Annotated in this window: 46 protein-coding genes, 6 pseudogenes and 1 riboswitch; of the genes and pseudogenes, 14 read left to right on the forward strand and 38 right to left on the reverse strand. The window is 60.5% G+C overall.

Annotation, left to right across the window (positions count from 1 at the left end):
- The 4 genes from OHD58_RS27125 to OHD58_RS30820 form a co-directional block, all read right to left on the reverse strand.
- Window positions 1-135: MoaD/ThiS family protein (locus OHD58_RS27125; protein WP_263806810.1), on the reverse strand; the 135-nt coding region annotated here is incomplete at its 3' end.
- The gene (gene thiO / locus OHD58_RS27130; protein WP_263806753.1) at window positions 104-1,105 is read right to left on the reverse strand and encodes a glycine oxidase ThiO; all 1,002 of its coding nucleotides are present in this window, start codon (window positions 1,103-1,105) and stop codon (window positions 104-106) included. The genes OHD58_RS27125 and thiO, both read right to left, overlap by 32 nt.
- Window positions 1,102-2,937, reverse strand: a complete 1,836-nt coding sequence (gene thiC, locus OHD58_RS27135; protein ID WP_263806754.1) for a phosphomethylpyrimidine synthase ThiC — start codon at window positions 2,935-2,937, stop codon at window positions 1,102-1,104. Before thiC ends, thiO begins: the two co-directional genes overlap by 4 nt.
- A 104-nt stretch (window positions 2,938-3,041) precedes the next feature.
- Window positions 3,042-3,158: riboswitch (TPP riboswitch) on the reverse strand.
- 188 nt (window positions 3,159-3,346) lie between these two features.
- Complete coding sequence (locus tag OHD58_RS30820; RefSeq protein ID WP_354494714.1) at window positions 3,347-3,529, reverse strand: Fic family protein; 183 nt, start codon at window positions 3,527-3,529, stop codon at window positions 3,347-3,349.
- Window positions 3,530-4,013: 484 nt separating this feature from the next.
- Between OHD58_RS30820 and OHD58_RS30825 the strand changes: the two are divergent.
- The 5 genes and pseudogenes from OHD58_RS30825 to glp form a co-directional block, all read left to right on the forward strand.
- Window positions 4,014-4,274 (forward strand): annotated as a pseudogene (locus tag OHD58_RS30825) (sugar ABC transporter ATP-binding protein); the annotation flags it as partial.
- A 30-nt stretch (window positions 4,275-4,304) separates the two neighbouring features.
- Window positions 4,305-4,554: pseudogene (locus OHD58_RS27140) on the forward strand (ABC transporter permease); the annotation flags it as partial.
- 20 nt (window positions 4,555-4,574) lie between these two features.
- A complete protein-coding gene (locus OHD58_RS27145) occupies window positions 4,575-5,507 on the forward strand; it encodes an SMP-30/gluconolactonase/LRE family protein (RefSeq protein ID WP_263806755.1) in 933 nt (310 codons plus the stop codon).
- A gap of 401 nt (window positions 5,508-5,908) precedes the next feature.
- Complete coding sequence (locus OHD58_RS27150) at window positions 5,909-6,358, forward strand: c-type cytochrome (protein WP_263791801.1); 450 nt, start codon at window positions 5,909-5,911, stop codon at window positions 6,356-6,358.
- Between the two features lie 47 nt (window positions 6,359-6,405).
- On the forward strand, window positions 6,406-7,683 hold the full coding sequence (gene glp / locus OHD58_RS27155) for a gephyrin-like molybdotransferase Glp (protein WP_263806756.1): 1,278 nt from the start codon (window positions 6,406-6,408) through the stop codon (window positions 7,681-7,683).
- Window positions 7,684-7,707: 24 nt separating this feature from the next.
- On the opposite strand, the gene OHD58_RS27160 is transcribed toward glp, so the two are convergent.
- Window positions 7,708-7,935, reverse strand: a complete 228-nt coding sequence (locus OHD58_RS27160) for a hypothetical protein (protein ID WP_263806757.1) — start codon at window positions 7,933-7,935, stop codon at window positions 7,708-7,710.
- A gap of 1,199 nt (window positions 7,936-9,134) precedes the next feature.
- Here OHD58_RS27160 and OHD58_RS27165 point away from each other — a divergent pair.
- The 6 genes and pseudogenes from OHD58_RS27165 to OHD58_RS27190 all read left to right on the forward strand — a co-directional run bounded on the left by OHD58_RS27165 (window position 9,135) and on the right by OHD58_RS27190 (window position 22,341).
- Window positions 9,135-16,778 (forward strand): shikimate kinase, encoded by a 7,644-nt coding sequence (locus OHD58_RS27165; RefSeq protein ID WP_263806758.1) that lies wholly within the window; start codon window positions 9,135-9,137, stop codon window positions 16,776-16,778.
- Window positions 16,779-16,829: 51 nt separating this feature from the next.
- Window positions 16,830-17,157, forward strand: a pseudogene (locus OHD58_RS27170) (IS110 family transposase); the annotation flags it as partial.
- 227 nt (window positions 17,158-17,384) lie between these two features.
- Window positions 17,385-17,780, forward strand: coding sequence for a helix-turn-helix domain-containing protein (locus OHD58_RS27175; RefSeq protein ID WP_263806759.1), 396 nt, complete (start codon window positions 17,385-17,387; stop codon window positions 17,778-17,780).
- Between the two features lie 106 nt (window positions 17,781-17,886).
- Window positions 17,887-18,918, forward strand: a complete 1,032-nt coding sequence (locus tag OHD58_RS27180; RefSeq protein ID WP_263806760.1) for an AAA family ATPase — start codon at window positions 17,887-17,889, stop codon at window positions 18,916-18,918.
- Window positions 18,869-21,475: a S8 family peptidase gene (locus tag OHD58_RS27185; RefSeq protein WP_263806761.1), complete on the forward strand. Its 2,607-nt coding sequence runs from the start codon at window positions 18,869-18,871 to the stop codon at window positions 21,473-21,475. Before OHD58_RS27180 ends, OHD58_RS27185 begins: the two co-directional genes overlap by 50 nt.
- Complete coding sequence (locus OHD58_RS27190) at window positions 21,472-22,341, forward strand: hypothetical protein (protein WP_263806762.1); 870 nt, start codon at window positions 21,472-21,474, stop codon at window positions 22,339-22,341. The genes OHD58_RS27185 and OHD58_RS27190 overlap by 4 nt, the downstream gene beginning before the upstream one ends.
- 740 nt (window positions 22,342-23,081) lie before the next feature.
- On the opposite strand, the gene OHD58_RS27195 is transcribed toward OHD58_RS27190, so the two are convergent.
- From OHD58_RS27195 to OHD58_RS30835, 28 genes and pseudogenes are all read right to left on the reverse strand, one after another.
- The gene (locus tag OHD58_RS27195; RefSeq protein ID WP_263806763.1) at window positions 23,082-24,767 is read right to left on the reverse strand and encodes an enoyl-CoA hydratase-related protein; all 1,686 of its coding nucleotides are present in this window, start codon (window positions 24,765-24,767) and stop codon (window positions 23,082-23,084) included.
- 9 nt (window positions 24,768-24,776) lie between these two features.
- Window positions 24,777-25,859 carry a hydrogenase expression/formation protein HypE gene (gene hypE / locus OHD58_RS27200; RefSeq protein ID WP_318528299.1) on the reverse strand — a complete coding sequence of 361 codons (1,083 nt, stop codon included), beginning with the start codon at window positions 25,857-25,859 and terminating at the stop codon, window positions 24,777-24,779.
- On the reverse strand, window positions 25,840-26,979 hold the full coding sequence (gene hypD / locus OHD58_RS27205; protein WP_263806765.1) for a hydrogenase formation protein HypD: 1,140 nt from the start codon (window positions 26,977-26,979) through the stop codon (window positions 25,840-25,842). The genes hypE and hypD overlap by 20 nt, the downstream gene beginning before the upstream one ends.
- Complete coding sequence (locus OHD58_RS27210) at window positions 26,976-27,194, reverse strand: HypC/HybG/HupF family hydrogenase formation chaperone (RefSeq protein ID WP_006205709.1); 219 nt, start codon at window positions 27,192-27,194, stop codon at window positions 26,976-26,978. The genes hypD and OHD58_RS27210 overlap by 4 nt, the downstream gene beginning before the upstream one ends.
- Window positions 27,185-29,455: a carbamoyltransferase HypF gene (gene hypF / locus OHD58_RS27215; protein WP_263806811.1), complete on the reverse strand. Its 2,271-nt coding sequence runs from the start codon at window positions 29,453-29,455 to the stop codon at window positions 27,185-27,187. Before hypF ends, OHD58_RS27210 begins: the two co-directional genes overlap by 10 nt.
- Before the next feature lie 2 nt (window positions 29,456-29,457).
- Window positions 29,458-30,360 (reverse strand): hydrogenase nickel incorporation protein HypB, encoded by a 903-nt coding sequence (gene hypB, locus OHD58_RS27220; protein WP_263806766.1) that lies wholly within the window; start codon window positions 30,358-30,360, stop codon window positions 29,458-29,460.
- The gene (gene hypA, locus OHD58_RS27225; protein ID WP_263806767.1) at window positions 30,361-30,702 is read right to left on the reverse strand and encodes a hydrogenase maturation nickel metallochaperone HypA; all 342 of its coding nucleotides are present in this window, start codon (window positions 30,700-30,702) and stop codon (window positions 30,361-30,363) included.
- Complete coding sequence (locus OHD58_RS27230) at window positions 30,695-31,795, reverse strand: hydrogenase assembly protein HupF (protein ID WP_263806768.1); 1,101 nt, start codon at window positions 31,793-31,795, stop codon at window positions 30,695-30,697. Before OHD58_RS27230 ends, hypA begins: the two co-directional genes overlap by 8 nt.
- Window positions 31,792-32,295, reverse strand: a complete 504-nt coding sequence (gene hybE / locus OHD58_RS27235; RefSeq protein WP_263806769.1) for a [NiFe]-hydrogenase assembly chaperone HybE — start codon at window positions 32,293-32,295, stop codon at window positions 31,792-31,794. The genes OHD58_RS27230 and hybE overlap by 4 nt, the downstream gene beginning before the upstream one ends.
- Window positions 32,285-32,500, reverse strand: a complete 216-nt coding sequence (locus OHD58_RS27240; protein WP_263806770.1) for a rubredoxin — start codon at window positions 32,498-32,500, stop codon at window positions 32,285-32,287. The genes hybE and OHD58_RS27240 overlap by 11 nt, the downstream gene beginning before the upstream one ends.
- A complete protein-coding gene (locus tag OHD58_RS27245; protein WP_263806771.1) occupies window positions 32,497-33,345 on the reverse strand; it encodes a hydrogenase expression/formation protein in 849 nt (282 codons plus the stop codon). The genes OHD58_RS27240 and OHD58_RS27245 overlap by 4 nt, the downstream gene beginning before the upstream one ends.
- The gene (locus OHD58_RS27250) at window positions 33,342-33,791 is read right to left on the reverse strand and encodes a hydrogenase accessory protein (protein WP_263806772.1); all 450 of its coding nucleotides are present in this window, start codon (window positions 33,789-33,791) and stop codon (window positions 33,342-33,344) included. The genes OHD58_RS27245 and OHD58_RS27250 overlap by 4 nt, the downstream gene beginning before the upstream one ends.
- Before the next feature lie 159 nt (window positions 33,792-33,950).
- Window positions 33,951-34,247, reverse strand: coding sequence for a HypC/HybG/HupF family hydrogenase formation chaperone (hypC, locus tag OHD58_RS27255; RefSeq protein WP_263806773.1), 297 nt, complete (start codon window positions 34,245-34,247; stop codon window positions 33,951-33,953).
- 117 nt (window positions 34,248-34,364) lie between these two features.
- Entirely contained in the window at window positions 34,365-34,652 is a 288-nt protein-coding gene (locus OHD58_RS27260) for a HupE/UreJ family protein (RefSeq protein WP_354494721.1), read from the reverse strand.
- A 35-nt stretch (window positions 34,653-34,687) separates the two neighbouring features.
- Window positions 34,688-34,873 carry a HupE/UreJ family protein gene (locus tag OHD58_RS27265; RefSeq protein WP_263806775.1) on the reverse strand — a complete coding sequence of 62 codons (186 nt, stop codon included), beginning with the start codon at window positions 34,871-34,873 and terminating at the stop codon, window positions 34,688-34,690.
- 44 nt (window positions 34,874-34,917) lie between these two features.
- Window positions 34,918-35,496, reverse strand: a complete 579-nt coding sequence (locus tag OHD58_RS27270) for a HyaD/HybD family hydrogenase maturation endopeptidase (protein WP_263806776.1) — start codon at window positions 35,494-35,496, stop codon at window positions 34,918-34,920.
- The gene (gene cybH / locus OHD58_RS27275) at window positions 35,497-36,219 is read right to left on the reverse strand and encodes a Ni/Fe-hydrogenase, b-type cytochrome subunit (protein ID WP_263806777.1); all 723 of its coding nucleotides are present in this window, start codon (window positions 36,217-36,219) and stop codon (window positions 35,497-35,499) included.
- Between the two features lie 13 nt (window positions 36,220-36,232).
- Complete coding sequence (locus OHD58_RS27280; RefSeq protein ID WP_006205723.1) at window positions 36,233-38,023, reverse strand: nickel-dependent hydrogenase large subunit; 1,791 nt, start codon at window positions 38,021-38,023, stop codon at window positions 36,233-36,235.
- A gap of 21 nt (window positions 38,024-38,044) precedes the next feature.
- Window positions 38,045-39,127, reverse strand: coding sequence for a hydrogenase small subunit (locus tag OHD58_RS27285; protein ID WP_065518353.1), 1,083 nt, complete (start codon window positions 39,125-39,127; stop codon window positions 38,045-38,047).
- A 216-nt stretch (window positions 39,128-39,343) separates the two neighbouring features.
- Window positions 39,344-39,688, reverse strand: coding sequence for a hypothetical protein (locus OHD58_RS30830; RefSeq protein WP_412177304.1), 345 nt, complete (start codon window positions 39,686-39,688; stop codon window positions 39,344-39,346).
- A gap of 10 nt (window positions 39,689-39,698) precedes the next feature.
- Window positions 39,699-40,481 (reverse strand): aspartate/glutamate racemase family protein, encoded by a 783-nt coding sequence (locus OHD58_RS27290; RefSeq protein ID WP_263806778.1) that lies wholly within the window; start codon window positions 40,479-40,481, stop codon window positions 39,699-39,701.
- Between the two features lie 800 nt (window positions 40,482-41,281).
- Entirely contained in the window at window positions 41,282-41,491 is a 210-nt protein-coding gene (locus OHD58_RS27295) for a hypothetical protein (RefSeq protein WP_263806779.1), read from the reverse strand.
- Complete coding sequence (locus tag OHD58_RS27300; RefSeq protein ID WP_263806780.1) at window positions 41,485-42,471, reverse strand: hypothetical protein; 987 nt, start codon at window positions 42,469-42,471, stop codon at window positions 41,485-41,487. The genes OHD58_RS27295 and OHD58_RS27300 overlap by 7 nt, the downstream gene beginning before the upstream one ends.
- A 1,055-nt stretch (window positions 42,472-43,526) precedes the next feature.
- Entirely contained in the window at window positions 43,527-43,715 is a 189-nt protein-coding gene (locus OHD58_RS27305; RefSeq protein WP_263806781.1) for a hypothetical protein, read from the reverse strand.
- Window positions 43,716-44,029: 314 nt separating this feature from the next.
- Window positions 44,030-45,382 carry a phospholipase D-like domain-containing protein gene (locus OHD58_RS27310; RefSeq protein ID WP_263791495.1) on the reverse strand — a complete coding sequence of 451 codons (1,353 nt, stop codon included), beginning with the start codon at window positions 45,380-45,382 and terminating at the stop codon, window positions 44,030-44,032.
- 17 nt (window positions 45,383-45,399) lie between these two features.
- On the reverse strand, window positions 45,400-45,645 hold the full coding sequence (locus tag OHD58_RS27315; protein ID WP_263806782.1) for a hypothetical protein: 246 nt from the start codon (window positions 45,643-45,645) through the stop codon (window positions 45,400-45,402).
- A gap of 10 nt (window positions 45,646-45,655) precedes the next feature.
- Window positions 45,656-46,630 (reverse strand): S1 family peptidase, encoded by a 975-nt coding sequence (locus OHD58_RS27320; protein WP_263791492.1) that lies wholly within the window; start codon window positions 46,628-46,630, stop codon window positions 45,656-45,658.
- A 204-nt stretch (window positions 46,631-46,834) separates the two neighbouring features.
- Window positions 46,835-46,921 (reverse strand): annotated as a pseudogene (locus OHD58_RS30835) (CopG family transcriptional regulator); the annotation flags it as partial.
- A 257-nt stretch (window positions 46,922-47,178) separates the two neighbouring features.
- Between OHD58_RS30835 and OHD58_RS27325 the strand changes: the two are divergent.
- Window positions 47,179-47,391: a hypothetical protein gene (locus OHD58_RS27325; protein ID WP_263806783.1), complete on the forward strand. Its 213-nt coding sequence runs from the start codon at window positions 47,179-47,181 to the stop codon at window positions 47,389-47,391.
- 216 nt (window positions 47,392-47,607) lie between these two features.
- Here OHD58_RS27325 and OHD58_RS27330 read toward each other — a convergent pair whose 3' ends face one another.
- The 3 genes from OHD58_RS27330 to OHD58_RS27340 form a co-directional block, all read right to left on the reverse strand.
- Window positions 47,608-47,835, reverse strand: coding sequence for a hypothetical protein (locus tag OHD58_RS27330; protein WP_081482278.1), 228 nt, complete (start codon window positions 47,833-47,835; stop codon window positions 47,608-47,610).
- Between the two features lie 348 nt (window positions 47,836-48,183).
- Window positions 48,184-48,657: a hypothetical protein gene (locus OHD58_RS27335; RefSeq protein WP_006205731.1), complete on the reverse strand. Its 474-nt coding sequence runs from the start codon at window positions 48,655-48,657 to the stop codon at window positions 48,184-48,186.
- A 351-nt stretch (window positions 48,658-49,008) separates the two neighbouring features.
- A complete protein-coding gene (locus OHD58_RS27340) occupies window positions 49,009-53,151 on the reverse strand; it encodes a Ulp1 family isopeptidase (protein ID WP_263806784.1) in 4,143 nt (1,380 codons plus the stop codon).
- Window positions 53,152-53,295: 144 nt separating this feature from the next.
- Between OHD58_RS27340 and OHD58_RS27345 the strand changes: the two are divergent.
- A pseudogene (locus tag OHD58_RS27345) lies at window positions 53,296-53,487 on the forward strand (transposase domain-containing protein); the annotation flags it as partial.
- Window positions 53,488-53,997: 510 nt separating this feature from the next.
- Here the strand turns inward: OHD58_RS27345 and OHD58_RS27350 are convergent.
- Window positions 53,998-55,158, reverse strand: coding sequence for a porin (locus tag OHD58_RS27350; RefSeq protein WP_263806812.1), 1,161 nt, complete (start codon window positions 55,156-55,158; stop codon window positions 53,998-54,000).
- Window positions 55,159-55,714: 556 nt separating this feature from the next.
- Window positions 55,715-56,608 carry a transposase gene (locus tag OHD58_RS27355; protein ID WP_263806785.1) on the reverse strand — a complete coding sequence of 298 codons (894 nt, stop codon included), beginning with the start codon at window positions 56,606-56,608 and terminating at the stop codon, window positions 55,715-55,717.
- Window positions 56,609-56,991: 383 nt separating this feature from the next.
- Between OHD58_RS27355 and OHD58_RS27360 the strand changes: the two are divergent.
- Window positions 56,992-57,265: pseudogene (locus OHD58_RS27360) on the forward strand (TauD/TfdA dioxygenase family protein); the annotation flags it as partial.
- Window positions 57,266-57,671: the final 406 nt, after the last annotated feature.

Genomic DNA, 57,671 nt, shown 5'->3' on the forward strand with positions numbered 1-57,671 from the left:
CCGGTTGGCTTTGTGCACGAGGTCGCTGTTGACCGCCGTTGCCAGCCAATCGCCCTCATAGTCAAGCGCGGCAAGCAGTTCGGCCAGCGTGGCGGCGGCAACCTCATGCGCTTCGCCGTTGACGGTCAGTTTCATGAGCGAGCTCCTTGGTTCTGTCTTGACTGAAAACCAGGTCGGCAGCCTGGCGCGCCATGGCGGGGGCGAGAAGAAAACCGTGGCGATAGAGTCCATTGATCGCGACGGTAGTTCCACGGGCCTCGACGCGCGGCAGGTTGTCGGGAAAGGCTGGACGAACGCCGACACCAGTTTCAACGATCTTGGCCTCGCCAAAGGCCGGATGGAGGGCATAGGCGGCACCCAGTAGCTCCATCATCGAACGCGCCGTGACTGGTCCGGCGGACTGGCTCTCGATCATCGTCGCGCCGATCATGAAACTGTGGTCGGTGCGCGGCACTGCATAGAGTGGAAAGCGCGGATGCAGCAGCCTGACCGGTCGCGACATCGAGATATCAGCGGTGCGCAGGATCAGCATTTCGCCGCGAACACCGCGCAGCCTGTCGTCGACGGCGCCCATACCCGTGCAGTCGATCTGGCGATTGAAACCGGAACCATGCCTGGCGTCGGCGCCGAAGCGGAACTTGACACCCATGGCCGCGAGTCTGTCATGAAGTGCTGCCATCGCCTGGCGCGGGTCGAGATGAGCCTCATCGGGGAACAACAATCCGCGCCGGAAGCGGCCGGCGAGGTCGGGCTCCAGGATCGCAATTTCATCTTCATCGACACGCCGATGCCCTGACGTGCGGCTGGCGAACCGGTCAAGCTCACCGGCATCACGCGGCATGGCCACGACCAGTGTTCCGGCCCGTGTCACCTGACCCGGCAGTACCGCATCCCACCAGTCGGCGGCGTTGCGTCCGAGGTCCAGCACCGGCTGCTCGGCGCTTTCACGCTCGCACCATGGCGCCAGCATGCCGCCGGCGAACCACGATGCATTGCCGCCAAGGGTCTGCCTGGTCTCGGTAACGGTCACCGACACGCCGCGAGTGGCGAACTCGAAGGCGGCGGTGAGGCCGGCGACGCCGGCCCCTTTGACAAGCACCCTCATGACGGTTCCGGCGCCTCTGGCATGAGCGGTACGCCGGTCTCGTCAGCCGCCATGTAGAGATCGCCACCCTCGCGGTATTTCGCCGCCATTGCCGCCATGCCCTCTTTCTGTGCCTCGGCGCGGATGTCGTGGGAGATGCGCATGGAGCAGAATTTCGGTCCGCACATCGAGCAGAAATGCGCCACCTTGTGCGCCTCCTTGGGCAAGGTCTGGTCGTGGAAGGACCGCGCCGTTTCGGGGTCGAGCGACAGGTTGAACTGATCCTCCCAGCGGAACTCGAAGCGCGCGCGGGAAAGGGCATCATCCCTGATTTTCGCCGCCGGATGCCCCTTCGCCAGATCGGCGGCATGGGCTGCGATCTTGTAGGTGATCACGCCAATCTTGACGTCGTTGCGATCGGGAAGGCCGAGATGTTCCTTGGGCGTGACGTAGCAGAGCATGGCGGTGCCGAACCAACCGATCATGGCAGCGCCGATGCCTGAGGTGATGTGGTCATAGCCCGGCGCGATGTCGGTCGTCAGCGGCCCCAGCGTATAGAAGGGGGCTTCACCGCAGACAGCGAGCTGCTTGTCCATGTTCTCCTTGATCTTGTGCATCGGCACGTGGCCGGGACCCTCGATCATCACCTGGCAATCCTTTGCCCAGGCGATCTGCGTCAGTTCGCCGAGCGTTTCCAGTTCGGCAAATTGCGCCGCGTCATTAGCGTCTGCGATCGAGCCGGGACGAAGACCATCGCCGAGCGAGAAGGAGACGTCATAGGCACGGCAGATGTCGCAGATTTCCGCAAAATGCTCGTAGAGAAAGCTTTCCCGGTGATGGTGCAGGCACCATTTGGCCATGATCGACCCACCGCGCGAGACGATACCCGTGACCCGGTCGACGGTCAGCGGGATGTAGTGCAGCCGCACGCCGGCATGGATGGTGAAATAGTCGACACCCTGTTCGGCCTGTTCGATCAGCGTGTCGCGGTACACCTCCCAGGTCAGGTCCTCGGCGATGCCGCCGACCTTCTCGAGCGCCTGATAGAGCGGCACCGTGCCGATCGGCACCGGCGAGTTGCGCACGATCCAATCGCGGATGTTGTGGATGTTGCGGCCGGTGGACAGGTCCATCACCGTATCGGCGCCCCAGCGGATCGCCCAGACCATTTTTTCGACCTCTTCGGCCATCGAGGAGGTGACGGCCGAGTTACCGATGTTGGCGTTGATCTTGACCAGGAAATTGCGACCGATAATCATCGGTTCGCTCTCCGGGTGGTTGATGTTGGCGGGAATGATTGCGCGGCCGCGCGCCACCTCGTCACGCACGAATTCGGGCGTGACGAAATCCGGTATCGATGCGCCGAAGCTTTCACCGTCGCGTTGCAGCTTGCCGCGTAAAATCTCGCGTCCAAGGTTCTCGCGGATGGCGACGAACTCCATCTCGGGCGTGATGATGCCGGCGCGCGCGTAGGCAAGCTGTGTCACCGCCTTGCCGGCCTTGGCCCTGAGCGGCCGGTTGCAAACGGGAAATTCCGGAGTCAGGCGCTCGCCCACCGCGAATCCATTGTCTTCGGGCCGGACATGGCGGCCATCATAGGCTTCGACATCGCCTCGCGCCGTAATCCATTCCTGGCGAAGTCGGGCAAGGCCTTTTTCGATGCTGGTTTCGACAGTCTGGTCCGTATAGGGGCCGGACGGATCGTAGACGGTGACGGGCGGTTCGCCCGCCGTCGGATGGACGGTGATTTCGCGCAGCGGCACCCTGATCTGCGGATGGAGGACGCCGGGCTTGTGGATCTTCCGTGAGGCGGGCAGTGGTCCCGTCGACACGGTGGGGGTGAGGGCATTCATCTTGAGGCTCCGTTGCTCATTGCATTGGAGACCCAGTTCTGTGCCGGAAGGATGAAAAGACGCTTTGGTTGGCCTTCCGAAACAGGTCTTCGGGCGTCAACTCCCGCAAAGCGCTTGCACCGTCCCTACGCCAGTATGAACTGGATCAGGTTCAACGGGTCACTGCGCCGCGAAAGCCAGCAGTATCTCAGCCCCTTGCCGGGACTCCCCTGGTGAATGCGCTGAATTGAACTGGCTGGCGCCATGTTGTCAAGCGCGTTCGGCCCGGGGGCAGTGTCTCAGTCGTCTAATTGGTCCGGCAGCGTCGATCACGGACATAAGCTGATTTGCAAGCATGGCGGATCATCCACTCCATCCACCAACGTCTTCCGCTCCATCAACGGCAGCGAGCGCATCTATGTAGCGGGTATTATCTTCCCCGATCTGCTCTGGGATCGTCGGGCGCCGGTAGAACATACCCAAGCTTCATGCTTAGGAGAGCGTAAGATACAGATCTTGAAGTACGCCCATTGCCATCTGTAAATGGATGGGTCCACTTGAGGCGCCAACGCGCATCCCGGCCGAGGAACTCCGGCTTGGCTACCTGCGCCACATCTGGCCAGAAGCCCGGTATAAGCCGGGCCTTGGGAGGTCAAAGGGGAACACCGAAATCGGGAGGATCGAGCCCTTCGGCATCGCCAATTTTGCATCGCATTGCGACGCCTGCATGAAGCGACTTGAGTACCATCGTCCATGCGTTCCGCGATGGCGAACTCCTGTAGGGTCTAATGAGTCCACACGGCCTAAGTCGCGGGCGAGCGCCGTGGTAATCCTCTCTGGAATCTAGATGACCCACATGATGCGCAAGCGACAGGGCGGTATGCCTACAATCGCAGTCTGTTGATCGCCGAGCAGTTCAATATCCTCGCTGCCCGACGGCCAGTCCGAAAGAGCCGGTCAAAGTGGCACGAATTTTGGCTTGCTCGGGTACAAGGCAGTGAAGGCTTCCTTGTACGACCCGCATGGCTGAAATGAAGGAAAGTAGACAATATGATAGACCCAACAGGGTTCGTTATGGGCATAGTTCCTCCCCTCAACGTAGGCTGGCGCGTAGAGCGAGAGTTCAATCACTGTCGGCCAACTTTCCTGCCGATGAAGGTCGAGCGCGTTCTCGACGCCAGCCGCCCGCTCGAGCAGCGCGGCGTGGCATGATTTATGTCTCGCATCGTCTCGACGATATCTTCCGCATCGCCGACCGCGTCGCCGTGCTGCGCGACGGCAGGCTGGTCAACCAGAAGAAGGTCGCTGACACCAGGGCGGATGACCTGGTGGAAATGATCGTTGGCCGGCCAATCGATCGAAACCCGCGGCGAAATGGCGGCTTTGCCGTCGGGGCCTTTCTTGGCTCGACCACCATCAAGCCCGGGCGCGTCAATGTCTGGGCACGATGAACGGCATCATCATCGTTGCCGTTGGCACATTTCCTGCAGCCAGCAGTTTGGCGGGCTCGTTCCTTGTCGCCCCCTGTTCAACGGCGTGGGGCTGCTCGTCGCCATCGGCATCGCTGGCTACGCCCAGCGCAAGCGCGCCGTCGCCCGCAAGGCTGGGCCCCTGCGCAACCTTCGAAGTGACCAATAGAACACATCCTGGATTATGATATGAGCGATTACGAGATTCTGGACGATCGGTTCCAAAAGTTGACGATCGGGCATGCCAAGCTCGAACGGCTGTGGACTGGTAGCCGTTGGGCGGAAGGACCGGTCTATATCCCGGCCGCAAGGCATTTGCTGTGGTCGGACATCCCTAATGACCGGCTGCTGCGCTACGACGAAGGCGATGGCTCCGTTAGCGTCTTCGAGACGCACTGCAACAGCCAGAACGGCCATACGCTCGATGCGGAAGGCCGCGTCGTGGCTTGCGAGCATAGCGCTCGACGCATTTCCCGGCTCGAGCATGATGGGCATTGGCGCTCCCTCATCGAAACCGTCAACGGCAAGCGGCTCAATTCGCCGAACGATGTGGTGGTAAAATCCGACGGAACGATCTGGTTCACCGACCCTGTCTACGGCATCGATAGCCACTACCAAGGCATGATTGCCAGACCAGAGATCGGCGGCTCCCATGTCTACCGGTTCGACGAGGCATCGGGAGCGGTGAGCGCCGTCATCACCGATCTGATTCAGCCCAACGGCCTGGCTTTCTCACCAGACGAGAGCATCCTGTATGTGTCGGATACCGGCGCAAGCCATGTTCAGGGGCTGCCGCGCGCGATCAAGATCTACGATGTCGCCGAGGACGGCCGCTCTCTGCGCCCGCGCGGTACCCTGGCCGAATGCGAAGCAGGATTCTTCGACGGGTTCCGCGTCGATCGCGATGGCAACATCTGGGCCTCCAGCGCCGATGCGGTTCGCGTCTACTCTCCGGACGGGACGCTGATCGGGCGTATCCTGGTTCCCGAAATCGTCTCCAACCTGTGCTTCGGCGGTCCGAAGCGCAACCGCCTCTACATCACTGCCCAGACGTCGCTCTATTCCATCTATGTCAACGCGCATCCCGCCGGTCTGGGCCCGGTGGCCGGCATCAGTCAGTGACTTGGCGCCGGTGCAAAGCCCCGTGGAAGTCGAGTTCCGGAAGGCCATGCAATCTTTCTGAGCCCAAGGGAGGTACCAAGATGCAACGCAGAGCATTCCAGAAATCTTCCGTCGCCCTGACGATCGCAATCACGGTACCGGCTCTGCTCTGCCGCCGGGCCAAAGGGACTCTGTTTTGCACGTCAAGCACTTCACAACGCAGGCCCGGTCTAGCAATGAGCGGGACCTTGGGCTGTTCGACTTCCTGAACCTTCGGCAGCGCAGCATGGTCGCATTTCGGACCTAGTGGGCAGTTGGAGGCGGGGTCCGTTCGCATCCCGTAGTGAAATCGCCGGCTTTTACGGTTGGCACAAGCGTTGCAGAGCTGTTTGCAACGGCATTTCGCCAAATGGGAGAAACGCATGAATCGCTGGAGCAAGCTGGGCGACATCGGCCGCCCTCAATGTCTAAGGAGAGGACGGGGGAGTTCCTACGTGAAATATCTGTTCGTTGGTGCCACAATAGTTTTGGCGTTACTGCCTCCGGTTGTGCGGGCCCAGGATATCGAGGGCGGCAAGGCGGTTTTCAAAAAGTGCGCTGCCTGTCACAACGCTGATACCGAAGCGAACAAAGTCGGGCCATCCTTGAAAGGCGTCGTGGGCCGGACAGCAGGGACCGCCCTTGGCTATTCTTATTCGAAAGCCATGAAGGATATGGGCGCTGCGGGCCTCGTATGGGATGAGCCGAACCTGATGGAATATCTGGCCAACCCCAAGGCGAAAGTGCCGGCCAATAAAATGGGGTTCCCTGGCCTCAAGAATCCCGACGACGTCAAAAACGTCATCGCCTATCTCAAGAGTGTGTCAGGTTAGAAACATTAGGCCATGCGTTTTGAGCACAGCGCAAGGGAGGAGCGATCGTGTTTCACGCGCTTAAACCTGTTTTGAAAGCCGACTGTTCTGCCGGGCAGAGTGGCGAAGCTATCCCGTTCGAGACGGCGGTAGCCAAAGCCATCGCGCTCGCCAAACCTGTTCGATACAGGGAAACGGTTTCGCTTGCCGGAGCATTGGGGCGGGTTTGCGCGGCCGATATACACTCGCCCATTCCGCTGCCTCCGTTCGACAATTCGGCCATGGACGGGTTTGCCGTTCGAACGGCGGATTTCGAGAGGGAAGGGCCTTGGAGCTTCCCTGTGGCTGAACGGGTGGTCGCCGGCGACGTACGCGCTCTTGAGAACCTCGACCCACGAATTGCACTTCGAATATTCACGGGAGCGCCCGTTCCGCCGAGCTTCGACGCTGTGGTCATGCAAGAGCACTGCGAGCAAATTGGCGATGTCGTGACGATATGCGAGCGGCCCCGTCGTGGCCGTCACATCCGTCTTGCTGGCGAGGACGTCGGCGTCGACATGGAACTGGTAAGGCGGGGCAGGGGCCTATCAGCTAGGGATCTAACCTTGTTGGCAGCGGTGGGGATCGTCGACGTCCAGGTGCTTCGAAAGATCCGGATAGGACTGCTCTCGACCGGAACCGAATTGAAAAACCCGGGTGAACCCCTCGAACACGGTCAGATTTACAACTCCAATCAGATCATGCTCAGTTCGTTGTTGGCGGGCTGTCCTTGGGCAGAGATCGTCGACTTCGGCATGGTCCCTGACAGGCTAGGTCTCCTCACGGACGTTGTCGCTCGCGCCGTCACGTCCTGTGACGCCTTGGTTACCAGAGGCGGGGTCTCGGCGGGCGAGGAAGACCATATGGTGGCGGCCGTTCAGGCTCATGGTGCCGACCTTGACGTCCTCAAGGTGGCGATGCGGCCGGGCAAGCCACTGAAAGTCGGAAGGATCGGGAACACGGTTTTTGCCGGGTTGCCGGGCAATCCGAACGCGGCGCTGATGGCGTTCCGGCAGATTGTCCTGCCCGCCCTGCGAAAGTTGGCCGGCCTTACAGAAACCCAGCCACAGTGGTTCTCGGCGGTGGCTGGCTTCAACCACAAAAAGGGGCAAGGCCGAACCGAGTTTGTGGCTGTCCGCATTTCCGGCCGCACCGAAACGGGTGAACCTGTGCTTGAGATGCTTGAACGTGGATCCCCGGCCAGTTTCATGGCCATTGCGCTGGCAGACGGGATTGCACTCCTGCCGCCTGAGGCCGCCGAAATCACAAACAGAATGCCGCTACGCTACGAGCCGTTTGGGGCCTAGCATTTGGCGAGCCTGCAGGGAAGGTCAGCCTGCCCGCCGCAAATCCTGATGCCGCGCCCGAGCTGCGATGAGCAGGCAGGTCTCGTCGCTAAGTCCATCCTGGAAAAGTCGAACCAGGTCAGAGGCAACGTTCTCGGCTTCTGGAGACCCTGGCTGGATATGGCTCTCTTGGCAAAGCTGGTCGAAAACCGACTTCAGACTTTCCAAGTCGCTCGGATAGAGGGCTGGGTCAAGGTTGAGACGATCAATCATCTGGGCCTCCCGCGGGCTGAGATCTTGAACGAAACAAAACGTGGCGACGAGGAACCCGCCGACAGGCGAAGATGACTCCGCCGAAAGGGATTGTCATCAAAAAAATCATCCACCCTGGATCGGTTGGCACGCTGCGTCGCCATGGCAAGAGCCACCCGAGACTGCGGCACAGACTGATTATTGCTCAAGCGGCTATTCGCCTTCGTTTATCTAATCCTGAAAGCGGGCAATCGTGCCGCGTAAACGATCAGTTGCCACGCCTGGCAAGTCTCGGAATGGTGAATGCGGTGCATATTGCCGATCTTCGTCGACGCGTCTGCCTCTGCCGAATGCGAGGCGCGCCAGATTACGGACCGGGACATCCGATACGCTTGCTCTGGCTTGGCTGCGGTTAACATTTTTGCTGGGGCATTCGGGAACAAAATCACGTGAGGGGCAGCACGACATCTTCTGCCCAGCCCCCAGCGCCATCACCGCCGGGGCGTCAAAGCCCGCGAGCCTACATCAGTAAAGGACCAGCGCATTGCAATGTCCTTGTCTCGGCGGGTGCAAGTCAGGTGTATGTCAGCAACGGAGGCTATGTGCAGGATCAAAGCGCGTCCTCGCCAAGGATGACCGCGCTATGGGCGAAAGATCGATGGTGTCGTCCGTCGTTGAGGGTGACCCTATTGGATGCATTGGAATGAGCGGAGCGAGGTTGCCGAGGGGCACGTGCGGTTTGTGTTGTCATGCCGCGAACGCGAAGCTTCCAATTAAGTGGTCATCGGAGATGGATAGTGACAGGCATTGGCCGAGGCGGGAAGTCGCATATTAGGGATTCGAGAGCCGACAACGCGCGGGGATCGAGCAACTCACGCCCGGAATCAGGTTTTGCCCCTGGAACAGGCAGCCCATCGTTCGCTTCCATCGTGGCGCGGATGCGCTCTGAGCCTCAACATGAAGGGACGTCCTCCGTTCGCAGCCCGCCGCTTGCCGATGATGCCGTTCGAGACAGGCCTGCCAGCTCCTCAGTTGCCCCCCCTGTGATCCCTGGGGCTTTGCCGCGTGCGGTTGGGCGTCGTCGTCCATCTTCCTGGCTGCTGGAGGATGACGCGCCAGCCCCAGAAGAAAGCCCCTGGCATTCCGACGGCGAGCCCTGGCGCGGCGATCAGGCCGCCGGAGGCTCGCAAGCAGATGGGCGACCACCCCGTCGGCAAACCGTGTCCAACCTGAATGCAGGAGCAGGAAGGTGGCGTACCGATGATGTCTCGGCTCAAGGCAGCCAAAACGCAATCGCGCAAGAACAACTGAATGCCGCCTTGCATGAGATTAATGACGCCCGCGGCATCGTTCGATTTTCAACTGCGGTGGTGCAGCATGATAAGGCGCTGCAAAGAGCGGACGGCCCGAACCACGCGATATTTCTGAAAAAGGCGGCCGTCCGGTTCACGCGTGAATTGCTCCCAAACTTGGAGCAAGATATCGACGCCTGGAAATCATGGGGGTATGCCACAACATGCAACGCAGTGAGCCGGGAGGCTGGAGGGCAGGAGGGTAAAGAAGCCTGCAGAGCCATGGCAGCTCGGGTGGCGCAGCTTGATCATGCGCTAATCAGCCAAGTCGACCCCAAGGCGCTTTCGCTCTTGTCATCATCGTTTGGCCGGCATTCCCCGATAGCGGAATGCCGCAATGGCATGATCAGAATCGCCAAAGTCTGCCGCGACGACAGAAGCATACTTCAAGAACTCAACAGTCAGAGCCTGGCGCTGCTGGTGAACGGTTTCAGCAAGTGGCCGGAGGATTGTCATGGCGCCATAGTTGCAATCGCCCGTGAGGTCCATCACCGCGCCGACCAGCTCTCTCGATCTAAACCGCAGGAATTGTCGACGTTGGTGAACGGCCTCAGTAAATGGCCGCAAGAGGAGAACACGCGCCGAGCCGCGCTCGCAATCGCCCGTGAGGTCCTTCGCCGCACCAATCAGCTCTCTGGTTTTAATCCGCAGGAATTGGCGAACCTGGTGAACGGCTTCGCCAAATGGCCGGACGACTGTCGCCCCGCCATAGTTGCTATCGCCATCGAGATCATTCACCGCCCCGGCCGCCCCGATGCGCGGCTCGCTGCGTCTACTTCGCAAGGATTGGCGCACCTGGTAAACGGTTTCAGCAAGTGGCCGGAGGATTGTCGTGGCGCCATAGTTGCAATCGCCCGTGAGGTCGGCCGCCGCGCCGGTCGTGCCGATGTCCGGCTGTCTGATTTTACTCGGCAGGATCTGGCGACCCTGGTGAACGGTTTCAGCAAGTGGCCGCAGGACTGTCGCGGCGCCACAGTTGCAATCGCCCGTGAGGTCCATCACCGCGCCGACCAGCTGCCCCGTTTTAATGCGCAGGAATTGTCGACGTTGGTGAACGGCCTCAGTAAATGGCCGCAAGCGGAAGAGTGTCGCCAAGCCGCAGTCGTTATCGGCGGCGAGCTGCTTCGTCGCGACCGGCTCTCTGATTTCAGCATTCAGAATCTTGCGATCCTGCTGAACGGCTTGGCCAAATGGCCGCAGGACTGTCGCGGCGCCATAGTTGCGATCGCCGGTGAGGTCGGCCGCCACGCCGGTCATGCCGATGTCCCGCTGTCTGGTTTTGTTTCGCAGGATCTGGCAACCCTGGTGAATGGCATTAGCAAGTGGCCGGAAGAGGCTGAGTGTCGCAAGGCCATAGCCGCGATCGCCGGTGAGGTTAGTCGGCGCGCCGACCAGCTGTCTGGTTTTAGCCCGCAGGTTTTGGCGACGCTGGTAAACGGCTTCGGCAAGTGGCCGGAAGCGGGGGATTGTCGCCGCGCCACCGCCGAAATCGCCGCTGAGGTCCATCGCCGCGCCACTGCCGAAATCGCCGGTGAGGTCCATCACCGCGCCGACCAGCTGCCCGGTTTTAATGCGCAGGAATTGTCGACGTTGGTGAACGGCTTCAGTAAATGGCCGCAAGAGGAGAACACGCGTCACGCCGCGCTCGCGATCGCCGGTGAGGTGCTTCGCCGCGCTAACAAGCTATCTGGCATTACTCCCCAGAACCTGTCGAACCTTGTGAACGGTTTCAGCAAATGGCCGGAACAGGCGGATTGTCGCGAGGCAACAGGCGCGATCGCCAGGGAGGTCCGCCGCCGCGCCGGCCGGCTCTCTGGCTTTAATCCGCAGGACATGGCGAACCTGGTGAACGGTTTCAGCAAGTGGCCGCATGTGGAGAGCTCGCGCGATGCCACTGTCGTGATCGCCGATGAGGTCTGTCGCTGCGACGACCAGCTCTCTGGTTTCATTCCACAGGACTTGGCGACCTTGGTCAACGGCTTGAGCAAGTGGCCGGAAGAGGCGGAGTGTCGCGAGGCTATAGCCACGATCTCCGGTGAGGTCCTCCGCCGCGCCAACCAGCTCCCTGGTTTTAATCTGCAGAACCTGGCGAACCTGGTCAACGGCTTCAGCAAATGGCTCGACGGGACCCACTGTCGCGAAGCCACGGTCGCGATCGCCGGTGAGATGCTTCGCCGCGCCGACCAACTCTCTGAATTTACTCCCCAGGACATGGCGAACCTGTCAAACGGGTTCAGCAAGTGGCCGGAAGAGGCGGCGTGCCATCAGGCGATAATTGACATCGCGCACAGACTCGGCTCGGCAAGCCTCCGATTCGGAGTTTTTACCACAGCTGCGCTTGGCACTATCGCCAATGATTTGGCGCGGGGCGTCATGAAGGGAGAGGACGCCGGAGAGATTAATGAGACCGCTCTGCTGAAGGACCGGCTGCACAAGCTCGCCCACCACCTTCACTATGCCACTGATCGCCTGGAGCAGGCCAACGCTCTGACGATCACCAACATTTTCAAAGCGCTGGCGAAGGCCCGGCTGGTTGACGATCTCGGGTTGCTCGCACGCACGGGGTTGGATCGCCTTCAGGAACTGCATCGAGCGCCGGGATTTGCCGCCGAGAATAACCTGGAAACCGTGGGTAATCTCTGCGCCGCTCTGCTGCCGCTGGCGCGCAGCCCGCACAAGCAGCTGCGCTGGCACCGCAGGCAGGCACTCAACCTGCTCAACGATATCCAACCCGTTGTGGAGCAAAAGATCGAGGCGCACCTCAACGCAAGCGATGCCGAACGGGCCCGTGGACCGTGCTCGAGCCGTTGTCCCGCCCTGTCGATCTATCAAGTGTTGAAGACCCGTGCGGTCCTCGAGAGACTCTATAGACGCCCCTATGTCGAGGGCGACAGGTTCGTTTTGCGGAACAGGCAGCAGAAGTTGCAGCGGGAGACCAGAGGCATCCTGGGCCGCACCCGCGATCTTATCGAGCGCGATCTTTCCAACATGAGCTGGAACGTGATCGCGGAAATCGAGGCCGATAACCCGCTGGATGCGGTAGATTCATTCCTGGAGCAGAATGCGGCAACCGTCCACGCCCAGCATCCTGCATCGGTCTTCGACGTGCATCAGGTGTTGCGAACCATGGATCACGAGCCCAGACCGCCGCAGGGTGACGCGGGACTGATGCAGTTGCCGGTGGTGGACATGCAGGGGCGACCAGTGGCCACGGAGGCCGAGACACGATATTCGATTTTTCATCGCCTGACCTCGGGGGCGGTGAAGGTGGTCGCGGTGCAACTGCCAGGCAAGCCCAGCACATTCATGCTGACGCGCACGCTCACCGTCGAGGGTGTGCCGTACCGGATGGACCTGTTTGGCGGCAGCAAGTTGAAGCCGCCGAGATTGACGCTGGCGCAGATCGCGTCGCGTCAGCCAGGCGGGCGACTCGAGCCGTCCGGGGGGAAGCTGCTGGCCATTCCTTATAGTGACACGGCAGCGGGCACGGACTTCGAGAGGCTGTCGCGCGCCTGGGCTCCGTTCAAGGAGGCCTATTATTACACGCAGCGCCGGGGGTTTGCCGCGCCACCGGCCATCCAGGGTCTGGGGCCTCACGACTACGCCGTGGAAGGCGCCTTCAAACTGTTGCTGCTGCCGGACCGCCCGGCCAATGAACAGCATCCCTTCAAGCTGACCGGAAAGGCAGGTCCGATCGCCCTGCAGCCGCATGACGGCTGCGGCTTCATCAAGGCCTCGCTGGCCGCGCTCATGCCAGCTGTTCGCCGGGCCGGTCCCCGGAACGGCTCCGATCGGATGGCTGCCTTTGGTGAGGGAAGGAGATCGTCCTTTCCTGCCTCGGCACTGCAACATTATCCGCGCAGCGAACTGGTGGCGGATGAGGCGCGCGAGAAGGCCAGGACCTGGCTCGAGAGCCAGCAAGGGCGCGCGTTGACGTCCGAAGAGCTGTTTCGCACCGTGACGACCGGACATATCGACGGTCCCGGCGCGGTCGCCGTGCCGTCCAGTGATGGCCGCGTCCACGTGCCGACGCTCAAGAGCGAGACGTTGACGGGCAGGGACGGCGTGCTGATCGGCCGCTCGCCCTATGACAAGCCGAACCTGCGCCCGTTTGCCGCCGGGCAGGTCAGGTCGGCGGTTGACGGGGACCCGACGGCAGGGTTCCTGGATCAGTGCGTGGCCATCCAATACAGCTTTAATGTCGCCCAGAAGTCGGGGGAGAAATTGGCCGCCGCCGATCCGACCTTCTTTGCCAAAGGCATTCTGATCGTGGTCCCCGACGAGATGTGGCCGGCCGACTATGCCGAGCGTGGGCTGGTGATGTCGGCCGAGGACGTCAAGAGCCATTCGAGCTGGACCACGAGCAAGGACCGGGTCACGGTGGACACCTCGCTCGACTGCGTCGGCATCCTGCAGGCGACGGAGGTGTTTGCTCCGGGGTCGCTGGTTGCCGTGCCGACCGGTGAACAGAAAAAACTTGACGGCGACTTCGACGGCGACACCGTCATCATACTCGGCGACCGGCCGCGGCTTTATGAGCATGTGCGCGAGTTCGATCAAAAGGAGCAGGCGCGCGGCCTGCGCTCGCTCAAGCCGCCGAAGTCGCACACTCCGGCCATCGACGGCGAGCGTTACCAGTTCAGCCGCGCCAGCCAGATCCTGGCTGCCACGCAGAACGTCCTGGAAACCTATACCAGCCTGCAGCGAAACTTTCTGGCGCAGCCCCATGAGGCACGACAATGGTTTGCCGAGCGTGCCATCTTTGGCACCTACGAGGGCGTCAACCCCGAGCTCAGGCACGGCCTTCGTGAGCTGTTAGACCAGGAACAGGCGAGCCGGCAGGATATCCAGGACAAACTCGACACTGCGAGACACGAGATCGAGGTTGCCAGACATCCGGTCGCCCGCGAAATGGCCGCTCTGCTCATTTCCGCCCTGGAGGCATGGGCGGTCAAGCCGGATGAGCAACGCCGGCCCGAAACAGTCGAAAGCGTGAACGACGCAAACCCAGGGCTCAGCGCTGCGCTGTGCGCCCTGTTCCCGGATCTGGCTGAGGCCTACCCGGCAACTCCCCAGCCACGCGAGCTCGTCCAGCTTTTGCTCAACCACTGTCCTGCGCGCATCGATCCCCGCCCGGATGGCTACAATCCCGACGACCTCGTCGAAAGCGCAAACAATCTCCTGAGCCTCGGCGTCAAGGTCGGCACCGACGCCTATAAATCCGACACTGGCGCCCGCCTGTTCATGAAGAAGAGCGAGGAGCTGCAGCGGCTGCTGCATCAGACGCCGGGCTTGAAGGCCGTGCCCTACGTCAAGGGTCTGGCTGCGACCCTCAACCGGGGCAGGCTCGATGTCGATGCGACCCTGGAGGACCTGAAGGACAATCCCACGCTGACGGCTTCAATCATGGAGACCTCGATCAAGCTCGCTGCGGAGCAGGGCATTTTGCCCAAACCGTCTGGCCTGCACCTTGGCACCGCGGACGGCGCGACGATGACGCTGAGCCGCGAGGAGGCATCCCGGCGCGCCAACATTGAGGCTGCCCGCGCCAGGGAGGAAGAAGAGGCAATCACCGCGGCAGCGCTCGACGTGGCCACCAGCCTGGCAACAGCTGGCATCCAGGTGAACATGCCTCATATGAAGCTCCGCTTGAAGTCGGCAGCCTCCATGACAGCCCATCTCACCGGCATAAGCGCCCCGAGCAGCAGCGATGTACAGCTGCTCAGCAGCGCCGTGCGCCATGTCTTCGAAGTCCCTGACAAGGATTTTACGCGCGCCTTCAAGGCAGCCATGCTGGCCTTCGATGAGCGGGGCTACTCCGAACTCCAGACCACCAACTGGTTCAGAACGCGGAATCCCAGTTTTGTCGGCATCCAGAGCGTGCTCACCACGCCGGATGGTTACCGCTTCCAGCTGGAGTTCCACACGCCAGGCAGTTACCAGGCCAAGATTGACAATCACGATACCTACAAGGAGCTTTTCGCGCTTCAGCAGCAAGCAGGCGGGGATGGACTGGAAAAGGCCAGTGAACTCGTCCAGCGCGTGCGAGGAGCCTGCAAGCAAGTTGCGACCCCCGATGGCGCCATGGACATCCCCCACTGGGGAACCGAAGAGGGGACAACGGGCGGAACCAGTCTCGCCAGCTTTGGGGTGCGCGCGGCCGAACAGCCAGGACCACCCCAGACCGCCAGGTCACCGGTCGCAAAGGAGATCTTTGCCGCCCTCAATGGACGGCCGGTCGTGCTGGTTGGCATGCCGAGTGCCGGAAAATCCAGCATCGGCCCGGCTCTCGCCAGGCGGCTGCGGCTGCCCTTCGTCGATACCGACAAGATAATCCAGAAGCAGGCCGGCACCTCGATAACGCAGATTTTCGCTACCAATGGCGAGGCGTATTTCAGGGACATGGAGGCAGGTGTGATCGCAGATTTGCTCCAGAAAGGGCCTGCCGTGATCGCGACCGGTGGCGGCGCGTTCATGCGTGAGCAGAGCCGTCACCTGATCGGCGAGAAAGCGGTCTCGATCTGGCTCGACACCAGGCTCGACGTGATCGAAAAACGCACCAGGAACGATACCAGCCGCCCGCTGCTGCAAGGCCCCAACCCGGAGCAGAAGATCGCCAGACTGTTGAGCGAGCGCAGGCCGTTTTATGCACAAGCCGATATCACCGTCGTCCCACCCCACCAACAAGATAGAAAGAACGTCGATCCATGCGTGAGCGCCCTGCACGCCCACCTGTGCCCCGAGGCGGGCGTGGACCGCGGCCCTGCCAGACAGGAAGCCGATCGGATACATGTGCCAGGAGCGCAAACTGTCAACGGTGAGCCCACCTCCACGGCGCGGGAGCCGGACGGGCGCATTCTTCCCACCCCTCACGCTCGAGTTGCCCAGACGGATGAACCGGCCTCTGGCTCGGGCAGCGCACCGCAGGATCGGCCGGCGCTCGGCCCCACCGATTGGCTGACCGACGCCCATATCACTGCGGATTACGGGCTCCTGGGCCAGGAGTTGCAGGGACGTTCTCCGGATCTGGCTGCCCGGACGCGCCTCGTGGATCCCCTCATATCATATCAACTGCGCTTGATCCCCGAGCGCGATGCACTCGGCGAATTCCAGCGCATAGTCCATAATCAGAATGAGGAGGATACGGCCGACTTCCTGTTCCTGCCAGTGAACGATGGCCGTGCTGGCGTTCCTGATAGTGGCAGCCACTGGTCGCTGCTGCTCGTTGATCGCCGCGACCGGGAAAACCCGGTCGGCTATCACTACGACTCGCTGGGAGAGTACCACCGCCCCATTGCAACGGAGTTCGCAGCAAGGCTGGGCGCCCGCCTGCGGCCAGTGCGCATGGCCAAACAGCACAACGGTTATGATTGCGGCGTCTTCATGCTGGAGGCCACGCGGGAGCTGGCTCGACGGTTGGCGCAAGAACCGCGGCTGCGGCGCGAGTCCCTGCACCTCGACAATCTGGTCGCCGATCGCCAGGCACTCCAGGAGCGGCTCGCGCGAATTTGATGACGCGCTCGGGCTGATGGAGCTGGCTGGGGCGCTCTCGCCGGCGGGGGATTGGATGTTTCGACGGATCGGCGTGCTGTTGCTAGCCGAGAGCGGGCGTACCGGCGAGGTTCGATATGTCGGAGAGATATCCTCCGATAGTGCGCCAGTACGCTGCCTCGTCCGTAAGCTCGGACGCCCGGGTGTACAATCGAAATTTTGCTATGAGGCTGGACCCACCGGATACGGTCTGAAGCGGGAGATCGAGGCGCTTGGCTATGAGTGCGCCGTGATTGCTCCTTCTCTGATCCCGCGCAAGCCTGGCGATCGGGTCAAGACGAACCTCCGCGATGCCGAGAAACTTGCCCGGCTGTTCCGTGCCGGTGAGCTGACGGAGATCTAGACACCGGACGCTGCTCATGAGGCTAGGTGCCTTGTGCTGTGGAAGGGATGCTTTCGGACATGTTGATGCCTTTCATTGGCCGATCTAGTCAGTCTCACCGCGCTTGGCCGAAGTCCCTGTACCCACAACGACACACCCCAAGGAATGAGACGACGCAGCCAAGCGCATTTTGAAACCGTCGGACGCGTGTTTGTGTTGATCTCTGATATTAGGAAACCCATCAGATGATTGCCAATTTGCAATTATCTGATATTCTTCTCCTTATGTCCGTGATTGAATTCAATCCAATTGAGATCGCCACGCAGATCGACTCGGAGCGTCGGAAACGCAAGCTATCTTGCGCAGATTTGGCGCGTCAGTCGGGTGTGCATGTAAGCCAAGTCAGTCGAGTATGCCGTGGCCGTTTCCGCACGGTTAGTCAGAATACGATGCGAATTTGCAACGCGCTTGGCCTTGCAGTCAATCCCGACAGTTCCGCTAGCTGCCAGCATGGGAGGTTGCTCGCTGAGGCCATAATTGCTGTCTGGGACAAAACGCCATCTGACGCGCAGAGATTGCTGCGATTTATTGAAAGTGTAGCGGCATTGCGGGAGAGCACCCATGGGCATTCGGATCAGTGATTTCTTAAAAATTCTGTATCGACGAGCTTGGCCCTATCCGATGCAGGCCTAATATGGATAATTGGGCTAGGGCAATCTACGCTGCCAAGGCTGGCGGAGTGAGAAAATGCGAAGCGATCTGATCTTAAATCTTGCCCACGCAGGCATTGCCGGAGACGGCCCAGGACTGAAGCGGACGGTTCGTGCGTTGGCTGAAGAAGCGGCCGCTAAACAGCAGCATACACTCGCAAAACGCTTTTCAAGTCTCATTGAGGGACGTGAAATGGGGTATGTCGGACAAAGCGCGCGCTTCTCAGTGCCGGACAATGTTCGCGGGCTGTTTCACCAGATCGAGCCGAAGCGCCGTTTTCGGGACCTGCTGTTGCCAACGGGCGTCGTGAGCGAACTGAATGATCTCGTGGAAGAGCACCGCCAACTCGAACTGCTGCGCTCCTACTCCATAGAACCTCGGCACACCATGCTGCTCCAGGGGGCTCCAGGCACAGGTAAGACAAGTTTGGCCGAGGCGGTCGCAAGCGAACTCGGCTTGACCCTGTTCGTTGTGCGGTACGATTCCATAGTTGGCAGCTATCTCGGTGAGACCGCAGCAAAGCTGAACGATCTCCTGGAATATGCGGCCACAACTCCCTGCGTTCTTTTCTTTGACGAGTTCGACGCGATCGGCAAGGAGAGGGGGGATATCCATGAGACTGGGGAGATCAAGCGCGTCGTAAGTTCGCTGCTGCTGCAATTGGATTCGTTGCCACCCCACGTTTTTGTTATCTGTGCGACGAATCACCCGGAGCTTCTCGATCGGGCCGTCTGGAGGAGGTTCGAGATTCATTTCGAGCTGCCTCTGCCCAGCAAGGCGCAGGTCCAAAGATGGCTTAAGTCGTTTATTCGCGACATTGGGGCGGGTGAGGACGTTCCTGTTGAGAAACTTGTTGCTGCATTTGCCGGAGTAAACTACTCAGATCTTGAGCTGTTCAGCCTTGACATAAAGCGTCGGCTTATTTTGACGAAAGATCCAAGTTATTCGAAAGTATTTGACCAGACAGTGCGGAAGTGGAGTGCGCGCCTGCGTGCTGCGAGGAGAGTCAATAAAGTAAATGGCAGCCAATCGACCGATTCTCCTGATCTCTTCCACCAGCACGATTAAGCGGATACCCGGCACGGCAGACGGCCGCCAAAGGCCTTCCTATTCTCCAGAGCAGCAGCGAGGACGCCTTGGTGGCCGTTTCGAACGCATCCGCACGGTTTTGAGCGGCATCGCCGAGCAGGGCGGCTTTACATCGGACGCCACCGCTATTGCGCCTGATCGCGCGCTCGTCTTCGAACTGAAATCACCCCTTAAGGATTTCGAGCGCGAAGCTCGCCGTATAGGACTCACCTGGCTCACCGAAGAAATTGAGGATTCCGACGATCCGTTTGCGGAGGAAGAGGGGGAGGAAGACGGTCCGGAAGACGCAGCAACTCCCATCGAGGACACCCGCCTATATGTTTCGATGCCCAGCGTGGAATCCCTAGCGGAACTGTTGAAGTACTGGGACCTGTACCGCAGCGATGCAAGCGCTCCCTATGGATTCGGGGAATGGTGGAAAATATTCGACCGCTTGGAGAACATAAGGCCGTGGGGTGTGGAAGATCGCCTGGATGACCGGACGCTTGCGTATCTGCGAAAGCGTCTCGCAAGTCAGCCCAATGCAAATGTACTTCTGGAGCTTGATATCTGGTTCTCGTCGGATCCGCTGGTGCGGCAAGCACGGCAGCTTGCGATATCGCAACTTGTGCAAGCCCACTCCGGTACTGTCCAGGATGCATTTGACCTCGCGGAAACAGCATATCACGCACTTCTGGTTGAAATGCCTGCGGTGCGCGTTCGTGAGATGACAGAACGCAGCGGTTTGCTCGCGCAAGCCCATCAGATCATGAGCATTAGGCCGCAATCGTTCGGAATCCAGCCAATTGTCGAGGAACGGGCCCCCCTTCCGATAGAGGATCTGCGGTATCTGGATCCAACGGACGCGCGCGCTCCAGTCGCTGCTCTGCTTGACGGTTTCCCTATCGAGAACCACGAACTGCTGGCGGACCGCATAGACGTGTTTCCGGTCGACATCGATCCGAGCATGGCCTCGATACGTCATCGCCATCACGGAACTCAGATGGCATCGCTCATTCTCCACGGAGATTTGGACGGTGGGGAACCAAGTCTCGGCAGGAGGCTGCTCGTCGTTCCGGTTCTTGCAACCGACCCAAATGGAGGCAACGAGCGAACCCCGCCCCTTCGTCTGCCAATCGGCGTCATTTACCGAGCAGTCCAGGCGATCAAGGAAGGGCTGCCGGGCCAACCTGCGCCCGGGCAGGAAGTGGTCGTGATAAATCACTCCCTTGGAGACGCAAACGCACCTTTCATCTCTCGTCCGAGCCATTGGGCAAAGCTGCTCGATCATCTCGCAGGCAAGCACAACCTGCTGTTCGTGGTGAGCGCGGGCAACGTCTATGAAGGCTTTGAGGTTCCTGATTTCACCGACATTCCCGCCTTTAGAGCTGCCAGGCCACAGCAACGACGCGACGCGTTGCTTACGGCCTTGGAAAGGTGGAAGAACCACAGGACGATGCTCAGCCCTGCGGAATCGATCAATGCTCTCACCGTGGGTGCGCTTCACCATGACTGCTCGTCAGAACCATTTCCGCCAGGCGCCACCGATCCGTACGGTTCCTTCCGAATGGCGAATGTTGGGTCTGGGCTAGGCCTCGGGGTCGCCAGGTCTGTCAAACCAGATCTGGTATTTCCGGGCGGACGCCAAGCTGTCCGCCCGTCAGCCGGACCGCCGTTTAGAGTGTCAGGACAAGAGGTGGCGCAAGTCGGTCAACGGGCTGCGGCTCCCGACAAATTCGGAGCGCGGCGCGACCTGACGCAACGCTCTACTGGAACCAGCAATGCCGCCGCATTGGCGACACGCGCAGCGATTCAGATAGTCGATGCTATCGAAGATATCATTCCACCGGCTTCGCCGGGGTTGTTGAGGTGCAAGCCGGCTATCGTCAAGTGCCTTGTTGCCCATGGGTGCGGATGGGGCGAAATCGGCCGACATCTTGAAGGAATTTGTCCTCCCACGGAAGGGAATGCCTGGAGCCGTCGCCGATCCAATATTGCTCGGTTCATAGGATTCGGTGAAACGCAAGTCGACCGGATAATCGAGGGTTCTTCAAAGCGCGTCACAATGCTGGGCTTTGCCGAGATCAAACACGGCAGGAGAGACGTTTTTCGAATCCCGCTGCCAAGCGAGCTTGCGAGTAGAACGGACCTCCGACGCATCACTGCCACGCTGGCATGGGTTGCACCGATACGGCCAAAGGCACGCAACTATCGCGCCATTAAGCTTGAACTTACTGGACCGGATGGAGGCTTGAATCTTTGGTCCGGAGTGGCGCGCAAGGACGTGCTGCAGCCGCCTTCAAGCACCGCTTCGAAGGGGACCCTTATCCATTCCATCTACGAGGGGGCTAGGGCAATTCCATTTGCCGTTGGCGAGGACCTCGAGATCGGTATTCAGTGTCAAGCGTCGGTATCCTCATTCAATCAGATAGAAGTCCCGTACGCTCTCGCAGTCACGATCGAAGTCGCCGACACGATCCGGTCAGATATCTATCAAGAAGCTCGTGCTGCCATTGCAAGCAGGGTACGTGCTCCACGTGTGAGGTTGAGGCAATGACAGTGTTTTCTCCGGATTTGAGCTTGGGTAGCGAGACGCCCAACAACATCGCGGTGTATCTGTATGAAATTGAAGATCACGCTGCGGCGATGGCGATTTCCGGGAGCGGACCCGGGGGGCAGGGATATATCTTCGATAGATATGTCTATCTTGGAACGGATGCGGTGTACGGGTTTCTCGAGCCTGGTTCGACAGATATTGTCCCCGTAAGCAGCGTCGAGGCGGACGAAAGTCTCAAGGATGCCAAACTGAAGGTTACCCTGGATCGCTTCTTTGTCGAAAACTATCCGGGCGGAGGTGAGCACCGTATTCTCTGCGAGTTCGCCGGAAAGAACCAGGCTCAGGGTGTGGTCGAGGAACTTCGGTTCGCGACCACCTGTGTTGCGAGAGACCAGCAAGGGTCTTCAGTGTCGTCTCTGCCTGTCTTCTTAGGTGTAACAGCCGGGCAGAACGGGATTAGTTTTGAGGGGCGAACGGTTAACGTCCGTAGCTCGTATGATGACACTGTTCTCGAAGTGCTCGGAAGCGAAACGTTCAAGCAGGGGCTTTCCTTGCTCGATGCTGTTCAGCCTGCGATTAGGCCCTTCGCAAAACTGGCTGAAGGAGTCGTCAAAATGGCGGCCAGCCGAAACAAGAATCGGCAGGTTCACACCTTCTCGCTTGGTCTGGATTTTGGATCTAATTCGACGTCGGCAAGGCTGCGCTGCGGTTCTTACATTGTTGTGCAGTCGGGCTCCGTCTACAACTGGGACTGGTCCCTTTACAAATGGGATGCCAATACCAATCGGATTGTGGCCCGCATGGATAGTGGCGTGGCACCGCCAGCGTGGAACTACATGGTATTTGGCGTATCGCGGTACAGTTGAGTCGGGGGCAAGCGGCGAATTACGGGATGGCAAGGTCTTGCTGCGGTTTTCGAGACGCGTCAACCATTTTTGAAGACCGAGTCCGCTGTCATGAAGTCCAGGAAGTAGGAGTCGTGGTCGCCTCGCATCTACCGCGACTGTGGCCATCTGACGAGGGTGTCGCAGACAAGGTCCATCGCTGCCCGCCTGCAAGGTCAATCCTTTAGCATTCGGAATGTTTTCCCTTAAGCTGATCGTAGCCTGGGTAATCCATGGCGAGGGAGCTATGATGATAGCATTGGCCTGTATGCCTGATGGAAATCTCTATCTCATGAAGGCTGGCGTCGCATCTGATTGGACGCGTCGGCGATCCAGGGAAGATCCGAATCGTTTCGCGATGTCGTGCCAATGGTCTGCCACCTGCCGAGCGCCTCAGTCCCGACTTGAGTCGCTGGAAGCTGCTGTTGTATGATGGGGGATTGATTGGAGGAAAGTACTTCCCGGCAATGGAGTGATTGCGCAACGGCGCAGGACGGGCCGTAGGTCGTAAAGTTGCGCACGACCCCCAACTCAAGACGCTGATAGACGGTTGCGTGCAATACGGCATCAGCAGGGACATCGCGGTCAGACGCCCCCCGACGCCAACCATGCACTCGTCGTGCATCATTCCCTCGCACGATGGATAGAGGACCAGCACGCGGTGATCGATCTGCACGCGCGCGTCAGTGGGATCTCGGTTTCTATGGTGGCGAGCCGATTTGTCATCGCCTGTTCCTCCCGCGGTCAGCGCTGGCCCTCTTGTCGCGATGGACGGCAAGGGTAACCGGCGTGCGCGACTTGGGCGTCTTGTGGATGAAGTTGTGACGCGCGATGTGATAGCTGGGATCGAAACCGTAGAAGTTGTTTCGCATCCGCTGCAATTCCTCGACACGATAGGCAGCCAGCGGCTTTATCGCCTCGTCCCGGGCACGACGCAGCCGCTTTGCGGCGATTCGAGCGGCAATGTCGGGCGATCCCGCCAAGGCGGCGGCCTTGCGACGGATCTCCTCGCGGGCGATTTCCATCTCGCCGGGCAGGCGGCACGTGGCGAGTCCCAGTTCGAGCGCTTCATCGATGCCCATCGGCAGCCGCGCCTGGGTTACACGCTTGGTACGCTCTTCGCCGACGCGGGCTGGCAGCAGGTAGGTCCAGTATTCCGAGCCGTAGAGATTGCCCATGTCCTTGTAGTGCAGGTTGAGAACAACACCTTCGCGCATCCAGATCTCGTCGGCGGCAAGCGACAGGAAGACGCCGCCCGCACCGGCATTACCGAGCACGGCGGCGATCACCAGACAATCGTTGCAATCGATGATTTCGCGCACGAGATCGTTCATTGCGTTGATGTTGCGCCAAGATTCGTCCGCGGCGCTCTCGGTGTTTTCGATGATGCCAAGGTGGATACCGTTCGACCAGCAATCCGCATCGCCTTCCAGCACCATCACCGGCAGCGCACGCGCCTTCGCTTCGACGATCGTTTCGCGCAGGGCAGCGCAATCCTCGGACGACATCGCACCATTGTAGAACTGGAATTCGAGGAAACCCACGCCGTTCTCCTCATGATAGCGGCAGGGGTGGGGGCCATCGATCACCGGCAGATGGCCCGCCTCGATTTCGAGAAGATGAAGCGCCGGCAGCTTCAATTTGCTTGCTCCCGGCTGACGAAGATGGCCGATCCAGAGCGCGCCTTCACGGAAGGCCATTGCCACAGCCCGCCCCGAGCTGCCGATCAGCATGCCCGGTCGTTCGGAAAGTCCCGCCGCGACCGCCGCATCGAAGACCAGGAACGGTTGTCCGGCGATCGTCATCAGCGCGCCGGGATCACCGTCCGAGGCATCGATGATCCTGAGTGCTTCTTCGGCGGTATGGAGCATCGGGTCGATGGTGCGGTCGGCTTTGCGGCAGGCGGGCCGGGTGGAGCCCTTGCCCCAGTTTGCCGGCAGCTGAGCGCCCATCTGCCCCTCAATGCGGCCGATCGCCTCCAGGACACAGCCGACTGCCGCTTCCGTCACTTCATGGCGGTAAAGGCTGGATTTTCGTGTCCGGCGCGTCGGAAATTCGCGCCACGCCCAGACCGGCCCCGCATCCATATCCTCGCGCGCCTCGATCAAAGTCACGCCCCACACGGCTTCCCCAAAGAGGATCGCCCAGTCGAGCGCGCTCGGTCCCTTGTCGCCCCGGATGCCGGGATGGACGATCAGACAAAGCGTCTTGCGCCAGATATCGGCCGGAATCGGCCGCTTCAGGAACGGCGCGATCACCAGATCGGGGCAGAAGAGCGCGACTGCCTCCCGCGTCAGGTCGTCATGGATATCGAGCTCGACCGACACGTCATGCCCGGCTCTGCGCAAATCCACATGCAGGCGCTGGGACAGAGAATTGAAGCTATGGCAGAGGAGCAGGATGCGCATCGGCACTCCTCAGCAGATTCTGGGAAGCTGTTCGCCGGACAGCCAGTCAACGATGCGTCCGCCGCCGAATGACGTTGCCATTTGCACGAAGCAATCGTCGTCCGCCACGACATGGCCGACCAGCGCCGCTTCCCTGCCAAGCGGGTGAGCCCGCATGACGGCGAGCATTGCATCAGCGGCTTCGGGCGCCACGACTGCGACGAGCTTGCCCTCGTTGGCGACATTCAGCGGATCGAGGCCGAGGAATTCGCAGGCCGCAGCCACCTCGGGCTTGATCGGAATGGCCTCCTCATCGATACGAAAACCAACCTTCGACGCATTGGCGATCTCGTTCAGCGTCGCTGCAAGGCCGCCGCGGGTCGGATCGCGCATCAGCCTGATCGCGGCTCCGGCAGCCTCGACCATGCCGGCCACCAGACCATGCAGTGCGGCGGAATCCGAGACGATACCTGTGTCGAATTCGAGGTTCTCTCGCTTCGACATCACCGCGACGCCGTGATCGCCGATCGAGCCGGACACGATAACCACATCGCCCGGACGGGCAGCATCGGAGCGGAGATCGAGCCCGGCCGGAACCATGCCGACGCCGGCGGTGGAGATGAACACGCCGTCGGCCTTGTCGCGTTCGACCACTTTCGTATCGCCGGTGATGATCGGCACGCCCGTCTCGCGCGACGCGTCACCCATGGTTTGGGCGATGCGGTCGAGATCGGTTAGCGGAAAGCCTTCCTCGATGATGAAGCTCGCCGAAAGATAAAGCGGCACCGCGCCCGCCATCGCAATATCGTTGATCGTGCCGTACACGGCTAGCGAGCCGATATTGCCGCCCGGGAAAAACAGCGGCGAAACAACGTAGCCGTCGGTGGTCATCACCATGCGGCCGCCCGGCACCATGAAGGCCGACTGGTCGTTGCCGGCCCGCAACCATTCATTGTCGAAAGCCTTGTGGAATATGTCCTCGATCAATTGGCCCATGGCGCGGCCACCAGCCCCATGGGACAGGTCGACGCGGCCATTTTTGAGGTCGAGCTTGCGCCTGTTGGCTTTTATCATAACGTCGTTTGACTGACCTTCATTCAAAGGCTTTGGCATGCTCGCGCAAGCGGCCGTAGGTCCAACGGGCGGCACAGGCACCCTCGGGAGAGACCATGCAGGATCCCATCGGCGTGTCCGGCGTGCAAACGGTGCCGAACAAACTGCAGTTGGCCGGCTTCTTGACGCCGCGCAGGATAGCGCCGCATTCGCAGGCCGGGTCGTCCTTCGCGGCCGGCGTCACCATCGAGAAGCGCTTTTCCGCGTCGTGTTCGGCATATTGCGGCCTGAGCCGCAGCGCGCCATAAGGCACTTCGCCGAGCCCGCGCCATTCGAAGCTCTCGCGAAGTTCGAAGAAATTGGCGACCTGGGCCTGCGCCTTCTCGTTGCCGAACCTCGTGACGGCGCGGATATACTGGTTCTCGACCTCATGGCGGCCGTCGTTCACCTGCCGGACCAGCATCAGGATCGCCTGGATGACATCGAGCGGTTCGAAACCCGCCACCACGACCGGTTTCTGGAATTCCTCGGCGAAAAATTCGTAGGGCTCGGTGCCGATCACGATGCTGACATGGGCAGGGCCGATGAAACCGTCGATCTTGACCGTGCCCAGTTTGCGGACATCCGGGCTTTCGAGAATATTCTGGATCGCCGCCGGTGTCAGCACGTGGTTGCAGAAGATCGAGAAATTCCTGAGCTCCTTGGCAATCGCGACCCTGAGCGCCAGCGCCGTCGGCGGCGTCGTGGTTTCGAAGCCGATGGCGAAGAACACCACTTCCCGATCCGGCTCGGCTTCGGCGATCCGTAGCGCATCCAGTGTCGAATAGACCATGCGGATATCGGCGCCGGCGGCCCTGGCCTTGAGCAGGCTCGATTCGTTCGAGCCCGGCACGCGCATCAGGTCACCATAGGTGCAAAGCGTGATCTCCGGCCGCATGGCAAGCGCGATTGCCGCATCGATGCGGCCGATCGGCAGCACGCAGACGGGACAGCCAGGACCATGGATCATCTGCACATTTTGCGGCAGAAGGTCTTCAAGGCCATAGCGGGAAATCGCATGCGTGTGGCCGCCGCAGAATTCCATGAAATGATAGGAACGCGCCGGATCGGCAAGCGCGGCGATTTGGCGGGCGATTTCCTTGGCGAGCCTGCCGTCGCGATGTTCGTCGATATATTTCATGCCAAGGCAGCTTCGCGGATCAGGGCCAGTGTCCTTTCCGCCTCTTGCGGATCGATCTTGCCCAGGGCGTAGCCGACATGCAGCACGACATAGTCGCCCGCCTTGACGTCCTCGACAAGCGCGGTCGAAATGATCTTCGAGACGCCGTCGAGCGTCACCTTCGCCATGTTGTCTGGCAGCACGTCCTTTACCTTGACCGGTATGGCTAGGCACATTTCGGGTTGTCCACCTGGCCTCTATCGTTGTTGATGACCTGCCTTGCGAAGGCGGCCTGGCCAAGCGCAATGCCGCCGTCATTGGCGGGAATCATCCGCGGCAAAAGTGGCTCCAGGCCAAGATTGCGCAAGGCGTTCGCAAGGCCTTCAGCGAGGACGCTGTTCATGATGCAGCCGCCGCCGAGCATGATCTTGCTCGTGCCGGCTTGCGAGGCCCCGCACGCCGCCCAATCGGCAAGACCGGCGATCAGCGTGCCATGGAACAGGTTGGAGGCGCTGACGCCGCAAAGCTGCCGCTCGGCCAGATGAACGATCAGCGGCCGGAAATCGAGCGTGTCGTCGACAATTCTGTAGCCTTCGGGAAGACAGCGCGGGCTCTCAGCCAGAGCCTCGAACTCCATCGCCGCCTGTCCCTCGTAGCTCTGCACGAGGCGCACTCCGCTGACCGCAGCTGCCGCATCGAAGAGCCTTCCCAGGCTCGACGTCCGGCTCGGCTGCATGCCACACGCGAACATGGCTTCGAGATGCGCGACGCCGGGATGTCCCGGCCAGAGCTTTGGCGCAAGATCGATGCGGCCAGCGGCCCGCAGCGCGGCGACCCCCATGCGCCAGGGTTCGCGCGCAGCACGATCGCCGCCCGGCAGCGGCAGGGGCGAAAGCGATCCCAGCCGATGCCAGCGGTATCCGTCGACCATCAGCATCTCGCCGCCCCAGCTGCCGCCATCGGCGCCATAACCATGCCCGTCGAGCGCCAACCCGAGAACCGGTCCGGTGACGTGATGCTCGACGACGACAGCGGCAATATGGGCAAGGTGGTGCTGGACCGCAACGAGCGGCAGGCCCAGGCTCTCAGCCATCCGCACTGACCGGAAATCGGGATGCAGATCGCAGGCGGCATGGTCCGGCCTGATATCGAGAATGGAACTAAGATGCGCGACCGTCTCCTGCTGGAAGCGGATCGCTTCGGTATTGTCGAGGCCGCCGATATGCTGCGACAGGAACGCCTCCCGGCCGCGCGTGATGCAGACCGTGTTCTTGAGATCGGCGCCGGTGGCGATCACGCACGGACCGTCCTCGCCGAGATCGAGAGGCTCCGGCACGAAACCGCGTGCCCGCCTCAGGAAACTTGGAGCACCATCGATCACCTGCATGACCGAATCGTCGGCGCGAACGGCGATATCGCGATTGTGCGTGACGATGAGATCGGCAATCCCGGCAAGCCGGCGTTTGGCATCGTCATTGCTGGCCACCACCGGTTCGCCGCCCGGATTGGCGCTGGTTGCGATCAGCGCGGCGGGGCCATCTTGCGGACGCTGGGCAAGTGCGTCAAACAGCAGATGATGCAGCGGCGAATGGGCAAGCATCAGGCCAATCCGCTTGAGTCCGGGTGCGATGAGGTTGGAAAGCCCATCAAGACCCTTCACCAGCACGATCGGGCCGGCGGCGGACATGAGCAGCGCTTCTTCGACCCCCGTCAGATCCGCAAGAAGCCGCGCCGCCTCGATATCCCGCACCATGACGGCCAACGGCTTTTGGTGGCGCGCCTTACGCAACCTGAGAAGGCGGATGGCGGCATCGTTGCGCGCATCGCACAGCAGGTGGAAGCCGCCTATCCCCTTGAGCGCGACGATTTTGCCTTTCAGCAACCGTGCAGCAATCTCCCCGACGGGGTGACTGAGTTGCGGACCGCAGGCCGGACAGGCGACGGGTTGTGCATGGAAGCGCCGGCTTTCGGGGTCGGCATAGTCGGCGCGGCAGGACGGACACATCGGAAAGGCGGCCATCGAGGTCTGCCGACGGTCATAGGGCAGGGCGCCGGTGATGGTGAAGCGCGGGCCACAATGGGTGCAATTGACGAAGGGATAGCCGAAGAAGCGGCTCTGCGGATCGGTCAGCTCCCGCCGGCATTCGGCGCAAGTTGCGGCATCGGCGCCGATGCGCGTCGCGCCGTGTCCGCCGACGCTTTCAAGTATCTTGAAGAGTTCTCCGCCGGCTGCGTCCATCTCCAGCACGTCGACGGAGTCTATTCGTGCCAAGGGCGGCGCCTGCATGCGCACAGCTTCGGCGAACCGGCCTGCACAAGTGCCTTCGACCTCGATCAGCACGCCGGCGCTGTCGTTAAGCACGAAGCCCGTCAGGCTCATCGTCCGCGCCAGCCGGTAGACGAACGGACGGAAACCGACGCCCTGCACGCAACCGCGCACCCGCAGCCGCAGCCGCTGGACCGGATCCTCTACTGCCGATGCCTGGCCGCGTGCCATGGTCAGGCCACCTTGGCGCGCCTCGCCAGCGTTGCGGCCGAGGCCTCCAGCCACGCGCAGAAGGACTCCATGCCTTGACCGCTGCGGGCGGAGACGACCAGCGTCCGCAGCCGCGGATTGACGCGCAGCGCATTGGCGATGCAGAGCCCGACATTGAAATCGAGATGCGGAAGCAGGTCCGACTTGTTGAGGATCATCAGATCGGAGGCGGCAAAGATGTCAGGATATTTGAGCGGCTTGTCTTCGCCTTCGGTAACCGACAGCACCACCACCTTGTGGGCCTCGCCGAGATCGAAGGCCGCCGGACAAACCAGGTTGCCGACATTCTCGATGAGCAGGATCGAGCCCGGCTCAGGCGCCAGGTCTTGCCTCGCGTGGCCAACCATGTGGGCATCTAGGTGGCAGCCCTTGCCAGTATTGATCTGGATGGCGCGGGCGCCGGTTTCGCGGATGCGGGCGGCGTCGTTGGACGTCTGCTGGTCACCCTCGATGACATTGATCACCACACGATCCCTGAGTTCGCGGATGGCGCGGACCAAAAGGCTCGTCTTTCCGGAGCCGGGGCTCGAGACGATATTCAACGCGAAAATACCGTTCTGCAGGAAGAAGGCCCGATTTTCTGCGGCATAGCCGTCGTTCTTGGAGAGAATATCCTTTTCCACCTGGATAATCCGATCCTGGCTCATGCCCGGCACATGCACGCCGGCAATGCCCTTGCCGCAGTGGACGCTGCCGTCCTCTGCGTGGTGGTGGTCATGCTGATCCGGGAAATGGTGGGCATCATGATCGTGATGATGGTGGTGATGATCCTGATCGTGACTATGCGCGCCGGCATGGCCAGGAGCCTCGGCCCTGCTTTTGTCACCTCCAATCACTGCCGTTGCGCAGCCGCATACCGTACACATTCAGATGACCTCCATGTCCTTGATCTTCAATTCGTCGCCCGCCGTCATCTGCACCCGAAGCCGGCCGCAGTCCGGACAGGCTCCGAACCGCTCCTCGAGCGCCACCGTCTTTGTGCAATCGAGGCACCAGCCTTCGCCAGCGATGCGATTGATCTCAAGTGCCGCGTTTTCCGCGATCGTGCCATGCCGCACCGCTTCGTAGCAGAACACCAGCGCATCCGGACTGACATGGCTCAAGACTCCGACATCAAGACGAACGGACTTGACCGTGCTCGCGCCGTTCTGCCGCGCCGTCTCGCAGACGATCTCGATCACACTCTCCATCAACGACATCTCATGCATGGGCAGCCTCGTGAACGCCGATCTCGAACGGCACGCAGGGATCAAACAACGTGGCCAGCCTGGATACCGACCGGGCGGCCGACTCTCCCACGCCGATCCGCGATGACAGCAGGGTTTCGACGAATGGACCTGCCGGATGAAAATTCCATTCGGTCGGAGCGAGTATGCGGTAGGCGCAAAGATGCCCGTCCATGCCGATCTCGGCCAGGTGGTAGAGCCTGCCGCGCGCGCACTCCACGGCACCATAGCCCCCGGCGCCGGGCGTCGGTCCGCCGCCCATCAGAGAGGAACACGCATCCGTGTCCTGCTGGTCGAGATTAGAGAGCTGCTGCAGGCAAAGGCCAACGTCGTGAATGCGCGCCAGGAAGCGCTCGGCCAGATGCGGGCCTTCGGGCATGCGGCTCAGCCGGGCATAGGCCCCGGTCTCGGTCACCCGGCCGGCTAGATACGGCAGGCTGGCATAATCCGCCTCATGGCTGAGATGAGCGATAACCTCTGCATCGTCCGCAACCGTCAGCGGGTCGGGCCGCCGGCTGGCGAAAATCCGGTCACGTTCGATATCGCCGAGGATTGCTGCGTAGGCCGTATCCCACGGCGGCTTGCCTTCACCGTCGGGAATGCCAAGGGCGGCAGCCGCAGCGGAAAGCCGCGCCGCTGGTTCGGCCACGAATGCGCAATTGGCGATCTTTGCCTTCGCACCAGCAATAATCGCCTGCGCAGCGGCCAGCGCCTCGCGCAGATATTTGCCTGCCAAGGCGACGATGCCGGCGGGTAGCGGCAAAGGCCAGTGCAGGATCAGTGCTCTCAATGTCTCGAAGATACGCTCCGCAAGCAATTTGGCGGTGGCAGCGAACCGCTCCTCGCCGCGCATCGGCCGGTCAGCCGCATTCAGCACCGCAAGCCGCGCTGCCACCGATTGCGCAACACCACAGAGCGAAAAAACCTGACCAGCAAGCACTGGCGCCTCTTCGGGGCGGCGGCCGACGAACAGGCGTGCCAGTCCCTGCGGGCGGTTGGACTTTATCTCCACGCAACAGGCCAGCGCCCGCGACACCGTCACGTCGATCCGGATCGAGCCCGCACCGAAGGTCATTGCGCCAACTCCTGCTGCTTGCGGAAATTCCCCCTCAGCAGGTCGCGGCGTTTGACATTGGTCGACGGGACCGACGCCGGCGTAAGTGCAGCCGGGTCGAAGAAGGCGCGGACGGCCTCCACCGCGGTCTCCAGCGCTGCTTCCATCGTCCCAAACGCGAAGACCGGCGAAAACAGCGAGCAGGAAGCGACCCGGCCGATCGCATCGAGCTCACCGGCGATGAACTCGACCTCGGCTACGGGGAGACCGATGCGGACGGTCGTTCCTACGGCAACCGGAGCCGATTGCACACTACCGGGAATATCTGCCGCCACCAGGTTCATGAACCACGGCGTCGCAATGATCCCGAGGGCTCTTCCGCCATAAATTCGGAAGCCGGTCGCCTTGATGCGGAGGGCGGGATTGCAGCGCGGCACGTCCTGCATGGCGGTTGCATGAATGTAGCGATAGCACATCTCGGCCGGATTGATTTCCGTGCGTTCCGCCGCGTCAGCGTGCATCGCCGAGCCTCATGAACTTCGATTGCAGGGCGTCACAGTTGGGACAGCGCCAGTCTTTGGGCAGGGCGGAAAACGGCACGCCGGGCGGGCTCTGCCAGACCGGGTCGCCTTGCGCGGGATCATAGACATGCCAGCAGATGCCGCACTCCATCTTGTCGTCATCGGACGCCGGATCGCACTTGCCGAAGTTCTCGAAGCTCGTCATTTGAAATAGGCCTCTTCGATGTCGCGCAGCCGGGCTTCCGAATCCCTGAAATCCTCTTCGGCAGCGATGACGACGGACGGGATGTCGGCAACCTCCAGCGTATCGAGAATGATCGTGTCCATGGCGTTGTAGAACTGCACCGACCAGACGTTGCGGACGCCGGCCGCCACGACCCGACATGTGCCATAGCCGCGCGAGGTGAACTTTACCGGCCCGGTGCCGAGCGTCGCCTGCAGGAAACCCATGTCCTGTGGGCTCATCGGAAAGAGCGAGAAGTTGATGATATCAGCAGGATCGCCGTCGCTATAGCGGCCGATGCGGTCGCCGATCTCGGTCAGCACCGGCATGACATTCATGGCGCCTGCCGGCGCCGGTCCGTGGGAAATCGATGCCGGCAGTGCCGAACAGGCCTGACGTACGGCTGCGGGAATCGACGCGACCTCGATATAGTCAGCAAGCAGCCGGCCATCCGGGTCGGTGAAACGGATGCGCCAGACGCCGGCCATCACCGCTTCCTGGATCTGCGCCAGGATGCCGGACGGCAGCGCGGCAATTCCCGCAACTTCGCCTTCGCCGAGGGTCTGGGTGATCAGCTCCCTTTCGTCATCCGGAAAATCGGTAATGTCGAACAGGCGGCCCGGCTGGTCAGCCTTCTGCACGGCGAGCGCATCGGCGAGTTGCGGCAGCAGCATCGCCGTCCGGCGACAGCAGCGGATCATCTCCTCGGCGCTGCTGGTCGCGAGATAATTGAGCTTGCGGGCGCTCTGCGGCGGCTCCGCGCCGATCGGCATGACCGTCATCGCCGCATCGGCGCCCTCGGGGGCGACCCAGAAACCTGCTTTCATCGGGCGATCTGGTTGCCGGCATGGGTGATCTCGACCTTCGACCCGCCAGATGCCGCCATGACCGGCGCATCCGCAGATAGCCAGTTGCCGATCTTCTCCATATATTCCGACCAGTCGCGGATCTTGCCGATGACGCCAAGCGGCTGGGCTCCGCGCGTGACAACGAGGCTTGGCATGACCACGACATTGAACCGCGGCTTGAGCTTGTCTTCGGCGGCGCGGAGCACGATGGCGCCCCGCACCCGTCCCGGGAACGCTCGTAGGAGTTCGGGAAGAACGACGGCGACGTCGTCGGCTTCAGGTCGCAGCGCAGGATCGCCGGTGAAAAACAGGATAGCATGTTCCGCTTCGTCCGCGGCCGGCGCCAGGAAGGTGTCGATGCTCGCTTCGTCGACGATGGGCAGTCGCATCTGCTCACGCAAGACGCGGACCAGGTAAGAGGGCATTGTCTCCTCCAGAAATCAGCTTGCAGAACGTTCTTGGGAGTTGACCAGCAAGCGGTGTGCCAGATCCGGGGGGTCCATTGATCTGCAAGGAGAGTTTCCAGCTCGGTTGCTCGCGTCGAATTGCTGGAATCCCGGTTTCCAGATGCGGCCACTATTCTCTCACCCCTCACGCAGATGCGCGGGCAATTCCGGCTCGCGGGCGATGAGATCGGCAAACAAGGCTTCGAAGGGCCGGCCTTCGACAGCTTCCGCCAGACCCGCAAGGGCATCATCGATGGCTTGCGCCTCATCACCCTCAAGGACGCGAATGGCCGAGCCCAGATGGGTCAATAGATATGTGCCTGGCAGCTGCGCGCCGACCAACATCATCGACACGGAAGAAATCGTACCATGACGCTCGCATTCGGCCACGCACTCGTCGCCGGTGACGACCCGCATCGGAAGACCTATGCACATGGCGTTGTCTCTTTTCTGTCATTCAAGCTACGAAATCGGGAACCGTGTGGACAGCGCCCACACGGCAGGCCTCCGCCTTGGGAGCGAAATATCAAGCGGCCAGCAGCTCGGCCCCTGTTAGGGCGACGGCAGCTCCGGCAACCCGGCCAGACGCTCTGCCCGGGCCTTGCAGAAATCTAAGCGACGCGAGCGCGATGCCGCCCGCATGCAGCATGCGGCCGGGAAGCCCGTGACATAGCCCGCGGCATGCGACATGGCAGGCGTTTCTGAACCATGGGCATGACCCGTGGGAGAGTGCGCATATCCCACGATCCCCGCCACCGGCGCCCGAACCTTGACTTCGAAGGCGACGAGCAGGCCGAGCACCGCTACGGTGAGGGCAATCCCCGTTTCCACCATCGACAGCGGGACGCCCTAGATGCCTATCGCTCCGCCGATCGTCATGACGATGACGAAGGCACAATCCAACTGTCCCTGTTGCCGAGCGTGCCGGGCCGGAAGCCGACCGCGACGGCGGCAAGGATATGGTGGAGGCCGCTCAAACGATGGCCGAGACCGGCAAGCGTGCCATCCGCATGAAGTCCGGTATGGGCATTGGCGACGCCCGGCACGCCAGGGCCGCGCATGCAGCCAATATTCTCCGAAACTTCATGGGAGCCTCCTCAGGTGATCAATGCGGCTGGCGCTGTTCGTAATTGTCAAAATCCAGATCGTTGCCGAGGAGCGAGGGGACGATGCCGCCGCTCCGCGCTCTTGCCTCGATGCCCCATCCCTTGAGAATGGCGACCGCCGTCCGGATCGCTTCGGGGATGACCGCCTTCACCGGCTCCGTCAGCGGCCCGCCCCAATCCTCGAGATCGACCGGCTGGCAGCCGATCAACGCCAGCTTTTCCGGATAATGGCCGAGCAGGTCGGCGGCGCTCAGCACTTCCTGGAATCCGGTCTGGTGCAGGCTCATCTTCCTGGCGCCGGTGAATTTCGGCACTTCGTCGTTTTCGACGATCTTCAGCGTGCCCGGGCTGAGCCCGTAGTCGATGGCATCGAAGACGATGAGATAATCGGTTTCCATCACGAACTGCACGAGATAGAGCCCTTGCGTCCCGCCGTCGAGGACGGTGACATTATCCGACACCGAATAGGATTGGTGAAAAGCTTCGACCACGCGTACGCCAAACCCCTCGTCGGCCCACAGGATGTTGCCGATGCCGAGGACCAGCACCCGGGGCCGTGTCGAAGACAGTTTGCGCACCTAGTCCTCCAGGTCCTTGAACATGCGATCGCCCGAGATCATCGACGAGATGATGCTCTGCCGGCTCATGATGTCCTCACGCACAGCCACATAGATATGGACCATTGTGAAAACCAGGATCACCCACATGCCGAGATGGTGGAAGGTGTGGACGTCCTGGCTGTTCGGCCAGATCGAGAACAACCAGCCGAACAGGCTGTATTCCCAGCTGTCGCGGCCAGTGCCCTCGCTGTAGAGCGCAAAGCCGGTGATGACCATGAACAACAGCGGCAGCGTGAACATCAGGAACATGGCGGACTGGGCAAGCGGTTTGTGACCGACATATTTTTTCGGCTTGCTGATCAGGAAGGCATACCAGCGCACTTCATGCACGCATTCCTTCCAGAACCGGCCGCTCCAGACCGGGACGTAGAAGATCTGTCGGGCATCGACATTGCCGACGAACACCCAGTAGATTCTCAGGATCAGGGCTATGGCCAGGATCTGTCCGGCGGCGAAATGGTTGAAGCGGATATATCCCATCAGAAAGTTGGCGCTGGCCTCCCCCGGCATCGACAGCAGTGGGCTGCCGATTAAGTAGCCGGTCAGCGCAAGCGTGAGGATGGAGAAGGCGTTGATCCAGTGCCAGAGACGCACCGGCGCCTCGTAGACATAGACGCTCTGGCGCTCCACGGCTCTTTCGCCGTGTGCGTCCAAGGTTGCAAGCGGGTCGAAAAGGCTCATCGCATATCCCTCCTCATCTCATCTGCACTTTTGCCATTTCCTGCCCGTCCGGGCTCATGACATGCGTGGAGCATGCAAGGCACGGATCGAAGGAATGGATTATCCGGAGTATTTCCAGCGGCTGGGTGGGATCTGACATCGGGGTATCCACCAACGAGGCTTCGAACGCGCCGATACCGCCTTTCGGATCGCGAGGGCTGGCGTTCCAGGTGGTCGGCACGACGCATTGGTAGTTGTCGATCTTGCCGTCCTTGATCTTGATCCAGTGGGCGAGCGCGCCGCGCGGCGCTTCGGTGAAGCCGACGCCCTTGACTTCCTTCGGCCAGGTCTGCGGTTTCCATTTGTCGACGAAAGCGGTCGCGCTGTCGCCAGCCTTGATATTGGCGACCAGCTTGTCGAAGAAATAGCGCATCTGGCGGCCCGCCCATTCGGAGTCTAGGGCGCGCGCCGCGGTGCGGCCGAGCGTGGAGAAGAGCGCCGACATCGGAAGACCGAGATCTTTCAGCACCTTCTCGATCGGCTCCTTGAATTCAGGCTTGCCCTGCGCATAGCCGACGACCCAGCGGGCGAGGGGGCCTACCTCCATGGCGTGTCCGCGCCAGCGCGGCGCCTTGATCCATGAATATTTGCCACCTTCGTCCAGTTCCTGGATGTTGGTCTTGGTGCCCTTGGCATTGGGGCCTAGTTCGTAATGCGGCTCGGTGACGCCATCCCAGGGGTGCAGGCCCTTGGCCTCGTGCGGATACTTGTACCAGGAATGGATGACGAATTCCTGGATTTGCTCCGGATCGGCGAGGTCGATCGGCAGAATGTCGGCAAGATTACCGTTGATGATTGCGCCGCGCGGCAGTTTCAGGCTCGCTTCCGAATAATCGTTGGCATGTTCCGGCACATCGCCATAGGCGAGCACGTTCTTGCCCGAAAGGCCGCCGCCAAAGAGCCAGTCCCTGTAGAATGAGCCGATCGCCATGACGTCGGGCACATAGACCTTTTCGTTGAACTCGATCAGCTGGTCTATGATCGACGACACATGGTTTAGGCGCTCGATGTTGATCGCACCGACCGCGCCGGTTCCATCGATGTTGATGGGACAGGGCAGGCCGCCGACCAGCCAGTTCGGATGTGGATTCTTGCCGCCGAAGATCGTATGGATCTTGACGATCTCCTTCTGGAAATCCAGCGCCTCGAGATAGTGCGCGACGGCCATCAGGTTGGCTTCCGGCGGCAGCTTATAGGAGGCGTTACCCCAATAGCCGTTCTTGAATGGACCGAGTTGGCCGGATTCAACGAATTTCTTGAGCCGGGTCTGGATGTCCTTGAAATAGCCGGGCGAGGAGAGCGCCCAGTCGGACACCGACTGGGCCAGCTGAGACGTCGCCTTCGGATCGGCCTTGAGCGCGCAGACGACGTCCACCCAGTCAAGCGCATGCAGGTGATAGAAATGCACCACGTGGTCATGCACCTGCAGCGCAAGCTGCATCAGGTTGCGGATCGAATTGGCGTTTTCCGGGATGGTGATGCCAAGGGCATTCTCGACCGCGCGCACGGAGGTCAGCGCATGCGCGCCCGTGCAGACGCCGCAGATCCGCTCGGTGAAGGCCCAGGCGTCGCGCGGATCGCGGTTCTTGAGGATGACTTCGATGCCGCGCCACATCGTGCCAGTGGACACAGCGTTGCGGATGACGTTGTTGGCGTCGACATTGACCTCGACCCGCATATGGCCTTCGATACGGGTGACCGGATCGACCACGATGCGTTTGCCGGAATTGTCGAGCGTGAAGCCGTTGGGCGTTTGGATTGACATAAGTGTTCCCTGCCCAGAGTTTTAAACGTCGGTTTTTTCGCGCTTGGTGGTGACGCGCTTGACGGCGGTGATCGCGGCGTGGGCCGCGATCGCTCCGCCGATGACGCCGGCTACCGTCATGCCGATCCGGTCGGCATTGGCCTCGATGCCGAACTGGTTGATCGTGGCCAGGCGGTCATAGAAGCTGCCCTTGTCCCAGAACCCATCCTCGGAGCAGCCGATGCAGCCGTGACCGGACTGGATCGGGAAGGAGACGCCGCCGTTCCACCGCACCGTCGAGCAGGCATTGTAGGTGGTCGGGCCCCTGCAACCCATCTTGTAGAGACAGTAGCCGTTGCGTGCTCCCTCGTCGTCCCATTCCTCGACGAACTGGCCGGCGTCGAAATGCGGCCGGCGGTAGCATTTGTCGTGGATGCGCTGCGAATAGAACATCTTCGGCCGGCCCTGCCGATCGAGCTCGGGCAATCGGCCGAAGGTGGTGATGAAGGTGACGACGCCGGTCATCACTTCGGCGATCGGCGGACAGCCCGGGACCTTGATGATCGGCTTGTCGCGGATCACCTTGTCGATCGGCGTTGCCTGGGTCGGGTTGGGCTTTGCGGCCTGGACGCAGCCCCAGGAGGCGCAGGCGCCCCAGGCGATGATCGCCATGGCGTCTTCGGCCACATATTTGAGTTTCTCGACGAAGGGTCGGCCGCCGTCGATGCAGAACATGCCGTCCTCATTGAGCGGCGGATTGCCCTCGACGGCGAGGATGTACTTGCCCTTGTATTTCTGCTTGGTCTCTTCGAGGATGGCCTCTGCCTGATGGCCGGCTGCGACCATGATCGTGTCGTCATAATCGAGCGAGATCATCGAAAGGACCACGTCCTTGACCAGCGGATGGGCCGAGCGGATGAAGCTCTCCGAGCAGCAGGTGCATTCGAGGCCGTGCATCCAGATGACAGGAACCCGTTCCTTGGTTTCGAGTGCCTCGGCCATCGCCGTTTTCGCGTCCGGGCCAAAACCCAGGCTCGCCGCCGTCAGGCTACAGAATTTGATGAAGCTGCGTCGGGTAATCCCCTGACGGCGAATGACATCATAAAAGGTTTCTGTTTTGCGCATCGTGCTCCTCTAGCGCTCCGTCCCCAGTCAACTCACCCGGATGAGATACCTAGGCAGGCATGATAGGGAGAGGTCGCAAGAAGCGGGCCAGTTTGAAAGCCGGTGCCGAACTCCAAACTCAAGCTCGTTAAGCGCCAAATGTACGGCCGAGGAAAACTCGACCTACTCCAGGCGCGCGTCATCGGCGCTGCGTAGGAGCCAATTTTGCACGCCGATTCACAGCTCCAAACACGAAACGCGGTCCGAAGGCAACAAACTCAGAAATTTGGACAAAAGACTGCCAGCCTGGAGGTCTTTTTTCGAGATCGGCAACGGACGCTTGGTGGATGTCCCTGAAGTCGTTAGCGACACGATGTTGCTTCCGCCCTTTAGGGTATTAACATAGTTTAGAAATGATTGCGATATAGGCGCCGTCGCGGTGATAAGTATGTCGTCGTCCCTAGCAAGCCATATCATTCTTTTTGCTTCCGCTGCATTATTCTGCAAATACTTGTCAGACAACGAGGGAACTGCTGTGGCCATGGCGTGGGAGCCAACATTTCCTAGTACTAACGCGGTCATCTTTTCTACATTATGATCGGCTGGCCAACGTGTCCGGAAGTGATTGGCTTTCTGCTACCCACCAGTCAATGCAGGCGTCAGCAAGGATATCAATCGGGTCGACAATATCATTGTCGTATGCGAGGTCACCGCAGATCGCTGATAGTTCACTGCAACCAAGAATAATTTTGTCAGGTTCGAAAGATCGCACGGCTTGAACAAGCCTCGTTAGATTGTCCTGTGCATTTGCCATGTTGCCTGACTTGACGTCAGATATGATCTTGATGGTGTCTTTCTGAAGTTTCGGGTTGCTGCGATAAAATTCTTTGCCGAAGTCGCTCTCAGTTTGTCCGGCGTAAAGCCCGTTGTGCATTGACGCGCTCGTTCCGATGGAAATTGAGCGAAGGTTGCGTGCTTCGCTGCCACGCGAGTCCTCTATGGCTTGTCTTGTTATCTCTACCATATCAATCAATTTTACTGACAGCGCTTTTTTAATCTCTGTGGCCCAGAGATGTGCAGTATTGCAGGGGATAGCGATTGCTCCGCATCCAACTTTCTCTAGCCAATACGCGCGTTCCAAAATTTGCCGCAAGGGGGCGTCGCTGCCGACTAAAATTGCCTGCGAACGATCAGGGATATTGGGAACCGATAGACAAATAAACGGGATGTGATCCTGGTCTCTTTCAACGCGGCTTTTGCGAGCCAGAATCTCCAAGAATTTAGCAGTCGCAAAGCTTCCCATTCCGCCGACCACTCCAAGTGGTTTTCGTTGACCAAGTAGTCCGGGAGATGGGGGCGGGATGGCGTCGATCATCAAGAAATTCCTATTGTTGAGGTTTTGCGCCACCGATCGTCTGTGAGGCGGGGCATCCGCGGTCGCGTGTTCTCAAAGCGAAATGTTCTCTACCTGCTCCGCCGCCGTCTGCGGGATGCCCGGCATCGGTTTAGCTATAACGACGCGGATCCGACTTGTTGACGCACGACGAGCGCATCAAAAATCGTACCACCTTCGCAAAAATAGCCCTGGGTAAGTTTTGATATTAAGATCAGATAGTTAAGCCAGAGCGCGGACGAAATTGGGCCAAACGCCACTATGCCACTATGTAGCAGGCGCGACAAACCCGACAGGGCATGTGGAGACAGCGCCAATGCCGGAATTTTTGCCTAGGACTCGGCAATTGAACCGGCCCGCAACGTGGCTTGCAGGAATGCTTCGATGTGCGCGCCTAAAAGGTGTACCTGGTGCCGTAGGGCATCTCCTTGCCACTCTGCCGGATCAACGCTCCCAGAAGCGCCGTTTTTGAATCTTCCCCAGTTCGCGTATTGGAAAGGATATCGCATCGCTATTCTCGCGAATTGGATGGCTTTCCATTCTGGCATTCCGGGCGCGAGTAAATGTCGCGTGGCATTGTATGATTTTGTCGGACATCGACATGGCTGGTTCGCCCCGGGCCATGTTCTGAAACGATTTTTCTTTGGTACGCAATTTGCTCGTCGTCAGGAGAATGTCGAAAAGTCACGAAAACACATCCTGCCGGGAACTCGGTCCTACTCGTCGAAACGGTCGACACAGCCAAGCGCGAATGTTCGCAGGGCTCCAATGTCATTTTGGTTTCAGGTGCCCTGCTCGACAAAGGCCCAGAAGCGCTCCGCGAAGGCAGCGTCCAGCGCCTCGACGATTAGAACGATGTCAAGATCCTTGGTGGCACGGAAGTCTAGGCCGACCTCGTTCATGATAAGCTCGCAGGCGGCACCACCGATCAGCACATATTGATGTTCTTGGCCCGCGAAATGCGCGCGGAAGCGGTCTACCCCGGTCACCATTCAAACGTCTCCAATAATTGTTCCGCCGCTTGCGCAACACGTTCGTCCGGGCTCCCCCGAACACTGAGATACAGGGACAGCCGATCTATGACATTGTCCCGCGCGAGGATCTGCGGGTCGTAGGTCCAGGTCTGAATTTCTATTCGGTCGTCATCGAACGCCGCGGCTGGGCTGAGTGCGAGCCTCTCCTTGAGGCGCATCCAATGCATCGACAGAATGGCGCGCGTCTCGACCCGAGGGGCCGGCAGCATGGTGTAGTGGGCAAGCGCGCTCTCGCCGGCGAGCGGTGCGATATGGTTTTCTATCCGGCCGCTAACAAGGCGAACCTTGCGCACTGGGGACTGCAATCGCTCTTGGATTGCCTCCCATAGTTCGTGACCACCTAGGAGCATGTGAAGACGCCGTTGTCGGCCGACATGGCGAGCCTTTGCAAGTTGGAGTGCCTCAAGCTCATCTAGTGTTCGGCTTATGCTCATGATCGACACATGCAGTCGCTCGGCAAGGTCGGTGAGGTGTTCATCCTCAAGGGCGACACCCTGCAGGACCGCGAGGAGCACCAATTGCGTGGTAGGGCTGATCTGGTCAGAGGGAGGGATCGCGGCCGTCGGCGCGCGCTCGCGCAGGTCTAGCAAGGCTTCCGGGACATAAAGCTGCGCACCCGGCGCGATGAAGCCGATCTGCCGCTCCACCATCTGGCGTCGGATGGCGTTCGGCACATGGTCAAGTAGCAGCAGAATGAGATCGACGCCAAGTTGGCGGCGGACCAGATCGCGGTGCTTGAGATAATCCGTAGTAGGGCCTTGCCGGGGTTCGCGAATAGCCATGAGAATCAAAGTTCGACCGTCCAGCAACCCTTCCCACAACATGTAGCGGTCAAGCACGAAGTGCGGGACGTTTGCTGGCACTATAGGCGTGAGTTCGAGCCGCCGCCCGAAGGCGTGCTGGACATACACTTCTGCCGCCTGAGCGAGCGCTTTCAACCGTGCTGCAGGGATTGTTTCGGTGGCTCTCTACGTCCGTGCCTGTCCAGATCGCCTTTGCCCGTCAGCGAAAAGCCCCCGCCAGGCGGTTGCTGAACCGTCTATCCTGAGCCGATGTCGCCAGAAGCGGTGCGAAAGCGATTGGTTTTTTATGTGCGGATGGCTCGTAGAACCCTGAGTTCCGCTCTCCTTTCTCGGCAACCGCAAGCTGCCAGTCAGCTTTTCGGCCACTCCAGCCATTCGCCATGTTGTCACTCATAACGTCTGCAATTGGCGCGATCCACATCCCGCTTGTTTGCCTGAGGCCCTGATCCGTGGCGAACGGAATGGCGACTTCCAAAGCGAGTTTCTTACATATTGGCAGCATGCAGGACGCCGACGGGTCCGGACCATCCGGTCGCTTATCGAACCCGCGCCGCCATCGCGGATTGTCAGAATCTGGGAGAGCGCAAGAAGAACCATCATCGCCGACGATTACAAGAGGTTGCGCGATTGGCTTCGCAATTTCGCTCCGGCAAACCCCGCAGCCGAGCACCGCTTTAATAGCGGCTTGCTGGTCTGAACGGATGTCGTCCCGCTGCCAACCGAATACACCTCGTCGGCGAAGGATGGTTACGACATGGCTGCCCGCGCAGGCGTCGCTCACTGTCTCGACGAACTTGCCCGAGAGACACGTCAGCGGCAGATCGTGGTGCTGGGCGCAAGTACCGAGAACGGACCAGCGCTCGTAACCACAGTCGTCAATCGACCGAAGATCGTTCGTGGGTCGGATCCGTTGATCGCCGGGTTTCGCCCCTCGCGCGGGCTCGACAACATACTACACGCCCGACTGTCCGGAAGAAATGCCGCCGACCGCACTTCGGTCGAACGCGCCGATCCGACATGGTCCATGGGCGCGACCACGATCCGCGGATTCCCACGTTGCGCGGGGCGACCGTTGCCATTCCGCCGATCTCAAGGCTGTCTGGTCGGCGCCGACGACCGACGCGAGGCTCAAGAAGCGCATCGTGCGCACCGTCATCCACGAGGTGGTCGCCGATATCGATGAAGAAGCCTCAGAGATCGTTCTCTTGATCCATTGGATTGGCGGCGTCCACACCGAACCGTGCCTGCCGAGGAGGCGGCGCGGACAGCGCAACAGCACTTCGGCCGACATCTTGGCCGCCGTCCGGCAACTGGTTCTCATCGCCAATGATGACCTTATTGCCGGCATCCTCAACCGGAACGGCCTGGTGACCGGCCACGGCAATCGCTGGACACGGGAGCGGGTCACGGCGCTCAGCGCCGCGGGACCTGTCACTTGGAACAGTCGCTTGAGGGCGGCAAGGTCGAGCCCCTCGTACTTGAGCGCGAAGGTCAGATGGCCTTCGAGGGTTGGATGTGGGGCATGGCGGGGCGTTATGATCCGCCAAGCGTTCCGCGATGGCGAACGACTGGAGGCTCAGCGGTGCAAATACAGGAGATCGGCGGTCTCACATGAGCGCGCGCCGCCGCAAGGTGGCGGCTCTATCCACCTTGGGGCCTCGGAAGATTTCGGGGAGCCGATTCGAGCGAGGGATCAGACTTCCTCGTAGTCGCCGCGATCGACGCGGATATAGCCGCCGGCGCCCAGCGCCTCGGGCGTCATGACCTCGGGGGCGTCGACTTCAGGTAGGGTCTGGAAAGCACTCGCCCAGTCGTTCTCGAATATCTTGGTAAAATATGCGGCGATGCCCGGATGGGTCAGCCAGACACCTGCTTCGCGGTTTCTGGAGACTGCGGCGTCTGACCAGTTCTGCGAGCTGATGAGAATACTGTCGCCGTCGACGATCACCATCTTGTTGTGGCAGTGCACGAACTCGTCGGTGTTGATGTAGCGGATGTTTTCGGCGATGTTCAGACCGTAGTTGGCGGCGAGGTTTTCGAGGTTCTTCTTCTCCTTCGCGACGTCGCTCTTGCTAAACAGCTTCCCGAGCACGATTCGGACGTCGAGTTCGGGCGCCGCGTTGCGCGCCTCGGCGATTGCGGCAAGCAGCCTGGCGACCAGCGGCTGGGAGGATCTGATATACTGCTGTTCGATGAGGACGGATTTGCGGGCCTTCGCAATCAGACCGGGCACGACGTCCATGTAGTTGTCGGGACTCAGCACCGGTTGGATTGTGAGCGGCGCGTCGAGGTCGAAGGTTTCGCTTGTAAAGAGCTGCTCGGGTTTGCGTGCCGGCGCGCGCTCGACCAGGAAAAACTCGTCCTCGACCGGACGGCGCAGCATCTCAGGTACGGCATCGACAAGGGCCATGTCGGCTTCCAGAATGCCGGCAAAGAAACCGCTAAGCTCTCTCGATCTGATGGCAAGGCCCGTATCGCGGTTTCCCGGACGGAAGACCCCGCCGGAGGCACCATCCTCGACGTTCATCGGAATGCTGTTGACGCTGTAGTTTCCGCTTTGGACCAGGACCCATTCGTTGTCGATTACGATCACCTTCTCGTGCGAGGAACTGAACACATGGACGGTGGGATTGGCACAGGAGGGGGCCGAGACGCCGCGCGCGCCCATCTGCACCAGGCGGTCGAAAATGTCGCTCTCGGTCCTACTGTCGATGTCGAGCATCAGCGAGACCTTCACCTTGCGGGCCATCGCGGCAAGAAGCAGGTCCTCCATGTAGGATGCCGTAAAATCGTAGATGCCGACGAGGATCGATTCCTTCGCGGCGTCGATCAGTCGCTTCGTCACCGCGAAGGTCGAGTCCGGCGAGGCGTAGGCGATGATTTGCTCGCTGAGGTCGAAGGCTGGAACATCGCGCGCCTGGTAACCCTCGAGGTGACAGCTGCGGCCGACCATTTCGGGGACCGCGATCGCGATGGTCGGTTGAGTGCCGACGGCCTGTGCGGTGGCGAGCGTCGGGATGCGGGTCTTCAGAACATAGGTCGGCATGAATTCCCCTTTTGCGGCTATTGCGGTTCGAACGGTTCGGCCTTCTGGACGACGAGCGGCACGTCGACGTCGTTTCCCTGGTGATTGATCGTCAGCGATTCAGGCAGCTTCACCGCCGCGCCGGGCTGCGTGTAGGCGACCACCACCCAACCCGACCGGCCGTATGGCTCGCCTTTTTCGACTCCGACCGCATGCGCGCCGATTTTTGCAAGACCATCGGCGTGCCTTTGTCGTGCGCTGTTGGCCTCGTCGAGCGTCGCCACGATGCCTCCGTCAGAATGCGAATTTCAGGGCGTCCAGCACGGTACGGATGGGCGTGAAGACGCTGCCCTTGGGCGATCCCGCGAAATGCAGGCCGACGATAGCGCCTGTGTCTGCCGCAACGACTAGCGCGCCGGAATCGCCGCCGCCGGTATAAGTGTCGCACAGGACCTGGCCAATGAAGCCGACGACACCGACGCCTTCATAGCGAACGAGCACCCGGAAATCGACGTCGCGTACGACCGATTGCGTATCCCCGGTCGTGCGGCCGCGCTTCTTGACCGCCATGTCGCGCATGGGTGTGGCCACCTTCAGCGGCGTCGCAGCGCCCCAGATTTCGTTGTCGATGTCCGCCAGATGGTCGGGATCTATCTCTGCTAGTGCGGCATCAACGGTATTCGTGAAGCTATCGCCAACCGTGAAGGGCGAAAAGGCGCTCAACGTCGCGATGATATCGGCTGGCTCCGCCCCGCCATCAGCAGGTCCCGGATAGAGGATCGGATCTCCGGCGGCCGCCAGTCCCGACTTGGCCAGAACGTGCGAGTTGCTCAGCAGAAACAGCTTGCGTTCCTTGCGCACGATCGCCCCAAGCGTCCCTGCTGTCACATCCTTGTGCCCTACGCTGAAACCACTCTGCAATGGCGATTGCTTAGCATTCTCCTGTGGAACGATGTCGCCGATTTCCACGATGTCGGTGTAGATCGCCCGGCCGTTCGCCGCCGCCATGACCGGCGGGAGGATCTGATCGGGGCGCAGGTCGCTCATTGCCAGCTTCTGCCGGACATAAAAGACGATCCCGAGGTCATCCCTGCGTTCGCCGTCCGTCACCTTCCGCGCGATGCCGGCGCCGACGACGTTGTCGTCCTCGAAAATCGTGCGGACGCGTTGATAATGCTGAAGCGTCGTAGGGCTCAGCGATTCCGGCTCCGCAATTTCGGGAGCGGTCACGCGATCCAGAATGTCGAGTAAGGTCCTCGGTGTCGCCATGCTCACGTCCCCCCAAGCAAATGCATCTTATGCATGGATTTGTGTCACCCCGATGAATTTTTACCGCGCAGACCGTCGCGTTGCAGAGAAAATACTTCATTCGAACGGGAAGTTTATTGTAGCGCCCGGACTTGCAGTACCCGATCGCTTGATCAGCAAGCTCCCACAAGCTCCCAATGGGTGGTGGTACGATTGCTGATCCGCCTCGCGCGGCCCGACGTTTTCGGCTATTTCCTGACGCAGCTTTGGTCCTTTGATGAGACGGCGGCCGAGCGCGGTGACAAAGGCGTCGCGCAAACCTGAAACGGTTGCCGTATGGCGTCGATCCTCGGTCCTCGACTAATTGGCGGAGATGTACAGGGATTTCCTGAGGGCTTAATCTCGACCGCGCAAGACCGGCTGCGGCTGAGGAGGGGAGGGCGCTTGTCCCTGCGCTTTGGTACTGCCGCCCATCGGGGCCGGCGCGACGTCAAGTCCAAGGGCTTCCTGGGGCTTCCTCCCACGCGGTGCCGACCTTCTTCCCGAAGAGCCTCTTTGTCTGAAGACCGATGCGCGGGCATGGATGGATCAAGGCGTTGCGTCAGGACGACGCCCGGCAGGTGCGTGCGCGCATTGCCGAACTGGAGCGCGACCTCATCGCAACCACACCTCAGGGACGCCATCGACGTTTCGAAGCCGGACATGAGCTTCGCAATGCTAAGTTCCGCCTGGCACGTCTCGAGCAATGCATCGCCGAAATACCGGAGAAATGTAGGCGCTAGCGTTAAATTCGCCGCTACTCAATCCCTGCCGCGCGGTCGGCTGGGAACAGATGCAGACTGCACGGTTAACTCGTCGCCGCGCGTCCGAAGCACATAGTGTGGGGCGTCGATAGTCGCGCTCTTCCCGGCGCCTGAATTCCCGAAGATCACCGACAGTTTGCCGTCGCGCGACGAGCCGTTTTGGACCTATCACTAAGCGCGAGACTGTGGGGAAGGTCAGCCCGCCCGCCGCAAATCCTGATGCCGCGTCCGAGCTGCGCTGAGCAGGCAGGTCTCGTCGCTAATTCCGTCCTGGAAAAGTCGAACCAGCTCAGAGGCAATGTTCTCGGCTTCCGGTGACCCTGGCTGGATATGGCTCTCTTGGCAAAGCTGGTCGAAAACCGACTTGAGGCTTTGCAAATCACTCGGATAGAGGGCTGGGTCAAGGTTGGGACGATCGATCATCTGGGCCTCCCGCGGGCTGAGATCTTGAACGACACAGAGGGCGGCGACGAGGAAACCCGCCGACACGCGAAAATGACCCCGCCGAAAGGGATTGTCATTAAAAAAAGTTGTCGGGTGACGGCTTGGTGCATTCTTGACATCCCGATGTAGGTGGCCACGGATGCCTGGTCCCGTCTGCGAGGAAACGCGGCACAGGTTCGCCGTTCACGAAACAGGGGAGGCTGCGGTCATCGAGACGTTCAACGCCTCCACCACGGCGGGGGCGGACCTGCACGACGCTTTTTGCGTGCGTTGTATTCTTTGAGGAGGATTACAAGTAGTTCGGATCCGCGCCCGATCGCAGCTCGTCTATGTCTTTGTAAGGATGGCTTCTACCTTCTTTTGCATCGAGATTGTCGTGCTGTAATACGGCCAAATGTAAGGCCCGCCAGCGCCTTGATTCAGGTCTTGATTGATTGACGTATATCCAGTGATGGCTGGCGGAGTGGACTGATTGGTTACAAGCAGTTGGAGGGCCGTGATAGGCTTATTGCCTGTTTCGCCGATTTTCCAGACCATGTAAATGTACTTCCCGCCTGCTCCTTGTTTGAGGTCTTGGCCCGTCCATTGCCAACCAGAAGGCGGATTCGATTGCTGTTCATTGTATGCAACGAAGTTGATCGATGTCACAGGATTGCTGTCGCCAAGAATATAACCGATGTAGATGTACTTCCCTCCCACGCCTGTATTCGTGTCGGTGGGCAGGAATTCCCAAGGCGGCTGGTATTTTGGCCCAACACTGTCATCGACGTGATTCGTCAATTGCTGAATCGGCACGGCCATTTTTGGCACTCCAGTTTGTTTTGAATAACGGGGGCAGAGCTTGACCCTTCCGCTGGAGCATCACGGACCCTTGGTTCGCGCGAGAGCGACTGTCGATCAGCAAGTCTCACGCCAATCAAAACTATTATTCTGGAACAATGGGTTAACTCTGGGTGGCGTGTCCCATGTCGGACATTGTCAAATATCCCACAGCTTGGGCCTTTGGTGCCGTTCACCCAATTCGACATAAGACGACTACGCCGCGATCTCCCAGAGATGCCTGCGGCCATCGGCCGTGCCAGCATGTCTGACCCCGTCGGCTTTCGACAACTGGTCGCTTCTTCCGGCCATATATATGGGCAGAAACCGACGTCAGCCCCTGAGTCGGTACTGGAGTGCCTGCCGGTCGGCGACGAGATTGTCGAGGTGCAGCACGGCTGGCTGGTATCCTTGCGCCAATCGTCTAACCAGAGCCCGCGTGCCGTCGACCATAAAGACGCCGCAATCATAACTGTTCGGCTGCTGGGCCATGCGGGCTGGTTCGAGGCGAGCGCCCAGCCTTGCTGCGAACTCTGCTGCGGGCTGGTCATTGTACCCGCGGGCGGAGTCGTAGTGATAGGCGACAGGGCTTTCCCGCACACGGCGGTCGACGAGCAACAGCGACCAGTGGTCGCCGGGGCGATCAGCTTGGGCATTGCTTACTGGCATAAACAGGAAGTCAGCTGTATCGTTACCCCTCTGATCATGGACTATGCGCTGGAATGCGCGTAGCGCGAGGATCTCGGCGCCCAAGCGCAGATGATAAAGGGCTACGAGGGGATCCACGAGCCGCGTCCGCGCGGCGAGATCAGGATTGTCCCTCTGCAGATCCTGTGCCAGGAGCGCGTAATCCGCCAAGATATGCTTGTCGGCCAGCCACTCACTGGCGCCGAGCTCCAGCCCGCCGCCATCGTGGAGCGAGGCTGTCGGATGCAAAGCTCCGACCTGAGCGTCGGACGGTGGGCGCGGGAGCCCCGGCGCATAGTGAGCGTCATCCCGCAGCTCCTGCGGAGTGACCGGCAAATGAACCAGAGAGTCAAGGCCGCCGTAGATGTCCGACTGAGCCCTCGGCGTTGCCGCTGACGCAGCTTCACTCATCGGCCCATGGACGAGCTGAACGTCGGATGGTGGGCGCGGGAGCCCCGGCGCATAATGAGCGTCATCCCGCAGCTCCTGCGGAGTGACCGGCAAATGAACCAGAGAGTCAAGGCCGCCGTAGATGTCCGACTGAGCCCTCGGCGTTGCCGCTGACGCAGCTTCACTCATCGGTCCAACTTCGGCGTGATGGACGGGCTGACCGTCGGATGGTAGGGGCGGGAGCCCCGGCGCATAGTGGGCATCATCCCGCAGCTCCTGCGGAGTGACCGGCAAATGAACCAGAGAGTCAAGGCCGCCGTAGATGTCCGACGGAGCCCTCGGCGTGGCCGCGGGCGCAGCTTCACTCATCGGCCCGACTTCGGCGTGATGGACGAGCTGAACGTCGGATGGTAGGCGCGGGAGCCCCGGCGCATAGTGAGCATCATCCCGCAGCTCCTGCGGAGTGACCGGCAAATGAACCAGAGAGTCAAGGCCGCCGTAGATGTCCGACTGAGCCCTCGGCGTGGCCGCTGACGCAGCTTCACTCATCGGCCCGACTTCGGCGTGATGGACGAGCTGTAGCTGAACGTCGGATGGTAGGCGCGGAAACCCCGGCGCATAGTGGGCATCATCCCGCAGCTCCTGCGGAGTGACCGGCAAATGAACCAGAGAGTCAAGGCCGCCGTAGATGTCCGACGGAGCCCTCGGCGTTGCCGCTGACGCAGCTTCACTCATCGGTCCAACTTCAGCGTGATGGACGAGCTGAACGTCATTCAGTCCTGCCGCCCCCTCAGCCCTTGCGGAAACCGCCCTGGGTGGTTCCATCGTCCGGTCGAACAGCTGTGGCCAGGTGGGATTCCCCGGCCGCGAGTTGGGCAGCGGAGCGGCTTCCGGTCGATATCTGAGGCGAATGGCAACGCCTCGCGGATTGAGTGGGGTTCTCGGCCTACCCCCTAGCGGCAACCAACCCGCCGTGTAGCGCTCGCCATCAATCAAAAAGCTGGTCAGTTGAACCTCCTGGTTCGGCATGAGGTTGCTCCTGTCCAGCGCAGCGATCAACTCGTCTGGCGCGCGCTGGTGGGCGTGGCGCCAGTTCAAGTGACGAACGGCCTCTCCGAAATCCGGGGCCTGGGAATGGCGCGCGGTTGGCGCGAGGGAAGACGGTGGGCCAGCTTCTTCCAGCATCTCCCAAAGTTGATCCTGATCGTAACCTTCCCCGGGGAGGGCCACTGGAGATCCGGCAGCGCGCGGCACGGGGGCAATCTGGCGCTCAGGTTCCAACGCTTCGCTGCGCGGCAGTGACTTGCGAAGGTGAGCCAGTGCGATTCTGGCCCGTTTGTCGGTACTGGGATAGCGATTGACATCTTCATCCAGCGACTTGTCATGAAGCCGAGCAGCAATGCCCGGCATGTTGTTTTGACGCAGGTAGTGACCGAAACTGCTAAGGGCACTTGCGTAGTTCATGGCGGTATATGGACTGAGCCCGCTCGCAGGCGCTGCTGATTTGTACTCTTTGATGAGGGCCGCGTCGTCGGGATAAGGAGTCGGGACAGTACGTCCTATCGTTGGCGCGGGTGCGCCCGCCTGGTATGTCTTCAGATACTTGAGAGCCGGAACGATGGACGACGACCCCCCGTTTCTTTCGAGCTCCTTGACGTCGTCGTCCAGCGACTTGTCGTGAAGCCGAGGAGCAATGCCCTGCTTGTCGTTTTCAACGAGCCAACGACTGAAGTTGAGAAGACAATTCACATGGAGCGTGACGGTGCCGTCCTTGGCCCCACGGGCGATGAGTGCCGCCCTGAGACCCTCCATGAGGGACGCATCTTCGGAATAAAGAGGACGCTTGTCGCCACCTACGCAAACCGTTGTTGAACGATCCGGCTGCAGCGCCGAGGCGCCTAAGATCGCCCCACCACCTCCGGCGTGCGGCGCTGGTATGTAATCTTGCCCGCTCCCCTGCATTATGGGCTGCGCTTCCCTTGACGACGAAGCCAGTTGATGGATGGGGGCCTGCAGCACGCGACCGCCTGAATTGCCGATCGCGCTCAGTTGCCGCTCAATGGCATCCCCTTGGGGATTGCTCAGCGTCCTCTGCCTCTTCGCTGGTCTCAACTGCTCCGGCTGATCCGCCCCTCGCAGAACCTCCTCTGGATTGACAGCCAGCCCCGGCGAGGGGAGGGCTGGGCTTGGCTGATCAACAGCGCCTGCCGGCGAATAGGGAGGTGAGGGCACACCTTGCCAAAAGTTCGCCGTGCCCCAACTGTCGGCTGGCAGCTGACCAGCTTGATCCACCCCCTCCCAAAGCTCCGCTGAATTGAAACTTGACCGCGAGCGGTCGGGTTGATCGTCCAACAGTCGCCGAAGCTCCTCTGGATTGACAGACAGCACTGGCGACTGGACGGCCTGTTCCTCCGCCTGCCGAGAGCCGTCCGCCCCGAAAGGACCCTTCCAGATGCTGCTGCGGCAATCACGAATGATATTCAACCCGGTGGCGGGTGTCGTCTCTGGGCGTCCGCCGACACGAGCCACATCATCGATGAGGCGCCCGCCTTCCATGGAGGGACCATTATGGGGAGGCCTGCGATCAGCTAAAGTACCGGGCTCACGATATTCACGAAGCACCGTCAGCGCGGCTCTCATTGCCTCCTTATCCCGGTCCCCGAATGACTTGACATGTGCGACCAAGGAATTGTGATCGAGTGCAGTAATCGTTTGGCCAGGGCCGAGAGATTTCGCCAATCTGCGAAGAGTCCTATCACACTGCCGGGCCGTGCTCGGTAGCCATCCCCGGCGCGCCGCCGCCGCCTTTACAGCCCCCTCGATGAGGTTCTTGTCTTCCACAGGGGGTTCATTGCGCAGACGTCCGCCAGCAGGAGCGCTGGGATCGCGGTGCTTACGAAGCACCGTCAACGCGGCCACCATTGTCCCGTCATGGGCAAAGAAACTTTTAGCGTAAGCAATCAAGGATTGGTGATCGAGCGCAGAAAGCGTCTTGCCTTGCGACCCGAGATCATCCGCTAATCTGCGAAGGGTCGCTGCATAACTCTTGGCCGTTTGCCCTTTCAGATCCCGGCGCGCAACCCCGGCTTTGACCGCCGCGTCGATGAGGCTCCGGTCTTTATCAGACAGACGAGGATAACAGCGGTCCCGAGGCGCATGGACCCCTGCGACGGGCGCGGCATCGGCTCGGCGCGCCTCGCGCAGCAAGTGCTGCTCAAAGCCATTGTGCCCGGCGTGTGCCGCCTGCTGCCGTTGCATGGCGTCGAACGTCTCCCGCCAAGCCGGATCCGTTGGATTGAAGTTAGGTAGGTCCAAGCTGGTCTCACGTTTATAGGTCACCGGAGGCTCAAAACTACTCGGGCAAGCTGTCGAGAAGCTGACAATCCTCGCCGTCTGCAAAGCGTCTCACGAACGCTCGAAGAGAACAGTCTGCGATCCGGTGTGGGCTGCTCACCCGAGGCCATGGGGATTCTACAACCAGGTTGCCGTTCGGCATCGCGTTGCAGATGCAGGCGCTGTCCATGCTGCTTGATGCGCTCGAACACCCTCATCACCACGGCAGGCCTCAACGACGTCGACCCGAAAGCCTGGCTTGCCGACGTCCTGGCCCGCATAGCCGATCTTCCCGCCTCGCGTCTGCACGAACTACTGCCCTGGGAATGGAAGCGTAGGCTGCCGAACGCGCCTGTCAGTGTGGAACGATGGGCACGATGGGTCACGTCGAGTGCCTTCTGACACCGCTGTCGCGCGATTGCGGAAATGGTCACCGTGATCGACGGTCACCGCGCGACCAAAGCCCGGATCGACGGTTTGAACGCCCATCCCGTCAAGGCGCTCGGCGCCACTTTGTCTGGGCAGTCGCTCATGGCAACCCGGTGCCGATCATCCTGGACGAGTCTCCGAGTTTGAGCACTGCCAGCGAAACGAAATAGGCTAATCGTCCGCGGCATAGGAGTGCGGCTAGATTGGCAACGATGCCGCAGCTTTGCCTGCGTGCAATGTCATTGTCTCTGAGCCGACGGGGACCTTGATGCTTCCTTGCACGACCGAAACAAGCTCACGCGTGCCCTGGCTATGAACGTCCGAGCGATGAATGTGGCCTGCACAATCGTCGAGGACCAGATCTCGAACATGGAGCGGCCTGAGGTCGAGGCTTCCAGTCTCGCCGCGCTTCCATGCGTTGTTCTCTTAGAGTGTTGCGGGATTGGTCCGCTCAATTGCCACCGCGATGCAAGGTCAATCCCGTCAGAATGAGCGTTCGAAACGGAGGATGCCGCCGACGCTGTTCTTTTTGTCGGCGTTAGTCCAGTTCACGTTGGAAGGGTCGACCATCGCAAGGGGGAAGTCGCCGTAGTGGTCAAAGTCGACTTCGGCTGTGATCGTGAAACCTGGAACGACCGTATAGGCGACGTTCGTAGCGAAACCATAGTTCTTGAGTTGGTCGCCCGAGAGCTGAACGTTGAACGAAGTTGTCTCGTTGTATTTGTATTTGGCGCCAGCCCAGAATGCCCAGTTGCCGCCCCAATGTTTGTAGAAGCCGCGACCATGAGCGTCGCTTGCGTTAGTGGAGTCATCGTTGAGCTTGCCATTGGAGCCGTAGCCGAACATTCCGAAAAGCGACAGTTCGTGGGTGACATTGACGTCGACACGGACCTTGCTGGCCACAGAGTCGTAGTTGCTATCGTAAGCGACAACGCCGGTGATCGCGCCCCAGTGTTGTGTGTTTTTCACGCCGCCGACTACGTGCGGAACGTAGCCGTCGATGGTGCCGACCGCGTCCGAGCCTTCTTCGAGGGAAATCACGGCCGAAAAGCCATTGCCCGCGTCAAAATAGTACTGAACCACATTGGTATCGAAGGCGCCGTACGGAACAAGCATCTGATCGAACACGTCGCCCGCGCAGCCAATAAACATGTCGAAGGCCGACCAGTCCTTGCCAACTCGGAGGCCACCGAGCTGAATCCAGGCGTAAGTCAAGGTGATGCCTCCGTTGAAGGCATGATCATGAGGATTGTCCGGACCCGAAGGGTTGTGGTTACCGAAGTTCATGCGGGTTTCGGTATAGGTCTTCAACGTGCCGAGTTCGGTCTCCTGGCCGGTCCAAGTTTGGAATGTGAAGCGCGTGTTGTTTTGCCATGTGCCCTGATCCTCGCCGGCCCCGACGGCCGAGGTTCTTGCGTGGTCATAGGATCCGACATCGCCGAGGCCGATGTCGTAACGGACATAGCCGCCGGTGCGCAGGCAGGTCTCGGTGCCGGGGATGTAGAAGTAGCCCGAGCCGTAGACGTCGCAGATCTTGATGTATTCAGCGACCTCTGGCTCGGCGACGACGATGGCGTCGGCGCGAGCGTCGGAAACGGCGATCATGGCCCCAACCGAGCCGAGGAGAAGGCTCCTAATGTTCATTCTTGATCTCCGTTCAAAGATTAAAAAGGGAAGGACGTCGAACACGAATCCTTCCCTGTCCCACGATCCCAGGATCGATAACGGTGCGGATCGAGCTGCGCTTTTCGCCGTGTTCCCCACCTGTCACGATGGTGGTTCAAGAAAAAATGTGATGAATCGAAGCCATATACTTGCGCAATAGGCTGTTATTTCATGTTGTTTTCTCCGCTGGTTGTGAGCAGACCGTCACGGTTTCTAGATTTGACCGTGCAAGTGACGTGCCATCCTGACAACGTAGCTGCGCGCTGACACTCAAGTTTGCCGGCGGACCTTGGATAGCGCTTGCTTCTTTTTTGCCTTGAGGGTCAGGGCTGAGAACGAAAGCAAACGTCTCGAATATGGTTCGTCCGTTCGATAAGCGACAGTTTCGTTCAATGACGACAGCTTCTGTTTGTTGGAGCCTCGACATTGAGACATCATTCAGTGGCGCCTCTGGTGCGTCAGGCGAGATGCCCCACTGATGCGACATGATGGTCACGAGCGAGGCCGGCATGCATGGCCCGGTCAGTAAGCGTCATCAACTCTGAGAAATGGCGGCGTCCCTTAGTCTTGCATTTAGGGTAACGATGATCTTTCGCATGACGGCAGCGATTGCCAGCATTGGCTTTTTGCCGTTGGTGACGAGGCGTTTGTAGAAGGGGGCGAATTCGCCCTTTCCAGCTGCGGCGCGCAGGGCCGGCATAAACAGCGCGGTTCTGACATCAGGGCGTCCGCCGCGGATTTTTCGGTAGCCTTGCTTTTGTCCGCTGTCGTTTGGGTGTGGTGCAAGGCCAGCAAGGGCTGCAGCTTTACGGCGTGTCATGGAGCCGAGTTCGGGCAGGATAGCCAAGAGCTTAGCCGCCACGATCGGGCCGAGACTGTCCATGGCTGTGCAGATGGCGGCTCGATGCTTAAGGGCGCTGCTGTTGGCGATCAGTTCGCGGATCTCGACATCGATGATTTGGAGCTGGCGCTCGACGACTTTGACCACGGCCTCGAAAGAGGTCGCGAGCTTGCGGCCGCCAGGTGCCTTGGCACGATTCTTCTCTGCGATTTTGATGGCAATGAGTTCCTGGCGGCGGCGAACCAGGGCGCGCAAGCGGGTCTCGTCGGGGTCCGGAGCTTGCCAAAGGGACAGTTTTGCCCAGCGTTCACGGCCGTAGGCTCTCAACATCGCGGCATCGATGGCATCGCTCTTGCCGTGCGTGCCGAAGGAGCGGATGTAGCTCTTGACCTTGAGCGTGTCGGCGCGATGGCAGGCAATGCCGGCGCGCAGGCACTCTTCGAGCAGCAGGCTTTCATGGCCGCCTGTCGGCTCGCACACGACAAGGTCGATGTGTTTGTAGCTCTTCAGGAAAGCACGGACAGCTCTGCGCTGATTGAGGATGGTGCCGGTGGTAGTCCCGTCGGCGACGGTGACACCCGACGTCATCATGGTCCCTGCCGTCTTTGTCCGCCATCGCTTGGAGAGTTGATTGGCCGCTGGCTCGCGCCACGCCCGCAAACAATCCGAAGCCTTATCTTTCGGATCCCGAAAGATAGCGCTGCCGGCCTCAATGCTGTGGTCATTCCCGGGTAGAGCAGAATCCGGGTACTTCGAACGGCCCCTAAGGCAGCAACTAAATTGGTCCTTCTTCAGGTTTACCTTCGAACGGCGTTCCAGGGATGTAGTGGCGTTTGCTACCTAACCCGAAAAATTCAAGGTGGTTGGCGGGTGTGGTCTCCGGGAAATGATTCGGATCGGCTTTAGCAACCAAATCCTACGTCATTTCAACGGCTTGCGCCACATCCGCCAACCACCCTGAATTTTTCGGGCTAGTAGGCTTTTCCAAGAGCGATTCCGCCAAACTCTACGAGGTGTTCCAGTCCTACGTCACTGCCCCGGAAAATACCGTGCGGTGGCGCTGGCAAGTAGGCGACGTCGCTATCTGGGACAACCGTGCTACCCAGCATCATGCGGTTAACACTATGGCGACCAGCACCGGGTCGTGCGTCGCGCCACGGTTGACGGTGACGTTCCGGTCGGCGTCGAGGTCGCCGCAGTATAACCCATGTCAAGGCAGCCAAGCCGGCGGCGAAGGCAGCCTGACCGTCTGAACAGGGGAAAAGATCATGAAGCTTCGTGATCGCTGCGGCCATATCGCGCTGCTTATCCGCCCCACAACGCCTTATGCTTTCCGAGAAGCAAGGCGAGTTGCTGACTTGAGGCTTGGTCCGAAATCGAGGTCCTGCAGCGTGGCGCAGGGCTCGGGTCGCTGCTCATGGCCACGCTGCTGCGGTACAGGTCCATCGCCGCCCCACCATGTCGCCCGCCTGCAACTCGGCGCCAGAAACATGGGATTGTTTATGTATTTGAGCGACGCGAACGGCGTCTTGTGCCGCTCTGCCCATTTCCCCTGCGACAGCGATCATTTCACCTGTGGATCGCTAATGCAAAGGAGCCGAAGTATACAACTCCAGCTTTTCCAGCTTTCAACACCCCAGCTTTGGTCGGA

Origin of the sequence: Mesorhizobium sp. ZC-5 (genome assembly GCF_025753855.1) — a bacterium.
Taxonomy (GTDB): domain Bacteria; phylum Pseudomonadota; class Alphaproteobacteria; order Rhizobiales; family Rhizobiaceae; genus Neomesorhizobium.

Coding starts and splice junctions, on each gene's coding strand:
- thiO (WP_263806753.1), bottom strand. CDS start 1,105: ATGAGGGTGCTTGTCAAAGGGGCCGGCGTCGCCGGCCTCACCGCCGCC.
- thiC (WP_263806754.1), bottom strand. CDS start 2,937: ATGAATGCCCTCACCCCCACCGTGTCGACGGGACCACTGCCCGCCTCA.
- OHD58_RS27145 (WP_263806755.1), top strand. CDS start 4,575: ATGAGCGATTACGAGATTCTGGACGATCGGTTCCAAAAGTTGACGATC.
- OHD58_RS27150 (WP_263791801.1), top strand. CDS start 5,909: ATGAATCGCTGGAGCAAGCTGGGCGACATCGGCCGCCCTCAATGTCTA.
- OHD58_RS27160 (WP_263806757.1), bottom strand. CDS start 7,935: ATGATTGATCGTCTCAACCTTGACCCAGCCCTCTATCCGAGCGACTTG.
- OHD58_RS27175 (WP_263806759.1), top strand. CDS start 17,385: ATGATTGCCAATTTGCAATTATCTGATATTCTTCTCCTTATGTCCGTG.
- OHD58_RS27180 (WP_263806760.1), top strand. CDS start 17,887: ATGCGAAGCGATCTGATCTTAAATCTTGCCCACGCAGGCATTGCCGGA.
- OHD58_RS27185 (WP_263806761.1), top strand. CDS start 18,869: ATGGCAGCCAATCGACCGATTCTCCTGATCTCTTCCACCAGCACGATT.
- OHD58_RS27190 (WP_263806762.1), top strand. CDS start 21,472: ATGACAGTGTTTTCTCCGGATTTGAGCTTGGGTAGCGAGACGCCCAAC.
- OHD58_RS27195 (WP_263806763.1), bottom strand. CDS start 24,767: ATGCGCATCCTGCTCCTCTGCCATAGCTTCAATTCTCTGTCCCAGCGC.
- hypE (WP_318528299.1), bottom strand. CDS start 25,859: ATGCCAAAGCCTTTGAATGAAGGTCAGTCAAACGACGTTATGATAAAA.
- hypD (WP_263806765.1), bottom strand. CDS start 26,979: ATGAAATATATCGACGAACATCGCGACGGCAGGCTCGCCAAGGAAATC.
- OHD58_RS27210 (WP_006205709.1), bottom strand. CDS start 27,194: ATGTGCCTAGCCATACCGGTCAAGGTAAAGGACGTGCTGCCAGACAAC.
- hypF (WP_263806811.1), bottom strand. CDS start 29,455: ATGGCACGCGGCCAGGCATCGGCAGTAGAGGATCCGGTCCAGCGGCTG.
- hypB (WP_263806766.1), bottom strand. CDS start 30,360: ATGTGTACGGTATGCGGCTGCGCAACGGCAGTGATTGGAGGTGACAAA.
- hypA (WP_263806767.1), bottom strand. CDS start 30,702: ATGCATGAGATGTCGTTGATGGAGAGTGTGATCGAGATCGTCTGCGAG.
- OHD58_RS27230 (WP_263806768.1), bottom strand. CDS start 31,795: ATGACCTTCGGTGCGGGCTCGATCCGGATCGACGTGACGGTGTCGCGG.
- hybE (WP_263806769.1), bottom strand. CDS start 32,295: ATGCACGCTGACGCGGCGGAACGCACGGAAATCAATCCGGCCGAGATG.
- OHD58_RS27240 (WP_263806770.1), bottom strand. CDS start 32,500: ATGACGAGCTTCGAGAACTTCGGCAAGTGCGATCCGGCGTCCGATGAC.
- OHD58_RS27245 (WP_263806771.1), bottom strand. CDS start 33,345: ATGAAAGCAGGTTTCTGGGTCGCCCCCGAGGGCGCCGATGCGGCGATG.
- OHD58_RS27250 (WP_263806772.1), bottom strand. CDS start 33,791: ATGCCCTCTTACCTGGTCCGCGTCTTGCGTGAGCAGATGCGACTGCCC.
- hypC (WP_263806773.1), bottom strand. CDS start 34,247: ATGTGCATAGGTCTTCCGATGCGGGTCGTCACCGGCGACGAGTGCGTG.
- OHD58_RS27265 (WP_263806775.1), bottom strand. CDS start 34,873: ATGCGCGGCCCTGGCGTGCCGGGCGTCGCCAATGCCCATACCGGACTT.
- cybH (WP_263806777.1), bottom strand. CDS start 36,219: ATGAGCCTTTTCGACCCGCTTGCAACCTTGGACGCACACGGCGAAAGA.
- OHD58_RS27280 (WP_006205723.1), bottom strand. CDS start 38,023: ATGTCAATCCAAACGCCCAACGGCTTCACGCTCGACAATTCCGGCAAA.
- OHD58_RS27285 (WP_065518353.1), bottom strand. CDS start 39,127: ATGCGCAAAACAGAAACCTTTTATGATGTCATTCGCCGTCAGGGGATT.
- OHD58_RS30830 (WP_412177304.1), bottom strand. CDS start 39,688: ATGACCGCGTTAGTACTAGGAAATGTTGGCTCCCACGCCATGGCCACA.
- OHD58_RS27290 (WP_263806778.1), bottom strand. CDS start 40,481: ATGATCGACGCCATCCCGCCCCCATCTCCCGGACTACTTGGTCAACGA.
- OHD58_RS27295 (WP_263806779.1), bottom strand. CDS start 41,491: ATGGTGACCGGGGTAGACCGCTTCCGCGCGCATTTCGCGGGCCAAGAA.
- OHD58_RS27310 (WP_263791495.1), bottom strand. CDS start 45,382: ATGCCGACCTATGTTCTGAAGACCCGCATCCCGACGCTCGCCACCGCA.
- OHD58_RS27320 (WP_263791492.1), bottom strand. CDS start 46,630: ATGGCGACACCGAGGACCTTACTCGACATTCTGGATCGCGTGACCGCT.
- OHD58_RS27325 (WP_263806783.1), top strand. CDS start 47,179: ATGCGCGGGCATGGATGGATCAAGGCGTTGCGTCAGGACGACGCCCGG.
- OHD58_RS27330 (WP_081482278.1), bottom strand. CDS start 47,835: ATGATCGATCGTCCCAACCTTGACCCAGCCCTCTATCCGAGTGATTTG.
- OHD58_RS27335 (WP_006205731.1), bottom strand. CDS start 48,657: ATGGCCGTGCCGATTCAGCAATTGACGAATCACGTCGATGACAGTGTT.
- OHD58_RS27350 (WP_263806812.1), bottom strand. CDS start 55,158: ATGAACATTAGGAGCCTTCTCCTCGGCTCGGTTGGGGCCATGATCGCC.
- OHD58_RS27355 (WP_263806785.1), bottom strand. CDS start 56,608: ATGACGTCGGGTGTCACCGTCGCCGACGGGACTACCACCGGCACCATC.